Annotated in this window: 56 protein-coding genes and 2 tRNA genes (1 of these 58 cut by a window edge); 30 read left to right on the top strand and 28 right to left on the bottom strand. The window is 30.6% G+C overall.

The features are described 5' to 3' along the window. Positions 1–15: 15 nt before the first annotated feature. The 10 genes from L3J35_03705 to L3J35_03750 all read right to left on the bottom strand — a co-directional run bounded on the left by L3J35_03705 (position 16) and on the right by L3J35_03750 (position 6220). Positions 16–219, bottom strand: a complete 204-nt coding sequence (locus L3J35_03705; protein MCF6365288.1) for a hypothetical protein — start codon at positions 217–219, stop codon at positions 16–18. After that, positions 206–616 (bottom strand): hypothetical protein, encoded by a 411-nt coding sequence (locus L3J35_03710; GenBank protein MCF6365289.1) that lies wholly within the window; start codon positions 614–616, stop codon positions 206–208. Before L3J35_03710 ends, L3J35_03705 begins: the two co-directional genes overlap by 14 nt. Positions 617–844: 228 nt before the next feature. Next, positions 845–1378: an ORF6N domain-containing protein gene (locus L3J35_03715; GenBank protein ID MCF6365290.1), complete on the bottom strand. Its 534-nt coding sequence runs from the start codon at positions 1376–1378 to the stop codon at positions 845–847. A gap of 36 nt (positions 1379–1414) precedes the next feature. Further along, positions 1415–1900, bottom strand: coding sequence for a DUF6169 family protein (locus L3J35_03720; GenBank protein ID MCF6365291.1), 486 nt, complete (start codon positions 1898–1900; stop codon positions 1415–1417). Then, positions 1866–2039 (bottom strand): hypothetical protein, encoded by a 174-nt coding sequence (locus L3J35_03725; GenBank protein ID MCF6365292.1) that lies wholly within the window; start codon positions 2037–2039, stop codon positions 1866–1868. The genes L3J35_03720 and L3J35_03725 overlap by 35 nt, the downstream gene beginning before the upstream one ends. A 121-nt stretch (positions 2040–2160) precedes the next feature. Next, positions 2161–2388 carry a hypothetical protein gene (locus tag L3J35_03730; protein ID MCF6365293.1) on the bottom strand — a complete coding sequence of 76 codons (228 nt, stop codon included), beginning with the start codon at positions 2386–2388 and terminating at the stop codon, positions 2161–2163. A gap of 165 nt (positions 2389–2553) precedes the next feature. Continuing rightward, the gene (locus L3J35_03735; protein MCF6365294.1) at positions 2554–2751 is read right to left on the bottom strand and encodes a hypothetical protein; all 198 of its coding nucleotides are present in this window, start codon (positions 2749–2751) and stop codon (positions 2554–2556) included. Positions 2752–2882: 131 nt separating this feature from the next. Next, positions 2883–3086, bottom strand: coding sequence for a hypothetical protein (locus L3J35_03740; GenBank protein MCF6365295.1), 204 nt, complete (start codon positions 3084–3086; stop codon positions 2883–2885). A 45-nt stretch (positions 3087–3131) separates the two neighbouring features. Further along, on the bottom strand, positions 3132–5147 hold the full coding sequence (gene uvrB / locus L3J35_03745) for an excinuclease ABC subunit UvrB (GenBank protein MCF6365296.1): 2016 nt from the start codon (positions 5145–5147) through the stop codon (positions 3132–3134). Between the two features lie 2 nt (positions 5148–5149). Beyond that, positions 5150–6220: a hypothetical protein gene (locus L3J35_03750; GenBank protein MCF6365297.1), complete on the bottom strand. Its 1071-nt coding sequence runs from the start codon at positions 6218–6220 to the stop codon at positions 5150–5152. Positions 6221–6274: 54 nt separating this feature from the next. Between L3J35_03750 and L3J35_03755 the strand changes: the two genes are divergently transcribed. After that, positions 6275–7675, top strand: a complete 1401-nt coding sequence (locus L3J35_03755; protein MCF6365298.1) for a S8 family serine peptidase — start codon at positions 6275–6277, stop codon at positions 7673–7675. A gap of 16 nt (positions 7676–7691) precedes the next feature. Here the strand turns inward: L3J35_03755 and L3J35_03760 are convergent, their stop codons facing one another. Both L3J35_03760 and L3J35_03765 read right to left on the bottom strand, forming a co-directional pair. Further along, positions 7692–8492 (bottom strand): glycerol acyltransferase, encoded by an 801-nt coding sequence (locus L3J35_03760; GenBank protein ID MCF6365299.1) that lies wholly within the window; start codon positions 8490–8492, stop codon positions 7692–7694. Positions 8493–8580: 88 nt separating this feature from the next. Continuing rightward, positions 8581–9348 carry a class I SAM-dependent methyltransferase gene (locus L3J35_03765; protein ID MCF6365300.1) on the bottom strand — a complete coding sequence of 256 codons (768 nt, stop codon included), beginning with the start codon at positions 9346–9348 and terminating at the stop codon, positions 8581–8583. Positions 9349–9487: 139 nt separating this feature from the next. On the opposite strand from L3J35_03765, the gene L3J35_03770 reads away from it, so the two are divergent. The 7 genes from L3J35_03770 (at position 9488) to L3J35_03800 (ending at position 18970) form a co-directional block, all read left to right on the top strand. Continuing rightward, complete coding sequence (locus L3J35_03770) at positions 9488–10165, top strand: phosphatase PAP2 family protein (GenBank protein MCF6365301.1); 678 nt, start codon at positions 9488–9490, stop codon at positions 10163–10165. A gap of 68 nt (positions 10166–10233) precedes the next feature. Then, positions 10234–11784: a citrate lyase subunit alpha gene (gene citF / locus L3J35_03775; GenBank protein MCF6365302.1), complete on the top strand. Its 1551-nt coding sequence runs from the start codon at positions 10234–10236 to the stop codon at positions 11782–11784. Between the two features lie 71 nt (positions 11785–11855). Further along, positions 11856–12968 (top strand): LOG family protein, encoded by a 1113-nt coding sequence (locus tag L3J35_03780; GenBank protein ID MCF6365303.1) that lies wholly within the window; start codon positions 11856–11858, stop codon positions 12966–12968. 127 nt (positions 12969–13095) lie between these two features. Next, a complete protein-coding gene (locus L3J35_03785; GenBank protein ID MCF6365304.1) occupies positions 13096–14973 on the top strand; it encodes a M1 family metallopeptidase in 1878 nt (625 codons plus the stop codon). A gap of 89 nt (positions 14974–15062) precedes the next feature. Continuing rightward, positions 15063–15446 (top strand): DUF1987 domain-containing protein, encoded by a 384-nt coding sequence (locus tag L3J35_03790; GenBank protein MCF6365305.1) that lies wholly within the window; start codon positions 15063–15065, stop codon positions 15444–15446. Positions 15447–15535: 89 nt separating this feature from the next. Then, positions 15536–18076 carry a T9SS type A sorting domain-containing protein gene (locus L3J35_03795; protein ID MCF6365306.1) on the top strand — a complete coding sequence of 847 codons (2541 nt, stop codon included), beginning with the start codon at positions 15536–15538 and terminating at the stop codon, positions 18074–18076. A gap of 516 nt (positions 18077–18592) precedes the next feature. Next, a complete protein-coding gene (locus L3J35_03800; GenBank protein ID MCF6365307.1) occupies positions 18593–18970 on the top strand; it encodes a DUF1987 domain-containing protein in 378 nt (125 codons plus the stop codon). 2 nt (positions 18971–18972) lie between these two features. On the opposite strand, the gene L3J35_03805 is transcribed toward L3J35_03800, so the two are convergent. The 3 genes from L3J35_03805 to L3J35_03815 form a co-directional block, all read right to left on the bottom strand. Next, positions 18973–19668, bottom strand: a complete 696-nt coding sequence (locus L3J35_03805) for a fibrobacter succinogenes major paralogous domain-containing protein (protein ID MCF6365308.1) — start codon at positions 19666–19668, stop codon at positions 18973–18975. A 149-nt stretch (positions 19669–19817) separates the two neighbouring features. After that, positions 19818–19903 (bottom strand) — tRNA-Leu (locus L3J35_03810). A gap of 28 nt (positions 19904–19931) precedes the next feature. Further along, positions 19932–20004: transfer RNA gene (locus L3J35_03815), tRNA-Gly, on the bottom strand. Positions 20005–20160: 156 nt separating this feature from the next. Between L3J35_03815 and ffh the strand changes: the two genes are divergently transcribed. From ffh to L3J35_03830, 3 genes are all read left to right on the top strand, one after another. Further along, complete coding sequence (ffh, locus tag L3J35_03820; protein MCF6365309.1) at positions 20161–21498, top strand: signal recognition particle protein; 1338 nt, start codon at positions 20161–20163, stop codon at positions 21496–21498. A 95-nt stretch (positions 21499–21593) separates the two neighbouring features. Further along, positions 21594–22484 (top strand): bifunctional methylenetetrahydrofolate dehydrogenase/methenyltetrahydrofolate cyclohydrolase FolD, encoded by an 891-nt coding sequence (gene folD, locus L3J35_03825; GenBank protein ID MCF6365310.1) that lies wholly within the window; start codon positions 21594–21596, stop codon positions 22482–22484. A 90-nt stretch (positions 22485–22574) separates the two neighbouring features. Then, complete coding sequence (locus L3J35_03830; GenBank protein MCF6365311.1) at positions 22575–23861, top strand: MFS transporter; 1287 nt, start codon at positions 22575–22577, stop codon at positions 23859–23861. A gap of 52 nt (positions 23862–23913) precedes the next feature. Here L3J35_03830 and L3J35_03835 read toward each other — a convergent pair whose 3' ends face one another. The 8 genes from L3J35_03835 to L3J35_03870 all read right to left on the bottom strand — a co-directional run bounded on the left by L3J35_03835 (position 23914) and on the right by L3J35_03870 (position 29974). Next, on the bottom strand, positions 23914–24306 hold the full coding sequence (locus L3J35_03835) for a hypothetical protein (protein MCF6365312.1): 393 nt from the start codon (positions 24304–24306) through the stop codon (positions 23914–23916). A gap of 75 nt (positions 24307–24381) precedes the next feature. Next, positions 24382–24831 carry a hypothetical protein gene (locus tag L3J35_03840; protein MCF6365313.1) on the bottom strand — a complete coding sequence of 150 codons (450 nt, stop codon included), beginning with the start codon at positions 24829–24831 and terminating at the stop codon, positions 24382–24384. Between the two features lie 67 nt (positions 24832–24898). After that, a complete protein-coding gene (locus tag L3J35_03845; GenBank protein ID MCF6365314.1) occupies positions 24899–25714 on the bottom strand; it encodes a PorT family protein in 816 nt (271 codons plus the stop codon). Between the two features lie 7 nt (positions 25715–25721). After that, positions 25722–26423: a hypothetical protein gene (locus L3J35_03850; protein MCF6365315.1), complete on the bottom strand. Its 702-nt coding sequence runs from the start codon at positions 26421–26423 to the stop codon at positions 25722–25724. Positions 26424–26603: 180 nt separating this feature from the next. Further along, positions 26604–27269, bottom strand: a complete 666-nt coding sequence (locus tag L3J35_03855; protein ID MCF6365316.1) for a hypothetical protein — start codon at positions 27267–27269, stop codon at positions 26604–26606. A gap of 86 nt (positions 27270–27355) precedes the next feature. Further along, positions 27356–28741 (bottom strand): hypothetical protein, encoded by a 1386-nt coding sequence (locus L3J35_03860; protein MCF6365317.1) that lies wholly within the window; start codon positions 28739–28741, stop codon positions 27356–27358. Further along, positions 28734–29276 carry a sigma-70 family RNA polymerase sigma factor gene (locus L3J35_03865; GenBank protein ID MCF6365318.1) on the bottom strand — a complete coding sequence of 181 codons (543 nt, stop codon included), beginning with the start codon at positions 29274–29276 and terminating at the stop codon, positions 28734–28736. Before L3J35_03865 ends, L3J35_03860 begins: the two co-directional genes overlap by 8 nt. Before the next feature lie 8 nt (positions 29277–29284). Beyond that, positions 29285–29974, bottom strand: a complete 690-nt coding sequence (locus L3J35_03870) for a hypothetical protein (GenBank protein ID MCF6365319.1) — start codon at positions 29972–29974, stop codon at positions 29285–29287. 214 nt (positions 29975–30188) lie between these two features. On the opposite strand from L3J35_03870, the gene L3J35_03875 reads away from it, so the two are divergent. From L3J35_03875 to L3J35_03920, 10 genes are all read left to right on the top strand, one after another. Then, on the top strand, positions 30189–31010 hold the full coding sequence (locus L3J35_03875; protein ID MCF6365320.1) for a hypothetical protein: 822 nt from the start codon (positions 30189–30191) through the stop codon (positions 31008–31010). A gap of 45 nt (positions 31011–31055) precedes the next feature. Next, the gene (locus L3J35_03880) at positions 31056–31838 is read left to right on the top strand and encodes a hypothetical protein (protein ID MCF6365321.1); all 783 of its coding nucleotides are present in this window, start codon (positions 31056–31058) and stop codon (positions 31836–31838) included. A gap of 16 nt (positions 31839–31854) precedes the next feature. Beyond that, entirely contained in the window at positions 31855–35262 is a 3408-nt protein-coding gene (locus L3J35_03885) for a caspase family protein (GenBank protein ID MCF6365322.1), read from the top strand. A 102-nt stretch (positions 35263–35364) separates the two neighbouring features. Beyond that, complete coding sequence (locus L3J35_03890) at positions 35365–35733, top strand: DUF1987 domain-containing protein (protein MCF6365323.1); 369 nt, start codon at positions 35365–35367, stop codon at positions 35731–35733. A gap of 121 nt (positions 35734–35854) precedes the next feature. After that, positions 35855–36229 (top strand): DUF1987 domain-containing protein, encoded by a 375-nt coding sequence (locus L3J35_03895; protein MCF6365324.1) that lies wholly within the window; start codon positions 35855–35857, stop codon positions 36227–36229. 13 nt (positions 36230–36242) lie between these two features. Next, positions 36243–36665 carry a bacteriohemerythrin gene (locus L3J35_03900; protein MCF6365325.1) on the top strand — a complete coding sequence of 141 codons (423 nt, stop codon included), beginning with the start codon at positions 36243–36245 and terminating at the stop codon, positions 36663–36665. Positions 36666–36733: 68 nt separating this feature from the next. Then, positions 36734–37144 (top strand): bacteriohemerythrin, encoded by a 411-nt coding sequence (locus L3J35_03905; GenBank protein MCF6365326.1) that lies wholly within the window; start codon positions 36734–36736, stop codon positions 37142–37144. A gap of 2 nt (positions 37145–37146) precedes the next feature. Then, positions 37147–37554 carry a bacteriohemerythrin gene (locus L3J35_03910; protein ID MCF6365327.1) on the top strand — a complete coding sequence of 136 codons (408 nt, stop codon included), beginning with the start codon at positions 37147–37149 and terminating at the stop codon, positions 37552–37554. Positions 37555–37629: 75 nt separating this feature from the next. Further along, positions 37630–38046, top strand: coding sequence for a bacteriohemerythrin (locus L3J35_03915; GenBank protein ID MCF6365328.1), 417 nt, complete (start codon positions 37630–37632; stop codon positions 38044–38046). A gap of 54 nt (positions 38047–38100) precedes the next feature. Next, a complete protein-coding gene (locus L3J35_03920) occupies positions 38101–40467 on the top strand; it encodes a SpoIIE family protein phosphatase (protein MCF6365329.1) in 2367 nt (788 codons plus the stop codon). 9 nt (positions 40468–40476) lie between these two features. Here the strand turns inward: L3J35_03920 and L3J35_03925 are convergent, their stop codons facing one another. Together L3J35_03925 and L3J35_03930 are read right to left on the bottom strand one after the other, a co-directional pair. Next, positions 40477–41493: an RluA family pseudouridine synthase gene (locus L3J35_03925; protein ID MCF6365330.1), complete on the bottom strand. Its 1017-nt coding sequence runs from the start codon at positions 41491–41493 to the stop codon at positions 40477–40479. Positions 41494–41496: 3 nt separating this feature from the next. Then, positions 41497–42324 (bottom strand): hypothetical protein, encoded by an 828-nt coding sequence (locus L3J35_03930; protein ID MCF6365331.1) that lies wholly within the window; start codon positions 42322–42324, stop codon positions 41497–41499. A 251-nt stretch (positions 42325–42575) separates the two neighbouring features. Between L3J35_03930 and L3J35_03935 the strand changes: the two genes are divergently transcribed. The 7 genes from L3J35_03935 (at position 42576) to ppk1 (ending at position 53702) form a co-directional block, all read left to right on the top strand. Beyond that, positions 42576–43328 (top strand): carboxypeptidase-like regulatory domain-containing protein, encoded by a 753-nt coding sequence (locus tag L3J35_03935; protein MCF6365332.1) that lies wholly within the window; start codon positions 42576–42578, stop codon positions 43326–43328. A gap of 201 nt (positions 43329–43529) precedes the next feature. Beyond that, positions 43530–45920: a caspase family protein gene (locus tag L3J35_03940; GenBank protein MCF6365333.1), complete on the top strand. Its 2391-nt coding sequence runs from the start codon at positions 43530–43532 to the stop codon at positions 45918–45920. A gap of 57 nt (positions 45921–45977) precedes the next feature. Further along, a complete protein-coding gene (locus tag L3J35_03945; protein ID MCF6365334.1) occupies positions 45978–46484 on the top strand; it encodes a mechanosensitive ion channel family protein in 507 nt (168 codons plus the stop codon). A 42-nt stretch (positions 46485–46526) separates the two neighbouring features. Then, complete coding sequence (locus tag L3J35_03950) at positions 46527–47912, top strand: DUF4384 domain-containing protein (GenBank protein ID MCF6365335.1); 1386 nt, start codon at positions 46527–46529, stop codon at positions 47910–47912. Between the two features lie 120 nt (positions 47913–48032). Beyond that, positions 48033–49568 (top strand): DUF1987 domain-containing protein, encoded by a 1536-nt coding sequence (locus tag L3J35_03955; GenBank protein MCF6365336.1) that lies wholly within the window; start codon positions 48033–48035, stop codon positions 49566–49568. 32 nt (positions 49569–49600) lie between these two features. Further along, positions 49601–51595 (top strand): potassium channel family protein, encoded by a 1995-nt coding sequence (locus tag L3J35_03960; protein MCF6365337.1) that lies wholly within the window; start codon positions 49601–49603, stop codon positions 51593–51595. Positions 51596–51623: 28 nt separating this feature from the next. Next, the gene (gene ppk1, locus L3J35_03965) at positions 51624–53702 is read left to right on the top strand and encodes a polyphosphate kinase 1 (protein ID MCF6365338.1); all 2079 of its coding nucleotides are present in this window, start codon (positions 51624–51626) and stop codon (positions 53700–53702) included. 17 nt (positions 53703–53719) lie between these two features. Here ppk1 and L3J35_03970 read toward each other — a convergent pair whose 3' ends face one another. Further along, positions 53720–54181 (bottom strand): hypothetical protein, encoded by a 462-nt coding sequence (locus L3J35_03970; protein MCF6365339.1) that lies wholly within the window; start codon positions 54179–54181, stop codon positions 53720–53722. A 674-nt stretch (positions 54182–54855) separates the two neighbouring features. Here L3J35_03970 and L3J35_03975 point away from each other — a divergent pair. Both L3J35_03975 and tilS read left to right on the top strand, forming a co-directional pair. Further along, the gene (locus L3J35_03975) at positions 54856–55302 is read left to right on the top strand and encodes a helix-turn-helix domain-containing protein (protein MCF6365340.1); all 447 of its coding nucleotides are present in this window, start codon (positions 54856–54858) and stop codon (positions 55300–55302) included. A 78-nt stretch (positions 55303–55380) separates the two neighbouring features. After that, positions 55381–56706 (top strand): tRNA lysidine(34) synthetase TilS, encoded by a 1326-nt coding sequence (gene tilS / locus L3J35_03980; protein ID MCF6365341.1) that lies wholly within the window; start codon positions 55381–55383, stop codon positions 56704–56706. Here tilS and L3J35_03985 read toward each other — a convergent pair. After that, positions 56686–57189: a shikimate kinase gene (locus L3J35_03985; GenBank protein ID MCF6365342.1), complete on the bottom strand. Its 504-nt coding sequence runs from the start codon at positions 57187–57189 to the stop codon at positions 56686–56688. The genes tilS and L3J35_03985 overlap by 21 nt on opposite strands. Positions 57190–57261: 72 nt before the next feature. Then, a protein-coding gene (locus tag L3J35_03990) for a T9SS type A sorting domain-containing protein (GenBank protein MCF6365343.1) crosses the window boundary here: on the bottom strand, positions 57262–57671 show its 3' end. Its footprint extends 1558 nt past the window's final position; the window shows 410 of its 1968 coding nt (coding positions 1559–1968); its start codon lies beyond the right edge, outside the window; the stop codon is at positions 57262–57264.

The following is a 57671-nucleotide window of genomic DNA, read 5'->3' on the forward strand; positions in this document are numbered from 1 at the left end:
ATTACCGACAAAAATTTAAAATGTGTCGCAATGCTTTGAGAATTTTATGAATAAGTCTTTGTTAATCAATATACTGCGTGATGTTCTTAAAAAATCAATTTTATCGGAAAAAAGCATAACAAAATATCCGATGTTACGAGGATTTTTAAAACGAGCTTTTATTTTTTCGTTTTTAAGAAGTTCTGACGGCTTTAAATATTCTTTATCATTTTTTTTCATTTTGAATGTCGATAAGAAGTTTATAAATAACATCGAAATAACGAGTTATAAGATATTCGTTAAGTTTTTTAAAGTTTTGTCCGTGTCCGGTAAATCCTATATCTCGTACTAAAAGTTGATGTGTAAATTCATGCAGCAAGTATAAAAGCCAATATTTATCAGGTTTTATTAAAATTCTGTTTTTTGTTCGTACATTAAAAAAAATAATTTTTCTGTACTTGATTATATATCTGCCGTTTATTTTTTCGGGAAGTTCATTATCAAAATAAACTTTTGCCTCACGAATGCTTTCGTAATGACAAAGAAGATTGTAAGCTGTTTTTAAATTTTCATTAGTTAAATCAAGCTCATTTGTTTCGAGCATTATTTTTCTTTTTTCATATTCGAGTAAAAACATAACCTTTAATTTATCGTTAAAAAACCTTTTTTAAACCTATGCGAAACCTTTAATTTTTCATAGGAATTTTATATAAAGAAAATAAGGGTATTTTGATTTTAAGCTAAGTGATATTAAAGTAGTTTTTTTCGGGTGTGAAAAACATCAAATCAATATCTTTTTAAACAAAAAAAAGCAATATCAAATTAAAAAGATATTGCTTTGAAAAATGTTTTTTCAGGAAAGAAATTAAAATCCTATATTTTTTCTGTTTTTTTGTTCGGCTTCGGTTTGTTTTGTTTCTTCAAGTTGTTTTAAATACTCGAATATTAACATAAACTTTTCGTCGTATTCAAGATTTTTGCTTTCAATTTGTTCGAGCTTCAATAAAATTTCTTTATGTGAAGAAAGCATTTGACGTATTTTTGTAAATGTTCTTATGATTTGAATGTTTACCATTATTGCACGGTCGCTGTTTAATACACTTGAAAGCATTGCAACGCCCTGCTCGGTAAATACCATAGGAAGATAACGAGTACCGCCGTGTTGTCTTGACATCACAAATTGTGACCTCAAGTTTTCAAACTCTTCTTTTGTCATCTGAAACATAAAATCTTCCGGAAAGCGTTTTATGTGTCTTCTTACTGACTGCTTTAAAACTCTTGTTTCCACGCCGTAGAGTTCGGCAAGGTCCCTGTCAATCATTACTTTTTGTCCTCGTATGAAATATATTTTGTCTTTAATGATTTCATCGGGTATTGCAAGTTCGTTGTTTTTGTCCATTGTTTTTATTTTCGGGCAAATTTATAAGCAAAGAGGTTATTTAGCGTTTTTAAAAGCCATTAGTGTTTTATTAATTTCACTTTTATATTCAGAGTAGTAAGTATTATTTTCGGATAATATTAAAGAACCGTAATAGATAATGTCTCCGTCCTTTAATTGAAAATCAAATTTTTCTAATTTCAGATTGTTTTCTTTAAACCATTTATTAAAAAGACGTTTGCGTGCTTTATGTTTATTGTCGGAATTATCGGCAATATAAAAAAGAACATTATCTGTGTTTTTCGAGAAAAAAGATTTTATAATAGAAAATACGGTAAGTCTTATGTTTTTATCATTTCTTCCTTTTCCTGTTTCAGGGTTAAAAATAAATTCAGAAATATTTTTATCTAAATAAGAAATTCCGAAATAATTTACATCTTTAAAATAAAGAATGTATTTTATTCCGGAGTTTGTATTAAAAAAATATTCTTCGTCCTCAAAAAAAATCTTATAAGGGCTTTCTAAACTTAATTCCTCTTTCATTTAAATCACTCAATTTCTTACCGGCTTGAATATGTTCTTTTATTATTCGCTTATCTTCTGCCGATTTCTGAATAAATTTTACAAAAGGATGATTTTTATTTTCTTCGGTTACTGTTATTTTAATTACCGTGCTTTCCATAATAGAAAATTTTATATTGCAAACTTACAACTTTTTTTTATTTGCGTATCAAAATTTACAGAAAAACTTCAAATATTGTTTCGAAAACATAAAAGCCCGACATTTTGCCGGGCTTTTATGTTTATTCCGTTACTTCCGATAAAAATTCTTGCAATTGATTTAATGTGAGCAAGGCATCTTTTTCAGTGCGGTCGATAGGGGTTTCGCTGTCGTAAATTACGATTCGGAAAAGGAGTTTAAGCTCTTCGGCTTTTTCTTTTGCTCCGGGACTTAAAACGTAATCAATTAATTGTGTTTGAGCTTCGGTTAAAAATTGTTGCTCGCCGTTGATCATTAAAAAATTTTTCATTTTCTTGGATTTTGGGTAAATAAAAAAGACTTTGCCGTAAGGTGTTCCACGCTCACAAGTAAGCGTTCCGGTAAGTTTCCTTTCCCGGCACCGTGCAAAGTCCGTTTTATATTTTTCATATCTTGTGATTTGGAACCACAAAGATATAACAAAAGTTTCAAAAAATCAAACGGGAACATTGAGCATACCGAAAACTTTAATGTCGGCAGAGTTGCTTACGTTAAATTCTCGCTGCACGACAAAAAGGGTTTCGTCTTTGTTAATTTTTACTTTGTCGCCTATATCCGGCACTATTTCGGTATTCCATTTTTTTAACAACTTATCGTTGTTTACGTCAATTAATTTACAATTGTAGTTTCGCATGATTGTTGATTTTTATTGTTATCAAATTGTATTTTTTATGTTAAAATGCAGTATTGCTTGATGCTGAACAGAGTATTAATTATGAGACAAAAGTAGATTATAAAAAACCTGTGAGGAACTTCATATACATCCTAAGAATTTAGTTTAGTAATAAAATCCTCAAAGTTTTCAGTTTCTGTAACTCTTGCCCCTTTTTCTGCATTTTTCATAGCACGCCTTGCTCTTGCATTCGGCGTTTTTTCAGCTTCAACAATTTTTGCCCATGATTGAGTTTTGAGAAACTCCAAAAAAAGTTGCCCCGATTTTATTTTGTCATTTATAATTACTGTTTTCATAATGCTTGATTTATGTTATAACACATAGTTAACAAAAAAATAAAATTAATCTTTTAAAACTAACAGTTTTTGCAGCTCTTCAAGTTCGTTTCTAAAAACTGTTGCACTTGTAAAATCTAAATCCTCGGCTGCTTTAAGCATTTTGGCCTTAGTATTTTTTATAGCTTGTTCTAACGCTGTTGCTGACATATACTTTATGACAGGATCAGCTGCGATTGAAGATTTATTTCCATTTTTATCATAATAACTTGTTTGATTAGAAGGTTTACCGGTCAATTGTATTTTTCCGATTTCCTTTTTAATTTGTGTCGGTGTAATATTATGCTTTTCATTATATTTTAATTGTTTCTCCATACGACGATCCGTTTCATCAATAGTCTTCTGCATAGATTTCGTAACCTTATCGGCATACATAATTACTTTTCCGTTTATATTACGAGCTGCACGACCTGCAGTTTGCGTAAGAGAGCGTTCTGAACGTAAAAAACCTTCTTTATCAGCATCTAAGATTGCAACTAAAGAAACTTCAGGCAAATCAAGACCTTCACGTAATAAATTAACTCCGATTAATACATCAAATAAACCTCTGCGTAAATCTTCCATTATTTGTACTCTTTCAACTGTATCAACATCTGAATGAATATATCTGCTTCTTACCCGTATTTTATCGAAATATTCTGCTAATTCTTCTGCCATACGCTTTGTTAAAGTTGTAACCAGAACACGTTCATTGATCTTAGCTCGCAGGTTGATTTCTGCAACTAAATCATCAATTTGATTTAAACTGGGACGTACATCAATTGACGGATCAATTAATCCTGTTGGTCTTATAACTTGCTCAACTACAACCCCTTCTGTTTTTTTATATTCATAATCTGAAGGGGTTGCACTCAAATATATTGTTTGCTTTTCAAAAGCTTCAAACTCTTCAAATTTTAAAGGTCTGTTATCCATTGCTGCGGGTAATCTGAAACCGTATTCAACTAAATTTTGTTTTCTTGACCGATCGCCGCCGTACATAGCATGAACTTGCGGTAAAGTAACATGGCTTTCGTCTATAACAACAATAAAATCTTCCGGAAAATAATCCAACAAACAAAACGGGCGACTTCCTTGTTTTCTTCCGTCAAAATATCGTGAATAATTCTCAATTCCCGAACAATAACCAAGTTCTTTAATCATTTCAACATCATAGGTTACACGATCTTCAATTCGTTTTGCTTCCAAATGTTTACCGACTTCTTTAAAATATTCAACTTGCTTACCCATATCCAAAACAATTTGATCAATCCCTTTATTTAACCTCTCTTTCGTTGTCATAAAAATACTTGCGGGGTATATTCTTATATAGTCTAATTTGTCAATTGTATGTCCGTCTATCGGATTAAAAGTAAGTATTTCATCAACTTCCTCTCCCCAAAAAGAAACACGAATTGCTGTATCACTATAAGCAGGAAAAATATCTACCGTATCTCCTGAAACTCTGAAATTACCTCTGTTGAATGCTAAATCATTCCTTGAATACAAGCTTGAAACTAAGTCGCGTAAAAACTTGTTCCTTACTAAGTTACTGCCTGTTTTTACTTCTATTAAATTTGAATAGAAATCCTCAGGGTTTCCGATACCGTAAAGGCATGAAACTGAAGAAACAACAATAACATCTCTCCTTCCGGTAAGCAAAGATGTTGTTGTGCTTAAACGTAACTTCTCAATTTCTTCATTTATTGATAAATCTTTTTCAATGTATGTATTTGAGGAAGGAAGATATGCTTCGGGTTGATAATAATCGTAATAAGAAACAAAATATTCAACCGCATTTTTCGGAAAAAAAGATTTAAACTCGCCGTATAGCTGGGCAGCAAGGGTTTTATTATGACTAAGCACTAATACAGGTCTGTTAAGTTGCTCAATTACATTCGCAATCGTAAAAGTTTTTCCTGAACCGGTTACACCCTGCAAAATTTGAAACTTCTCTCCTGCCCTTATTCCTTTAATAAGTTCTGAAATTGCTTGCGGTTGGTCGCCGGTTGGTTTATAATCTGATGTTAATTTGAAATTCACCTTTACCTTTTCAAAATAAAATAAACAGCCAAATGATCACTGTAACCGCCGTAATAGTTTTTGCCGCCGTATGTTTTATTAGGTGTTTTAAAATTTGCTTTTGCATTATAATACAATATCTTTTCATCTTTAAAGATTTGGCCTTCTTCGGCGTAAAAATCTTTTCCGTCATTTAAAGCCTGAGAAACTATTAAATTATCCAACATAAACCACTTGTAATTTCTTGAATTAGTCCCCTCTCCTCTCATGGACCTGTTATACAGAAGGTTATGTAACTCGTTTACTTTCGGGTTATTAGTGTTATTTGTTGCAAACAATGTTTTATTCAGGCTTTTGCTTTTAGGTTCATCATTAAAATCACCTATTATTATAATATTTGCATTTTTATTAATTGCAAGTATTTTATCGGTTTCAGACTTTAATATTCTTGCAGTTTCAACACGCTTAAATTCGGTTTCTTCTCTCCCTCCCCTTCTTGATTTCCAGTGATTAACAAATATATGAAAAATCTCATTGCTTTCTGCAAACTTTCCTTTTACATATAATATATTTCTTAATTTTGCCTCAGGTGCAGAAGGAATAATAACTTTTATTGATTTATGAGAAATATATTCAAATAAATCGCTTCTGTACATCAAGGCAACATCAATGCCTCTGGTATCAGGACTTTCCTCATGTACAACTTTATAATCTCCCGAAATAAGTTGTTTGTTTTTTGCCAAATCTTCAACAACTTGCTTGTTTTCAACTTCTGCTAAACCGATTATTGCAGGTAAATCGTTTCCTAAATTACTTAATACCCAAGACAAATCATCCAGTTTTTTGTAATAACGCTTGCTGCTCCAATGTTTTATTCCTTGCGGAGTAAATTCATCATCTTTCGTAAAAGGATCATTTATTGTGTCAAACAAATTTTCGACATTGTAAAAAGCTATTAAATATTTGTCATGACTTTTTACAGCATTTTCAGTGTTAAGATCTTTTACTTTGTTTTTTTTATTTCTTTTATCTGCTGCATTATTGCAAGAAAACAAAAGAAATACACCTGTGAGAATTATTATTATTTTTTTCATTTGTTTATATAATATTATTTTTGTTTTCGTTTTAATAATAAATTTAATAGTAATATGAAATATCTTTTAACACTAATCTTCGTATCTTGCTTATTAATAACGCTATACGGACAATATAGAGTTGCCCCTGACACTTATGTTATTAATTTTATTGATAAAGATACATCTTTTTATTCTGTAAATAAACCGAGTGATTTTTTATCAGAACGAGCAATTAAGCGAAGACAAAAGTATAATATTCCTGTTACATTACAAGATATGCCGGTAAATAAGAATTATATTAACAAAGTTAAAGAATTAGGTTTTGAAATATACGCAGTTTCAAAATGGATGAACTGTGTTATTGTTTATACAGAAAATGCAAATCTTTTAAAAAAGTTGAATTCTCTTGATTTCGTAACTAACTCTGAAAGAAAAAATGAAAAAAAGAAAAAAAATAAACAAAAGAAAAATAAATATATTGATATTGAGAGTATATCTGATAAGGAATCTGTATTAGACTACGGAAGCGGAACAAATCAAATTGAAATGCTGAATCTTCACAATCTTCATAATAAAGGTTATATGGGACAAGGTATTCAAATTGCTGTTTTAGATGCAGGATTTTATAGTGTTGATTCATTAGCCGGTTTTGACAGCGTAAGAGTAGCCGGACAAATTTTAGGCACAAAAGATTTTGTTGAAAGAGACGGTGATGTTTATGACGATGCAACACACGGTTTAAGCGTTCTTTCAACTATTGCTGCAAATTTACCGGGTAAATTAATCGGCTCTGCTCCTAAGGCAAATTACTGGTTACTAAGGTCGGAAGATGAACGATCTGAATACTTAGTTGAAGAGTATTATTGGCTGAGTGCTGCAGAGTATGCCGACAGCCTGGGAGTTGATATAATCCATTCTTCTTTGGGTTATAATGATTTTGATGATGAATCTACAAGTCATACATACGAAGATATGAACGGAGATATTGCTATTTCCTCTATTGCAGCTGATATTGCTTCCGCAAAAGGAATTTTAGTTGTAACAAGTGCGGGGAACGAAGGAAGTAATTCATGGAAGTATATTACTTCTCCTGCTGATGCTGACAGCGTTTTAACAGTGGGAGCTACAAAAAGTAACGGTAAAGTATCTAATTTCAGTTCAAGAGGGCCGAGTAGTGATAACCGTATTAAACCTGATGTTATGGCACAAGGTACTTTCGCATGGGTAATCGGCAGATATGGAGGTGTTTACCCCTCAAACGGAACGTCTTTTTCAGGTCCTATAATTGCCGGTGCAGTTGCGTGCTTATGGCAGGCTAATCCTGAATTCAGTAATATGGAGATAATTGATGCTTTACATAAATCTTCTGACAGATTTACAAATCCCGATGCTGATTACGGCTACGGAATACCGGATTTTAATAAAGCTGATTTATATTTGAAAAAACTGTCAAAAGCAAGGAGCAGAAAGTAATTTTTCTGTCCTATTTTTATAAATCGTAAACTATTTTTTTAATTTCTTGTGCCCACTGCACATGACTCATACTTTTGTTAAAAGTAGAGTGTGGTATAGGTTTGCCTATTTTTACTTTAATTGTTTTATTTTTCTTTTTTAACATTTCTCTCGGAAGCAGAAAAAATTCAATTTCTGATTTGATGAAGAATATCTTTCGCAATATGTATATAAAATAAAAAGTATTTGAATTTCTTCCGTAAAAATGTATAGGGACTACATCACGTTTACCGGAAATTGCTTTTGTTATAAATCCTTTCTGCCAGTGTTTATCTTGAACTTTCCCTTTGTAAATCCTTGAAACTTCTCCGTTGGGAAAATGAGTGATAGGTACATTTGACATATACGCCTTGTTAAGAGCAATTAAGCTTCCTCTCGGAGATTTATCTAAAACATTAACACCTATTGTTAAAGGATGTAAATTAGGAATTGCTTTAAACATTGCGTTTCCGACAAACTTCAACTCTCCGTATTTCTCCCCTATGAGTTTTGTTATTATTAATCCGTCAATAAACCCGAATGCATGATTTGCAGCAAAAAAACATCTTCCGTTTTCAGGTAAATTTTCAAGACCTTCAACATCAACTTTTACATTAAGATATGAAGCAATTTTCTTTAAAAAATCAATCCCGTGATAAGCGTGATATTTATCCATTATTCTGTTTAGCTCATCTTCTTTAATTATTTTTGCAATAAGCCTATAAACAAAATTCGGTAAATTTTTGTGTGCCTTAGAATGGCCATTTTTTAGAATTGACTTAATATCAATATGTTTCATTAATAGCTTGATGTTTATTCTGAAAAATTAACAGTTAACTTTAAAAGTCTCTTTAAAATAATATTTCTTTCTTTTACGGAAAAAATATTTAATATTTTAATACATAAAACACATATTTGTAATGTTTGTCTTTAAAAAAATTATAAGTTTCAGAACCTTCAACAGCAGCAAAGTTTTTAGCTAACTTGTGTAAAAATTTCGGTGCCAATTTTTCAACTAATTTTATTCTGTCAGGTGTTGCTGTTTTCAAAGCTTCAACAACATTCTCGGTAATATCCTCATGTTGTTCAATGATGAATCCTGCATCAACTATTTGTTTATGAAGTTCTTCAATCTCATTGCTTTCTCTGAAATCTGTAAAAGACAAGTATCCTCCTTTTTTTAATACTCTTTTTACTTCATTTAAAAACAAATCCATTTGTAAATATCTGTGTGAAGATTCTACATTTAATACAACGTCAAATTTGTCATTCTCAAACGGCAAAACTTGTGCATTTGCCTGAAAGAAAGTTTCATTTCCTTCTTTATAATATTTTTTGCAAAATTCTATTGCTTTGTTGTTTAAATCAACCCCTGTTACTTTTGCAGGTGAAAAATAACGATTTACATAGGACAGTCCGCCGCCTCTTCCGCAACCGACTTCAAGAATATTTTTGTTTTTTATTTCTACACCGGAAGCAACAAGGTGATATAATTGAGCAGAATATCTGTTAGGCTCATCTTCCTCTTTCAAATCAATTTTATTACTGTCTTTTGAATATCCGAAATTCATAAATATAACTTCGGCATTTTTATCAATTGTACTGATATACCAATACCAAATTTTAAAAAATAAACTTCTTAATTTCTCCTTCATTTAAATCTTTTTTAAAATATATATTACTGACAATACAAAAATGAAGTATTTTTTTGTAACACAAAATTTTATTTTTCTAATGTGTTCATATTTTTATTAAATCACAATAATTTAGTTCAAATTGTTACTTTTGTACAAAATGAAAGAGATTTTAAACATACTTATTAAAAATAAGGTATTTGTCATTCCTTATCTTATTTTCTGTTTAATTTCCGTATATTTTCTGCTAACTTATGATAAAACTGAAATACATATTTTTATTAATAAATATCATAACTTTTCCTTTGATTTCTTTTTTAAATATTGGACACATTTAGGACATGGTATTCTTGCCGTATTAATAACTCTAGTTTTTTTGTTTATTCGATATAAATGGGCTGTGATGTTTGCTGTTTCAAGTTTTATGACGGCAATAACGGTGCAATTTTTAAAACGAATTATTTTTGCTGACTGTTTCAGGCCTAAATTTGTCTTTCAATATTTTTATAAAGGGAATTATAATTTGCATTTTGTTAAAGGGGCTGACCCCGGAACTTTATTCTCCTTTCCGTCAGGACACTCAGCTTCTGCATTTGTTGTTTTCTTTTTATTATCAATAATTGTTAAAAATCAAATGTTAAAACTTATATTTTTTATAATTGCTTTATCAGCAACATTTTCAAGGGTCTATTTGTCTTGGCATTTTTTAGGAGATATATTTGCCGGCTCTTTAATAGGTTTTCTTATAACATTAATAGCATATTATTACATAAACAAATGTGATAAATCATGGTTAAGTCGGTCTTTACTGTCTAAAAAAATAAAATCTGATATATAACATCTTTTTAAATAAATTTGCTTTATTAAATTTGTATAAAAATTCAAACAATTAAGATATACAATATTATGTCAAAATTAGTTAAAAATGCTGCCGGCAGAATGGTTCCGACAGAAATCAACGGAGAAAAACAAGTTCCCTTTATGGGAGCAGGCAAATATAAACCCGAGGGCAAAAAATACGCACCAAAAATTTCAACAGTTGCTGATTTTCCAGAAAACGGAGATAAACGTGTTGCATCTTTAAAAGAAGCATTAATTAAAGCCGGTTTAAAAGACGGAATGACAATTTCCAATCATCATCATTTCAGAAACGGAGATTTAATTATGAACCAAGTTTTTGATATTGCAAAAGAACTTGGTATTAAGAATTTACGTTGGTTTCCTTCAGCATCTTTTCCTTGTCATGCACATATGATAAAATATCTTGAAGACGGAACAATAAACCGTATTGAAGGTAGTATGAACGGCCCGCTCGGCAAATTTACTTCCGAAGGAAAAATGAAAGGAACTGCAATATTACGTTCTCACGGCGGAAGATATCAAGCCGTGCAAGACGGAGAAGTAAAAATTGACATTGCAATAATTGCTGCCGGTACAGCTGATTCGTTCGGTAATGCTAACGGACTTACAGGTGATTCTGCAAGCGGTTTGCTCGGATTTGCCCTTGCCGATTCTCAATATGCAGATAAAGTAATTGTCGTTACTGATAATATGGTGCCTTTTCCGTGCATGCCGTGGCAAATTCAAGGAAATTATGTTGATTATACTGTTGAAATAGAAAAAGCCGGAGATCCGGATAAAATTATTTCCGGAACAACGCAAATAACAAAAAGTCCGGACAGACTTCTTTTAGCAGAAATGACTGCTAAATTTTGTGAAGCAACCGGAATTATTAAAGAAGGATTTTCTTTTCAAACCGGTGCAGGAGGAACTTCGCTTGCCGTAAGCAAATATTTCGGAGAAATAATGCAAAAGAAAAAGATTAAAGCAAGATTTGCAAGAGGCGGCAGTAACAAATATCTTGTAAACATGCTTGAAGAAGGTTTAATTGAATATATACTTGACGGGCAAACTTTTGATTTAGAAGGAGTTCGTTCAATGAGAGAAAATCAGAATCATACTTGGACAAGTCCGTTTACAAGTTACAACTATCACGGAAAAGGAAATTTTGCACAAATGGTGGATGTCGTAATTCTCGGTGCAACCGAAGTTGATGTTAATTTTAACGGCAATGTTGTTACACACTCCGATGGGTTATTAATGCACGGAATAGGAGGATGGCAAAATTGCCTGTTCAGTAAAACGGTTATACTTCCGTTACCGCTTTTCAGAAACAGAATTCCTGTTATTGTTGATGAAGTTACTACTCTTGTCGGTCCGGGCGAGCTTATTGACGTTATTGTAACCGAAAGGGGTATTGCAATTAATCCTTTGCGAAAAGATTTAATTGAAGCAAGTAAAAATTCAGGATTACCTATTAAAACAATACAAGAATTAAAAGACGAAGCAGAAAAAATATGCGGCAAACCTAAAAAACCTGAATTTACCGATGAAATTATCGCTGCAATTAAATGGGTTGACGGAACGGTAATAGATGTTGTGAGAAAACTAAAGTAGATTATACTTGACAAATCATTTTAAAGTACTATTTTACTATATTTTTTTTAAATTTAAACTTTCTCAATTTAATGGAATACAAAGAAATAGAATCAGAAAAAGAACTAAAAAAAATACTTAAAGAAGCAGGCGGAATAATAAACAAAACAGCATTCCAAAATGTTGATTTACAGAATTGTGAAGAGTCTGTATTAAAGTATTATTTCAGCAACTGTATATTCCTCGGTTGCAACATGAATGACGAAATAAAAGAACACATCGAAAAAGAAAATTTTATATTTCCTAAATTAGATGTTCCCTATAATGTTTATCCTAATTCATTATACACAAAAAATGATTTATACGGTGCATACATCACAGGAAAACCTGCAACATACGAAAATACCTTTGATAAACTTGTTTACAACCACTTTATTGAAACAGGAAAAGAAGCCGACAGCATAAAAGAAACACTTGCAAGGCGTTTACACGACCATTCAATATCCGATGCTCTGTATGACTTTCTGGATAAATACGATGAAAAAAAAGTTATTGCAATAATGGGTGGGCACAGTTTGCCCAGAAACACCGAAGATTATAAAAAAGTAGTAAACCTTTCTAAAAAACTTACCGAAAACGGTTATTTAATGACATCAGGCGGAGGTCCCGGTGCAATGGAAGCAACACATGTAGGAGCTTGGTTTGCCGGCAGAGCATTTGAGGAATTAGAAGATGCATTTTCAATATTAGACCAAGCACCGCTTTACAAAGATAAATTATGGATGGATACAGCCATGCAAGTTATTGATAAATACCCCGATATGAAAGAATACGAAAGTCTCGGAATACCAACTTGGCTTTACGGACACGAACCGCCCACCCCTTTTGCAACTAAAATTGCAAAATACTTTGCCAACAGTGTAAGAGAAGACGGCTTGCTTACTATTGCCAAAGGCGGAATTATTTTCTCGCCCGGAAGTGCAGGCACAATTCAAGAAGTGTTCCAGGAAATAACACAAAACCATTATCTGAGTTTCGGTTATGCCAGCCCGATGATATTTATGAATAAACAATTTTGGACTGAAGAAACTCCCGTTTACACTTACATCGAGGATTTAGTTTCAAGAGGAAAACTTAAAAATTTAATCTTATCTGTTTGTAACACAATTGACGAAATAAAAACTGAATTAGATAAGTTCTCATAGATTCATTAAAAATAATTCAAAAAAACTCCTGCAATTCGTATGTAAGAAAAATACTTAATGTAGATTATTGTTGTTTAATACTTTTTTATTTTACAACTTTGGTAAACTAATTTAAAAGTCATTTAAAATGAAGAATTTAACTTTTATTATTTTAATCAGTATTTCAATTAATACTTTTGCTCAAAAAACTTCTGAATTATATATGCCGAAAGAAATTAAAAGAGCATATGAAAACGGAACTCGCTCATATACAGGAGAAGCAGGGGAAAATTATTTTGTAAATAAAATTGATTATTCAATAAAAGCAGAATTTAACCCCAAAACTCGTTTGCTTAACGGTAAAGAAACAATAACTTATACAAATAACAGTTCCGACAGTTTAGAATATTTCTATTTCAATATTTACCAAGATATTTACAAGAAAGGAAATATGCGAGATTGGGACATAGGTACAGCAGATTTAACAGATGGTGTGCAAATAACAAAAATTGTATATCAAGGACAGGAAATAGATATAAATTCAAAAAATATCAGAAACAATTCTTCAATATTAAGAATAAAACTGCCAGTAAAATTAGCTCCCGGCAAAAAAGCAGACATTAAAATTAATTGGAATTTATTATTCCCGGGAACAGTAACAATAAGAATGGGAACATATAACAAAGACAACTTTTTTATAGCCTATTGGTTTCCGAAAGTTGCCGTTTATGATGATATTGAAGGGTGGAACACACACGGTCACTCAGGAAGCCAAGAGTTTTATAACGATTTCGGCAATTATGACATTGAAATTAAAGTTCCCGGAGATTATCAAATTTGGGCAACCGGAATTTTGCAAAACACAAAAGACTTATACACAGATAAATATATTAAGCGTATTGAGAAGTCAAAAACAACAGAGGGTGTTATTCATATTATTACTGAAAATGACAGGAAAAAAGCAAATATTCTGAAAAAAAGCAAATTTCATACTTGGAAATTCAAATCGGAACAAACACCTGATTTTGCTTTTGCAGTAAGTCGAACATATTTATGGGATGCAACAAGCACACAATCAGGCAACAAACGTATTTCTGTTAATGCGGTTTATAAACCCGACTCAAAAGATTTTCATGAAGTTGCTGAAATAAGTAAAAATTCCATTAACTTTTTTACAGAAGAAATTCCCGGTGTTCCCTACCCTTACCCTCAATTTACGGCATTTAACGGCGGAGGCGGTATGGAATTCCCCGGAATGATAAACGACGGAGATGCAAGAAACCGAAACGGAACCCTATATGTTACCGCACATGAAATAGGACACTCATATTTTCCGTTTTACACGGGTTTAAACGAACAAAAATACGCATGGATGGATGAAGGTTTAATTACATTTTTTCCGCAATTTATTCTTAAAAAATATACAAACGACAATGATTTTATCTTCTTTAAACGAAATATTAAATCATATAACCGTTACGCAGGAACATTCAATGATGTTCCCTTAATGATTCCTTCTGACAATGTAGGTCGTTATGCTTACAGGTTTCAAGCATATGCTCGTTCATCCGTTGCATTTTTTTTATTATATAAATATTTGGGTAAAGAAAAATTTACAAAAGGATTAAAATTATTTACGGAACGATGGAACGGAAAACATCCTGTTCCCTACGATTTTTTCTTTACTTTTAATGAAGTTGCCGAAGAAAATTTAGCTTGGTTTTGGAAACCTTGGTTTTTTGAAATCGGGTATGCAGACTTAAAAATAAAAGAAATATTAAATACAGAAAACAACGAAACTATCATAATTATTGAAAATAAAACAGGTTTTCCTGTTCCTGTTGACTTAACAGCCGAATACAAAAACGGAGAAACAAAACACATTAAATACAATATGAAAGTTTGGACAAAAGGAGAAAAAACGTATAAAGTAAATGTTCCGAAAAAAGGCTTGAAGAAACTTATTTTAAATACAGAAACAATTCCTGATGCTTATCCGGATGATAATATTAAAGAACTATTTTAAATTTTTACCTTTCTTAAAGTATCTTTTTTATGATAGTATTAAAGATATTAAGATTATCTTTAAGGATTAATTGCAAACAGTGAATAAAGATGGTAATAAAACAAACAATTGACACACCCTACATTAATTTATCTGTATCCGACTGTAAATTTGAAATAAAAGGAAAATCATATTATGTAGGAATCAATAAACTGTATGATAAGGTATTGAAATGGGTTAACGAAGAGGTTCCGGCATTGGAATGTAATCTTAAAATTGAATTTTATTTTTCAATTATAAGCAGTGCCTCGTTAAAAAATATAATTGAAATTATTAATCGCTTGGACTACTTCTACAAAAAAGGGAAAAAACTTTCAATACATTGGATATGTGATAAAGGCGATATTGATATTTTAGAAACAGCAAAAGATTTTTCAAACTATACTTTAATCCCTTTTAATATTTCAGAAAATTCTGATTTCGATAACGAATAAAAATACAATTATATAACTATCTTATAATAAGGCAATAACCAAAATACCATCACTATTTTTAGACATTTTTAACTGAAAACCTTAATAAAATGAAGCAAAAAATTTTCTTTTTTCTAACTACTGTCTTTTTTTCTTTATTAATGAACGCCCAACCTAATACAGAAGTTCAAAAATTACTTGCAAGTAACGGTTTAGCGTCAGATTATTTCGGGATTTGTGTATCTATATCCGGAAACTATGCAATTATTGGATCAAACTGGAAAGATACGTATGCAAATAACTCCGGAGTAGCTTATATTTTTTATAATAATTTAGGAACTTGGGAAGAAGTCGCAATATTAAGACCGTCTAATCCGATTGCAAACCAAAATTTCGGATTTTCTGTCAGTATTTCCGGAAACTATGCAGTTGTTGGTGCCTATGGTGACAAAGTAGGAACAATTTCATCCGGAGCTGCATATATTTTTGAAAAACCTGCCGGAGGATGGACAGATATGACAGAAACAGCAAGACTGACCCCGACAGACCTTACAGCAGGAAATAATTTTGGTTGGTCTGTTTCTGTTTCCGACACCAATATAGTTGTAGGACAATTCACAAACTGGTATAATACAGCATATCTTTATGAAAAGCCCGCCGGAGGATGGACGGATATGACAGAAACAGTAAGATTAACTCCTTCTGACGGAGAAACATTTGATGGATTTGCTTCATCAGTTTCTATATCAGGAAACAATGTTGTCGTTGGTTCTCGAAAAGATAAAATTAGTTCTGTAGCAACCGGCTCTGCATATCTTTTCACAAAACCTGTTTCGGGTTGGGCAAATATGACAGAAACTGCAAAGTTTACTGCTTCAGACGGGGCTGCTGATGATAGTTTTGGTATGTCTGTTAATATTTCTGATAATTATATAATTGTCGGTGCAAATACTGCTGATAATCCGGGAATAGATGCCGGTGCTGCATATTTATTCGAAAAACCAGTGTCCGGGTGGGAAAGTGCCACGGAAACTGCAAAATTTACCCCTTCCGATATTAATGCTGCTGATTATTTCGGCTATTCTGTCGGTGTTTCAGGTGATTATGTATTGGTAAGTTCTTTTGAAGATGATGATAACGGAAGTGCTTCCGGCTCTGTATATTTGTTTGTGAAACCTACTTCGGGATGGTCTGATATGAGTGAAACATTAAAATTAACAGCTTCTGACGGTGCTGCTTCTGACTACTTTGGCAAATCAGTATCTATATTTGGAGATAATGCAATTATAAGTTCTTATAATGATGATGATTTAGGAAGTAATTCGGGTTCGGTTTATCTTTTCTCCTCATTATTGCCGCATATTAGTACTCAGCCTGTTGATAATATAAATATTTGTCCTGCCTCCAATGTGTTTTTTTCCGTAAGCGGGTATAATACAGATACATATAAATGGCAATTAAGTGTCGACAACGGAAACAGCTTTAATGATATTCCGGAAGGAGGTATATATTCTAATACTGCGTCTGATAATTTACAGATTTCTAATGTATCAGTAAGTATGAATAACTACATATACAGATGTACACTTACGAATATTCACGGTTCGGTAAACTCAAAAAATGCCGTAATTATTTTGGATAATGAAAATCCTTTAATAACATCTATACACAATGGTATTACAACAAATGCCGATTTAAATTGCGAAGCATTTCTGGGAGATTATACAGGAGATATTATTGCAACAGATAATTGTGATACAGATTTAACTGTTACACAAAATCCGATTCCGGGAACAACTATTTCAGGAAATACAAATACTGTAACATTAACAGTAACAGATGATTTAGGAAATGCAGATTTTGTTACATTTAATGTTGATGTTATTGATGTTACCGACCCTTTTATAACATCTACACACAATGATATTACAACAAATGCCGATTTAAATTGCGAAGCATTTCTGGGAGATTATACAGGAGATATTATTGCAACAGATAATTGTGATACAGATTTAACTGTTACACAAAATCCGATTCCCGGAATAACTATTTCAGGAAATACAAATAACATAACATTAACAGTAACAGATGATTTAGGAAATGCAGATTTTGTTACATTTAATGTTGATGTTATTGATGTTACCGACCCTGAAATAATATGTATAGACAATCAGACAGTTAATGCTGATAATACAAACACATACTCAGTTTCGGGAACAGAATTTGACCCGCTTACAATTAATGATAATTGCAATATTGCAAGTGTCATTAATGATTTAAATAATATTGAAACACTTGATGGTGCTGTATTGCCTCAGGGTACAACAACTATAGTTTGGACAGTTATTGACGAAGCAAATAATTCAAATACTTGCATGTTTGATGTTTCAGTAAATTCCTATATCGGAGTTTCAATTTTATCAACACCGGAAATATCAATTTATCCCAATCCGTCAAAAGGGTTATTTACAATTAATACAGATGCTGACTATAAAGTCACTATAAGTAACATATCCGGTAAAACCATAAAAGAATATTTTGTTAATAATCACACTCTGAATATAAACTTAAAAGAGATAAAAAGCGGAATTTATTTTATTAACTTCAGAAATAACAGCACTGTTTTAACAGAAAAAATTATTATTAAATAGGTTTTGCTGAAAAGCTCACAGGTGCATTAGATTTCAAGTTTCTCGTTTGAAGTCGTATATAAATACTGCGAAATAAGAGAAATTTGAAAGATAGTGTGCCTGTGGGCAGCTAAAATATTTTACACAAGTGCAGGGAAATAGGGCGAATGAATTAAAAACCTTGCACTTGTATATGTAAATAATCTTATAAATGACTGAAAAATAAATATATTAGCGTTTTTCAGCAAGCCCTAAATAATATTCCGTAGGTTGCTTATATGAATATTTCCTAAACAATTATGTGATATTTTGATAAGCGACCTGTTTCTTTACTTATTATAATCAAAACCCTACACTAAATAATGTAATAATAAGATTAAGCGAATATAAGTTACTTAGTTATCCAACAGTAACTGTCTGTATATATAAACATTGCAAATAGTCGCTGTTTTTTACTTTGTTCTTTCTGTTTCAATGCAACCTTTTGAGGTTTTTCTGCGTATTATATTAAAATACTTATACTAACTCATTAATACTATGAAAGATTTATTTTTGCCTGAAACTAAATTTACCCCAAAAGTCAACTTATCTGTTGAAAATTGCACTTTTGAAATAATCGGTTCTTCTTATTCAGATAATATCTATGAAAAAGTTTATGAGAAAGTTATAAAGTGGGTAGAAGAAGAGATGCCCAAAATAGAATGCGATATGAACTGTGTATTCTCAATAAATATCTTAAACAGCATGTCGTATAAAAATATTATGCAAATTATGATACAGTTTGTTGAATACAGAAAAGCAGGAAAAAATATCTCAATTACTTGGTACTTTGAAGGCGATGATGAAGACAATGAAGAACTTGCAGAAGATTTATCAGGAATTTTTGACATACCTTTCACAATAAAATCTATATAATTCTAATCTTTAATGCACCTTACAGAAACACCTAATTCTTTATAAAGATTATATCTGTAAATATTGCTGTAGAAATAATAAACGTGATAAACAATACCGAATCCGTCATCTTTTTCAGTTGATGACCACCAATAACCTCCCGAACCTAAGTTGTAAAACTTACCTGTTGCATATCTTATACCTCCGGGTAATGCTTTAAAACCAAACGAGTCAAAAGCATCCATATTAGGCTTATCCCAATGCTTAAATCCTCTCTCTTTCAATCTGCCTCCGGCAATATCTTCACCTCCGAGGTAATCAATTAATTTTTGCCAATCATTATCATTAGGGACATGCCAACCTGCCGGAGCAATATGGCGTTTGTCATTTATAGCATACCAGTTATAAAGATTTCCGTATTGAGAAGAATATTTCGAATTATTATTATAATTACAATAAGCACCTTTCATGGTAGATTGCCACTCATTATTATTTTTAATATTAGGAATAGGGTCTCCGTTTCTGTAACTTTCAACTCTCAAATTTTCCAACATCCATACCTGCTCACCAATACTTATTGTTTTATATAAATTACCCTCAATATCTTTCATTATACCGAGTTTAAATTTACAATAACCGGAATCCTTTGAACTGTAACTGCTAAATATCAACAAACAAAAAAGAGAAGAAATTACGATAAACAAATCTTTAATTTTCATTTTATGTATTTTTTCTTTTTGAAAACACAAAAGTACATCTTTATTTTAAAACAACTAAGCTATAATCTGTATTTTTTTAGTGAAATATATAAAGTTTTGATAAAGTTATTATCATATTAAAAAAGCTCTCAAAATTGAGAGCTCCCCTGTACCCGGAGCCGGCATCGAACCGGCACGTCCATTACTGGACACGGGATTTTAAGTCCCGCGCGTCTACCAATTCCGCCATCCGGGCAACAAATCGGCAGTTTAAATAAACTTTGAGCGAGAAACGGGACTCGAACCCGCGACCCCGACCTTGGCAAGGTCGTGCTCTACCAACTGAGCTATTCTCGCAATGCGAGTGCAAATGTAAAACAAATTTTTCTCCTGCAAAACTTTTTTTAAAAAATAATCTCAATATTTTTTTTATCTTTGTACGCTGTAAAATTACAAAATTACCTTTAAAATTTACGGTAATTTAATTAAGATAAAATTTAAATTCAGAAAGAAATGTTTGACAATTTATCGGAAAGACTGGAACGTTCTTTTAAAATTATAAAAGGACAAGGAAAAATAACTGAAATTAATATTGCTGATGCATTAAAAGATGTAAGGCGTGCCTTACTTGATGCCGATGTAAGCTATAAAATAGCCAAAGATTTTACAAATAACGTAAAAGAAAAAGCAATAGGTTCTGATGTTCTTAAATCAGTTAAACCAAAACAACAAATCATCAAAATTGTTCATGATGAATTAGTTGAATTAATGGGTACGGAACACTCCGAAATTAATTTACAAAAAACATTTACGGTTATTCTTATTGCAGGACTTCAAGGTTCCGGGAAAACAACTTTTACGGCAAAACTTTCTAATTTTCTTAAAACTAAAAAAGGAAAAAATCCGCTTTTGGTAGCAGGTGACGTTTACAGACCTGCTGCAATTGAACAATTAAAGATTTTAAGTGAACAAGTAGGTGTTTCGGTTTATACCGAAGACGGAAATCAAAATCCGATTAAAATAGCAAAATCGGCAATTAGTTTTGCAAAGAAAAATGCACACGATGTTGTCATTATTGATACCGCAGGTCGTTTAGCTGTTGACAAAGCAATGATGAAAGAAATCAGCGAAATAAAAAAAGCTGTTAAACCCGATGAGATTCTTTTTGTTGTTGATGCAATGACCGGACAAGATGCCGTTAATACTGCAAAAGAATTTAACGATCAATTAAACTTTGACGGTGTTGTTCTTACAAAACTTGACGGTGATACAAGAGGCGGAGCTGCTCTTACAATTAGAAGCGTTGTTCAAAAGCCCATTAAATTTGTCGGTACGGGAGAAAAAATTGAAGAATTGGATGTCTTCTATCCTACTCGTATGGCTGACCGTATTCTCGGAATGGGTGATATTGTTTCTCTTGTTGAAAAAGCCGAAGAACAAATTGACCAAGAGGAAGCCAGAAGATTACAAAAAAGAATTGCCAAAAATCAATTCGATTTTAATGACTTCCTGAAACAATTAAATTCCATTAAAAAAATGGGTAATATTAAAGATTTAGTAGGTATGATTCCCGGAATGGGAAAAATGGTAAAAAATCTTGATATAGATAACGATGCATTCAAAGGTATTGAAGCAATAATACAATCAATGACACCAGAAGAGCGTGAAAACCCGAAAGTAATAAACGGAAGTCGCAGAAAACGTATTGCAAAAGGAAGCGGAACTAATCTTCAAGAAGTTAACCGCTTGATTAAACAGTTCGGAGATACAAAAAAAATGATGAAAATGGTGCAAGGAGGCGGAAATGTGAGAGGAGCAATCAAAAGTGCAAGAAAAAAACGAAGAAAATAAAATTATTAAAAATAGATTTCACGAAAGATTGCGAGTTTCAGGTTGCGGGTTAAAACTCGCAACATTTTTTTAAAACTATAAAAAATTAAAGTATAATGACTTCATACAAACTTCTTGACGGAAAAGAAACTTCAAAGCAAATAAAACAAGAAATAACCGAAGAAGTAAAACAAATAATTGAAGCAGGAGGAAAGCAGCCTCATTTGGCAGCAATACTTATAGGCAGCAACGGAGCCAGCGAAACCTACGTTGCACATAAAGTAAAAGCTTGCGAACAAATCGGCTTCAAATCAAGTTTATTCCGTTTCAATAATGATATTACGGAAAACGAATTAATCAATAAAATTCAGGAAATAAATAATAACAATGACATTGACGGATTAATCGTACAACTTCCTGTTCCTGAGCACATTTCAGAAGAAAAAATTATTGAAGCAATTGACCCTAAAAAAGATGTTGACGGTTTTCACCCTATTAATATCGGCAGAATGACAATAGGAATGCCTGCATACATTTCGGCAACACCGCAAGGTATTATTGAACTTATGCAAAGATATAATATTGAAACCTCAGGCAAACATTGTGTAGTTATAGGAAGAAGCAATATTGTAGGTAAACCTGTAAGTATTTTAATGTCGCAAAAAAGCAAAACCGGTAATGCAACGGTAACTTTATGTCACAGTCGAACTAAAAACCTTAAAGAAATTACAAAACAAGCCGATATTTTAATTGCGGCAATCGGTGTTATGGATTTTGTTACCGAAGATATGGTGAAAGAAGGTGCTGTTGTAATTGACGTAGGTATTCACAGAATAAAATCCGGCAAAACAAAATCAGGTTGGAAACTGAAAGGTGATGTTAAATTTGACGAAGTTGCTCCGAAATGTTCTTATATAACTCCCGTTCCGGGAGGCATAGGTCCTATGACAATTGTTTCTTTACTGAAAAACACATTGCTTTCGGCTAAAAAAGAGATTTTTTCATAAAAAGAAATACACACAAAGAATGCAAAGAGTATTTTATTTTTTTTATACTTTATTAAAAAAATGAAACGCTAACTCACTAAATCAGAAACATTGTCCTATTTAAAAAACATTAAAATAAAGTTTGATTCTGAAATTGAAAAGAAAACTTTTTACTTACATCTGATTTATTCAATTCTTGACGGTATTATTCTCGGAATTTTAGCCTTAAACGAATACGTTTTAATTAAAGGACTTAAAGGCTCTTCATATCAAATCGGTATGCTGTTTCAATTTACGGTTATCGTGCTTTTAGTTTCGGTTCCGTTGAATTTAATTTTAAAACGAACCGTAAAAAAAATCAGAATGTTGCGACTTGTTGCAATTTTTACACGTGCTCCTCTCCTTCTGTTATTATTTTTTCCGGAAACCGTAACAGAAAATACCGATATACTTTTTTATCAAATTGCATTTCTCATTATTTTCTTGATTTATTTTTCTGCAAATCCTTTAATAATGCCTGCGATTAACGGTTTTCTGAAAACGAATTATAAACACGGAAATTTCAGTAAACTATACGGATATTCTGCAACAGTTAATAAAATTGTTATGCTTGTTGCAACTTTTCTTTTCGGAATTCTTCTCGATAAGCATGCAAATGCTTACACTTATGTATATCCGTTTTTGGCATTGCTCGGAATAGTTTCAATATTTATTCTTACACAAATAAAATATTCACCGCCTGTTTCAAAAAAGCAAAAGATGAAAGAATCTTTAAAAGAAATTAAAGCGAATATTTTACATATTATTAAAACTAATAAACCGTTCAGAGATTTTGAAATAGGATTTATGTTTTACGGACTTGCATGGCTTGTTACTATTGCCGTTATTGCATTATTCTTAGAATATCAACTAAAACTAAACTACTCAGGAATAGCATTTTACAAGAACTTCTACACAACAGTTTCAATATTGCTGACTCCGCTTTTCGGAAAGTTATTAGGAAAAATTAACCCTCGAAAATTCGGTATTTACACTTTTTTATTTATGCTGATTTACATTTTGTTTATGGGGCTTACAGAATATTTTCCTTATTATACTGAGGTTTTAGGTGTTAAAATTTATTATTCTTTGCTTGTATCGTTTTTTGCCTACGGCATTTTTGGTGCTATGATGGGACTTTTGTGGTATATCGGTTCAGCTTATTTTGCAAAAGATGAAGATGCCGCAGAATATCAATCAATACATTTATCTTTAACCGGTTTCAGAGGTGCATTTGCTCCTTTGGTCGGTGTTTTATTTTTTGAACTAATCGGTTATTCGGGCGTTTTTGCAATCGGCATTATTTCCTTGTTGATTGCGATATTTGTTTTGCGATATTCGCTTAGGAAGTATAAATAAAAAAGCATTGGAATAGTCAATGCTTTTTTATTGGTTTAGGTTAATATATAAGTTAATACGGTAATAAGTGAAGTTCTTCTTCTCCTAAAATTTCAAGCCACATTTCTTTGTCTTTCAATTTTAATATCTTATATCTATCAACATCTTCGTCAAGAAAGTTTATAATAATGTCTTCTTTACTGTCTGAGAATACCCATTTCCCCTTTAATTTACTATTCTCCAAAAATTCATCATCTTTCGTGAATTCCCAAATTTCACCGGTATAATCATCTGTAATATCTGTACCGTCTTGTAAATCTTTTGCAAAATCAATTTGCCAAGTATTGGCTACTCTTGTTGTTTTTGTTTTTAAACTCATTGAAGGTCCAAATTCATACTTTTTGCATCCGACAAGACCAAAAATAAGAAAAGCCGAAGTTAAGATTGTGATTGTTTTAAATTTCATAATTTTTAATTTAAGTTATACATATATAAAACTTGCAATTAATATTATTTGCAGTTTTTTAATATTTTAATTTTATTAATCATTAGGGTGTAGAGAGTAGCTACCGTCACCGGTAAAATCGATCAAAATTAACGTAACTTTCCACGTTCCCGGTTTTCCTTCTTCTGATACTCCTGCATAAGTGTCAATGTCTGAACCTCCTGTTAAAGTTTGATTTAAAACTTCTTTTCCTTTTTTGTCGTTTAAAATCATTTGAACACTTCCTGTTCCTGTTTCTGCCGTAATGTCAAAATTTAAAGATGCTTTTGTTCCAGAATTTACCCAGGCAAAGGCATATGTTCCGGAATCTCCGATTCCTGTAAAATCTGCCGCAGGGTCGGTTCCACTTGAAGTCAAAAGAATATTACCCGTATAGGTATCTTCAATTACTTCGTTGTCTTCAAACTTGTTGTATTTACTACACGATGTCATTGTTATAGCAATCCAAAATGCTGCTGCCATTAAAATAATACTTAATTTTCTCATTTTTTTATATCTAATTTTTGCCTACTTCTGTTTTTATGGTCTTGTTCGGCATATTTCGACCGGTTATTTAAAATTTATATGAAAATGTTAAAGATAATGAGCCAAACTTATACTCGTTTAAATCATTTCCTGTTGTTTTTAATTCATTAATAAAAGTTTCCGTAAAAACATTTCCTTTATGTGTTTTGGTGTCATAATCTTGGTCTGTTGTATAAATTGAGTTTTCTGAAAACGGAAGAATATAATCTACTCCTATTTCTATATTATTGTTTAACTCAATTCCAGCACCGAATAATGCAAAAATATTTACAGATGTTGAATAGTCTAAATTAGCTTTATATTCGACTGTTGAGCCATTTGAACTTGAAATAAATGTTCCTGATGAATTATAAACCTCAGTTGTTAATGTTTCTTCTGTTTTAACCTTCCCATTTGTTATTATATTAAACCCTCCTCCTACTTTTATATAAACATCATTATCCGGCAAAATTATATATTTTACATACAAAGGTAAATTCAGAGAACCAATAGTTAAATTATTATTGGCATTCATTATTTCTCTGTCAACTTCGTCAAACATATGAATTGTGTTTATTTGAAAACTAGTGCTTAGGTAGTTTCCATTTATTCCAAGTTTTATTTTTTCTGAGATATTATATTCTGCAAATGCTCCGAAAGAATAACTAAGTCCGGATTTGCTTGATATGTGAAACATTTTTAAGCAATTGCAACTATCAACCAGAATATTTAACGTATTTGCAGAATTACCGGTATTTATTGTTGCCGCTCCAACTGAAATTTCACCTCCGTATGATAAATCTTGTGCGTTAACGAGATTTCCTGTTAAAAAAATCGCAAATATTATTATTAATTTTTTCATCATTTATATTTTAAAGGGTTTCAAATACAATTGTTCCGTTTGTAGTTGTTGAATTAACAAGGGCATCTTCAACAATATCATAAATTACAGTATTTTCAGATTCACTGATCACAATAATTCCATCTCCGTTTGGCGTTGCACTGTCAAAATCCGAAACAGAAAATGAGGTAAACCAATATGACGGGTTAAGTTCTATCCAACACATTGTATTTATTCCTGGTTCAAATGTATGAGAAGACAGTGTTGCCTCGAATACTTCGCCCGAATTGAAAAGGAATTTTATAGGGTGAGTTGTTCCTGCTCCATCGGTATAATATCCGTTAAGAATGATATTGTCGTTAACTCCGTTATCTTCAAGCTCTATTCCTGTGTATATATTTGTATAAATGCCGGGTGTAATTTCCGTTGTGATAATTTCGGGGGTAGCCGTGCCTGTAAATAAATCTATGTTAGTTATTGCGGAATGAGTAATTGATGTTGGCAACGCTGCACCTGTTAAAGTGCCATCCCAAACAATCTCTCTTACTACACAATTCCCGCTTGTCCAAGTAATAAATGGATGAGTATTGTTTGCTAATCGTACACTATATGTTAATGTTGATATTGAGCAACTCGTATCAAAAGGTATTGTTTCTAATTCTTCTTTTTTACAAGATGTCAGTATTATGCTTAAAATTATTATGACAAGTCCAAATAATTTAAATGTTTTCATTTTTCTATATTTAAGTTCTAAAAGGGAAGAAAATTAAGATTAATTCATAAAACTGTTTAGTAAAGCTGTTTGACAAGAGTGTTTAATGTTTTTTATTATAAACCACAGACAATTCAGTATTTTTTACAATTATAGCCTGCGGTTTAAAATGCTAAATATTAATGTGTAGTTTTTAATATTTTATTTAAAATATGCTTGTGTTGCATCGTCCAGTTTATCAGCTACAATATCAAATATACCGCTATTGTATGATTCGCTGACAATAATTACGCCTTCTACTCTTGTTGCATTATCAAGCTGTGCAGCAGTAATTGTTGAGAACCAAAATGCAGGGCTGAAATCAATTTCTGCAACCGGAGAATCTCCTTTTTTAAATGTATGTGAAGCTGCATTTGCTTCAAAAACTTCACCTGAATTAAACTCAAACCTTATCGGAGTTACAACACCATCGGCATTAGTGTAAGTGCCTTCTGTAATAACAGAGGGGGTGTCATTTTCATCAAATATTTCAATACCCAAATTAACAGATTTGTATTCTCCCATCGGAATTGTAACCAAAATTTCCGGAGTTGCATTACCTGTTATTAAATCGATTGTTGAAATTTGTTCGTGAGTAATTGAGACAGATTCTCCGTCAGTCATATCACCGTCAAAAACGATTTCACATATTGTAACGCTTCCCGATGTCCATTCTAAGCTATTTACGGCTTTCGTAACCGGAGTTGTTGTAGTTGTTCTCATTTTAAACGTAACATCAAGTCCTGCCTCTTTTTTACAACTTGTTATTGTTGTTATTACCACTCCTGCAATTAATATTATTGCAATTAATTTACTGTACTTTTTCATTGTTTAAAACTTTTAGTTAATAATCTAAGGTTTCTTTATTCATATGACGAAGTGAAAACTAAAAAGGTTGGAAAGAGTTTGTTCTTTTACAGTTTGTATCTGAAAACCAGATAAATGCCAATACTTGAGTTCTTGGTCTTATTAAATGTTTTTTTTATTTTTTTGTTTTCCGTAAAAATATTTTTCAAACCATATTCGGCATTTATACCGTAAGCTATAATCATTTTGTCGATTTCTTTCTCTTTACCTATTGCCGCCTTTATACCGTAATCATAGTTGCTGTATTCTTTTTTTACGGAAGCAATTTTATTATTAACATATTTTGTCATAGAAACTAACTGAGAAACATAGAATCCTGCTTTAACCATACTCTTAGGAGAGTTATTATAGTTGTTTTTTATAAAATTATGTTGATATAACAAGGTAAATTTTGAATATTTTAAATCAATTTCTTTATTGTAGTATTTACCTTCATAGTAGGTTTCGTATCGTTGCCTGGTTTCCGAATTTAGGTAAAGCTCTGAGTTTAAGGCGTTTGTTTGGGATAAATTGTAGTTAGCTGTAATGCCGTAGTTATGTGAAAATGTCGCACTTGTACTAATCAAGCTTGTGCTTACAAAACTGTTTCGAGTGTTGTTATTTAACAACCAAGTATTATTATATGAATAAGTAATACCAATTTCGAATCTGTTGTTTTTTTGGGAAACAGTATCACTGCTAAATACAGGTAATATTATACTGTTGATGTCAGGCAGTAATTTTTCATCTGTTGAATCTGAACTGATTATCTGAACATCTTTTATGGCAATGTGTTCTTTTGAAAGTTGCTTTATACTGCCTTCTTTTTGTATAACAGAAATATTAGTTTTTAATTGATTATTTAAAACTGTTTTATAAGAATCATTATTTTTAATAATATTGTTTTTATTATAATTTACTTCAAAATCATTCGAGAATTGTTCCGAATTGCTTGATTCATCAATATTTTGTTTAATATCTTCTTTTTTATCGGCATTTATTATTTCAATATTCTCATTGTTTATCGTTTTGTTGTTAAGATTACCGGATGAAAGCTGATTTTCAATAATTTCGTTCCTTTCGACAGTCGAAATATTTTCGATTTGTAAGTCAGATAAAAAAACATATCCTATTGAGCCAAGTAATAATAAAAGCAAAAATAAAGCTGCAATGCGAGACCATTTATAAATTGCAGTCCTTATCTCTAAGAATCGTTTAATCTTTTTCCAAGTTGTGTAAATATATAATTGTCGGTTAACTCCGTCCCAGATATGTTTTGGGGCAATATTATTTGATTTGTAAAAACTTTCTTTTATTTGTTTGTCTAAATTTATGATATTATCCGGCGTTTCAATATTTTTAGAGATATTGTTCCATAAACCGAAGGGAGCAGAAGTATGTAACTTATCAAAACTTTCTTTTATCTTATTATCTATATGCTTTTTATTAATCATTTAATTTATTTAAAGATTCTTGCAATAAAAATCTTGCACGATTTAGTTGGGACTTAGAAGTTCCGACAGAAATATTTAGCTGTTTAGCTATTTCTTGATGTTTAAACCCCTCTATTGCATATAACTTAAGAACCATTGCTGCTTTTTTCGGTAAATCATTTACCAATTTTACCAATTGCTTTGCATTTATAATTTCTAATATATTGTCTACTGAGTGATCTATATAATTTTCATAAACACTTAGGTTTTCTTTAATTCTCTTCTTTTTACGATAATGTTCGAGGGCAGTATTAATAACAATTCTGCGTAACCATGCTTCAAAAGGTCCCTTGAACTTAAATTTATGAAGATTCTTAAACATTTTTATGAAACTGTCTTGCAATATATCTGCCGCTTCATCGTTGTTATCAGAATACGTTAAACACACGGTAAACATTTTATCTGCATATTTGAGATATAACATTTCCTGATATTGGCGCTTATCATTTATCGAATATTCTATCAGTTCTTTTTCTGAAATATCTTCTATGTTCATGCCTGCAATTAATATTTAAAAACAGCTTCTGTTGATTCATCTATGCGATCAACTATTAAATCAAACATTGAATCATTTACACTTTCATTGATTAAGATTGTCATAACCCCGTCTACTTCAACCAAAACCGCATTGTTAAAAAGTGTTTCAGATATAATCTGAAACCAGTGGATAGGATCTAATTTAATTTCTGTACTTACAGGTCTGTCTTCATTTAATATTATTTGGCTATTTCTTGTGTAGTCCTCAGCCGTTATACTAAAATATTCTGATGATTTGAATTCAAATATTATAGGGGTTTCGGCATTTTCAGAATTAGTGTAAATACCGTTAACAACAATGTTATTGTCTCCTAAATCATCAAAGGTTTCAAAGGAAATGTCTATTCTGTTGTAAACTCCTTGCGGTATATCAAAATCAAGTTCAGGAATAATGTTTTCAGGAGAAAAGGGAATACTTAAACCTCCGGGAAAAGACTTTGAAAAGTAGACATCATCCCCTTGTTCTCTTTCACCTTCAAAATCAAAAGCAGCCAAGATAATTGTTCCGCCTGTGAATATAAGGTTTCCGTCAGCACTTTTATTTCTGTTAATATCATAAGTAAAACCCACATCAGTAGGCAATTTTAAATCTTTTTTACATGATGTTATGCTTGAAATAAGAACTCCTAATATCAGTATTAATATATTTTTGTTCATCGTATTTAAATATTATACTTATATGACGCATCAAAGTTACAAAAGGTTGGAAACAAATGTGTTTTTTAGGAAATAAAACTTATTTGTATAAAATTTATTATAAAGAAATAAGTAATTGAATATCTAAAACTTTCATGTAAAACATTTTGAATTATGAAATAAGATTTGTATTTTTGATAAGATTATAAGATTTTTTTAACTAAAACATTATAAGATGTTTAAACGTATTTTAATTTTATCATTTGCTGTTTTATTATGCAGTTCTGTTTATGGTCAGTTCTTGCATTTCGGTGTTAAAACATTTATTACTCCGAAAATTTATATGAAGTTTTTTGAATATGAAGCAACGGACTATGTTTACTATTTCTCAAATGAAAAAAACGAAACTATAAGGTTCAGCGGCTTGGAGGAATCAGAAGCAAATTCAAATAAACCGTATCCGGATATTTATATCAGATATGATGTAAGAAATCATTTATTTTTTCAAGCAGAATTATTCGGTACGTGGTTTACTAATGAGGCAAAATATCTTAACAGTGTTGATTTTCCTGAATATACACAAGTTTTTAACCCTGTTAACGAAAGAGAAAACTTAGGATATAACACCATAAAACTTCAATGGGGTTTTACGGGAAATTCATTATCAATAGGCTATATCTTTTCAAAAACAAAAGCATTACGTCCGTATATTTTTGCGGGAGGCACAGCTTTATATTTAATGAAACTGGAACAAGGTAAGTTTTATGATGATGAACGCCAGCTGAGAAATGATATTATTTTTTCAAATTTAAGCACTTTTAAAAAAACAACTTTATATGCACACGGCGGTTTCGGATTTAAGTACAAAGCACTGTCTTTTGATGTATATTACAGAAACACTATTGCGGATGCCGATATTTATGCAAATAACTATTTTGATTCAGAAGATATAAGCATCAGTAATCGACCTAATTATGATTATTTTGATTCTCTTAATATTTCAATAAGTTTAAATATATTGTCTTTTAACCTTTCAAAAAATCATTTAAAAGAATAAGTTTTTATGTCCTTAATTATATTTTAAATATCAAAAAAAAAAATCATGAAATTTAATAAATATATAAATTACATCTTTCTGCTTATTTCATTTCTGTTTTTATCATCTTGTTATGAGTATCCGGAATTGACAGATATTCAATACGAAGATTACCGAAGAGTTATAGGACCGGAAGGAGGTATAATTAATTTTTATCAAAATTATGAAAATGATTCGATTAAGAACGTTCTGGTAAAAATGGACTTTCCGAAAAATGCACTTGATTCTTTTGTAGTTTTTAATATGTATGAATTTTATGACGAAGCTGTTTTTGTAGATTTAGACTATATGGGAAGATTACAACAAACTAAATTTTTATATTTTGTCCCCTTTTACGAATCATACGGCTATATACAACATACAGAAACAGACAGTTTGATTGACCGACATTTAAGCATCGATTTTAACAGTCCGGTTACAATAAGCTATAACCTTAATTTTTATCAAGTTGATAATGATGCAAAATTATACAGAATAAAAATACCAAGAGTTACAGATACCCTTAATCAAAACGGAGACAATTATAATGAATGGGGACAATTAGATAATGTTTGGGTAAACTGGAATTTGCAGGGTTATCCTGACGGATACGACAATCTTGATTTAACATACTTAATAAACGGTCGTTGGACAAGTAATTATATTTGGGGTTCCGGACCGCTGAGCCTTGATAATTGGGAAGAATTTGCTCCCGATGCTTTTCAATATGATTCTGTCGGTAAAATTGTTTCATTTGACATTTATAATACCGACTATATGTATGTAATGGCTAAAGATTATCAATTTTAACTTATAATATTCAATTATGAATTTCCCAAAACTTATAATTCTGCCTTTCATTATTATTACATTAAATATTAACGCTCAACACTTAAGTGTTCAAACAGGTCATTCTTCTACAATCTTAGATTTAGAATACAGTCCCGACGGAAATATTCTTGCATCATCCGGAATGGATAATAAAGTGATTTTATGGGATTTAAGATCATACAGGCAAATGAATATTTTGAGCGGACACAACAGTCCGGTAAGTTGTATTGTATTTCACCCGAAAGAGCATATAATCGCAACTGCAAGTGATGACAAAACAGTAAAGCTATGGGAATATCCGTCAGGAAAATTATTAAAAACCTATGATTTTTTTACAAAAGAAGTTAAGTCTGTTGACTTTAAAGATGACGGAACAGAATTAGCTTGCGGCTCTGACTCAATATATATAATTAATTTAAAAAGAGACTCTTACTACACAATTAACAAAAAAGCAAAGAGATATTTCAGCACTGTTGCATACAGCGGCTTAAACAGATATTTAGCTTTCGGAGGAAAAAAAGAGCCTAAGGTTTACTTATACAGCTTTCAAAAATTTAAAATTGTAAAGAAAATAAAAACACATTCAAATGAAGTTCTGATAGATGATGATGCAAAATTTCTTTATTCGGCAGGAAATAACGGAAACATCAAAAGACTTACAATAACTACAAGAGCCGCACACAGAAAATTTAATATTACATCAGAAAGAACATGGTATTCATACTTTTCAATAGCAACATTTGATAAAGATTTATACGCAGCTAATAAAAACGGGCTTATATATGTCTATAACCGAAAAACAGGAAGGCTGAAAACTATTCTGAAAGGACACAACGGACAAGTTAAAGCTGTTACCGTCAGTCCCGGAGGCAAATATTTAGCAAGTGCCGGTGATGATAAACGAATAGTTATTTGGGATATTAAAAACAAAAAAATAGCAAAAACACTTGAAGGCGGTACAGGAAGTATAAATTCAATTTCATTTTCGGAGAACGGAAATAAAATGTTTATTGCTTATGATAATTCTGATTTCAGAATTTGGGATTTAGGAAAAAAAGGAGATATTCAATTCGGCTCATGTCCTTCTCCTAATTTTATAGAAAAAAAATCAAGGAAAAATTATTTTGTATCGAATACTACGCAATATCTGAATAACGGAAAATTATTAATAAAAGCTAAACTTAAAAAATCAGATAAAAAAACAGATAACTTCTTAGCTTCTAACGATAACCTGCTTATTTACAACAGTAAAACAAAAAGCAAACCAATTTTGCTTAAAAGCCCAAAAAATACAGATTATCAATCTGTATTAATTGCCGACAGTTCTAATATAATAATTTTCGATAACAGAAGTACACATTCACAAAAATATTCGTTGCTGAACCATGAAAAAATCAGAGAACGTGAACAAGTTTTTTCAACCAATGTTTATAAATATAATATTGGTAATATTACAAAAGATTCTAAAATAAAAATTTCTGCCAAAATAAGAAAAAACGGTTTTAAAATAAAAGGAGATATATATTTTAAAGCAATAAGTGAAGACGGGAACAGCTTATTGGTTCTCATAAAAGAAAGAAAAAACAAATCAAGATGCGAAATATATGATATTAATACCGGCGAAAATAAAGGAACAATTAATTTTAACAAACAATTTATGAGTGCAGGGTTCAGCTCCGGAAACAAATTCGTATATTTTACTGCAAAATCTGACAGTATTCTGTTTTACAAACAATCAAACTTAAAATTCATTTCAAAAATGAAAGGAACAACACCCGTAACATTTATGTTAGAAGACAGGTATTGTTCATATACTGATTTTGAAAAAAATCTGTATCTTACAGACATGATTCAATTTAAAGAAATCTATAAAGTTCCTTCCGATCATATTACAAGTATTTCTTCAATAAAATTTAACTCTGCATATAACTATATTGCAACATCCGGTTATGACGGAATTATAAATTTTTGGAATTTTGATGACGGCAAACATTTAGTTAGTTTGGCTGCATTTAATGAAGATGATTATATGTATGTTACAAAAGATAACTATTATTATTCAACCGTAGGTTCAATGGATTATATTAACTTTATGTTGAATAATAAGCTATATACTTTTGAACAATTTGACGTAAGATATAACAGACCCGACATAGTTTTGTCGAAGATGCCCTACTCTACTGATGCAGAAATAGTTGCATACAATAAAGCTTATAAAAAAAGATTAAAAAAAATGGGGTTCAATACAAATACTCAAGATACTGCTTTTAATATTCCGGAAGTAAGTATTGTTAATATTGACGAAATACCTATTGCTTCACTAAACGAAACATTAACATTGAAAATTAATGCAAAAGACAGCACATATAATTTAAACAGAATAAATATTTGGGTAAACGATGTCCCTGTTTTCGGAATTCACGGAAATGAAATATCTGACAAAAAAATATCTTACTTCACAAAAGATTATGAAATACAACTATCTCCCGGAAATAATAAAATTCAGGTATCTGCTACAAATAATCAAGGATATGAATCCTTAAAAGAAACATTCTATATAAATTATGAACAAGATGAGAAAATTCCCGATTTATATGTTATCTCAATAGGTGTGTCTGAATATGATGCTGATGAATATAATTTAGAATATGCGGCAAAAGATGCCGGAGACTTTGCAGCACTGTTTAAAAAAGAAAAAAAGAAATTTAATAAAATTTATATTACTGAAATTACAAACAAAGAAGCAACAAAAGAGAATATTTTAAAAGTAAAAGAAATTTTAAAAAACTCAGATATTAATGATGTAGTAATTGTTTTTTACGCTGGTCACGGTCTGTTAGACTGGGATATGGATTATTATGTTGCAACAACCGATATCGACTTTATTAATCCTTCCGAAAAAGGCTTAAAATATGATATGCTGGAAAGCTTGCTCAATAATATTCCGGCAAGAAAAAAAATGTTGCTGATTGATGCTTGCCACTCAGGTGAAATTGATAAAGACGAAGACACAGCTGAAGCAAATGTTGTAAATTCAAATGACACAGATGATTCTAAAAGAAGCTCCGAAGAATTAGGCGATAAAAAAATACTAAGCCAAAGTTCGTTTGAGCTTATGAAACACATGTTTGCAGATATCAGAAAAGGAACAGGTTCAACCATTATTTCTTCAGCAGGCGGTTCCGAATATGCTTATGAAAGTGATAAAACTAAAAACGGCATTTTTACTTATATTTTAGTAAGCGGAATAAGCTCAGGAAAAGCCGACTTAAATAAAGACGGAAAAATTATGGTTTCAGAATTAAGAGATTATTTAATGGAAAATGTCAGTAAAATGACCAAAGGGTATCAAAATCCTACATGCAGAAGACAAAATTTAGAATTTGATTTCAGAGTTTGGTAACTTTTTTATCAGTATTAGGGATGAACAATTCGCCGGCACTCGTTTAATTTCAATAAAAAAACATTTATATTTGTATTTTGTTAATTACTGTATAACACCATTATGATAATTAAAGAAACAAGCAACAGTCCTTTTGTAAATATTTCAGTTGATGATTGTATTTTCGAAATTAAAGGCAACTCATATTCTGATAGTTTGGGTGAAATATACAACAAAATAATAAAATGGATTGATGAAGAAATGCCTGAAATTAACTGTCCTATTGATTGCAAATTCAAATTTTATGTGTACAACAGCATTACATATAAGAGCATATTGCTTATAATCAACAAGTTCCACGAACTTAAAGAAAAAGGCAAACAAATTAATGTAATATGGTATTATGATAAAGAAGACGAAGATAATTTAGCAACCGGTAAAGACATTAGTGAATTATTTGATATTCCTGTCCAATTAATCGAAAATAAATAAATTTGGGTTAGTATTTTGTTAACCTTTTGCTTACCTTTTCCTTTATTTTATAATCATAAAAATATTAATATTGTAATTTAAAAAATAATGCTGTTAGAATAAATAAACAGAACTAACTAAAATGATGTATATTAAAGAAACAAAATCAACACCCTTTGTGCAACTTTCAATAGAAGACTGTATCTTTCAAATCAAAGGTTTATCTTTTTCAGATGAAACGGATAGTTTCTATCAACCGATAATGAATTGGATTGAAACAGAATTGCCTAAATTAAATTGTGAATTGAATTGTGAATTTAACTTCTCTGTTTTTAATAGTGTTACCTATAAATATGTACTAAATATGATGGCTAAATTTATGCATTTTAATAAAGAAGGTAAAAATATAAAAGTTACATGGTATTTTGACAAAGATGATGAAGATAACAAAGAAAGTGCAGAAGACATAACAGAATTATTTAATATCCCTTTTGAGCTAAAAGAAATTTCAAAGTAAATAAACACTAAGCATGAGTAAAATATTAATTAATTGGGACGAATATTATTCAGTAGGATACGACTTAATAGATGAGCAACATAAAAAATTAGTCGATATGATAAATGAACTATATTCTTCATTTATTTTAGGAGAAGCACAAGAAAAAGCTCAGGTTATTGTTGAAGAAATGATAAAATACACAGATTATCACTTTAAAACAGAAGAAAATTTCTTTGACGAATATAATTATCCGGAAACGCAAGAACACAAAAATATTCATGCATCATTTGTTAATAAAGCCGTTGAACTTAAAGAAGGTCTTGAAAGCGGGCAAATTACTGTTTCATACGATATCATGAACTTTTTAAGACAATGGTTAATAGACCACATATTAAAAGAAGATAAAAAATTCGCTAAGTTTTTCTCAGAAAAAGGAATTAAATTAGAACTGTAATAATTGTTAAACAACAGAATTATTATATTACACAATACATAAAAGATAAAAATATTTAAATATACATTATGGAAGAAAAAAAAGTATTAATAAGATGGAACTCGACCTATGAATTAGGTCATAAAGAAATTGATGAACAGCACATGAAATTAGTTGATATTATTAACGATTTTTATAATGCATTTGCAACAGCTCAAGCCCATGAAAAAATCGGAGGCATTATAGGTGAGCTTGTAAATTACACCGTATTTCATTTTACTGCAGAAGAAGAAATATTCAAAAACTCAACATATCCTGAAACAGAGCAACACATTAAAACGCACAAAGAATTTGTTGATAAATTAAAAAAATATCACCAAGAAGTTAAAGACGGAAATATGACAACTACTTATGATCTGATGACCTTCTTGCGAGATTGGTTGCTTGAGCATATAATGGGAACTGACAAAAATTATTTACCACACATTAAAACTCAATAACTATGTCAGAAAATCTTATTAATTGGAACGATTCATATTCTGTCGGAAACTCAGAAATGGATGAACAACATAAAAAACTGATAGAAATTATCAATAAACTGTTCAAATCATTCAAAGAAGGAAATGCACAAAGTATTTTATCCGACATTTTAACTGAAATGATTGATTATGCTAATTTTCATCTTAATTCAGAAGAAAAATTACTTTTTAAATACAATTACCCTGAAAAAGAAGACCATGAAGCTTTGCATCAAGAGTTCAGAAACAAAACAGATGAATTAAAATCAATTCTTCATAAAAAAGATGAAGGAACTCATTATAAACTTATTGAATATTTAAAAAATTGGTGGACAAATCACATTCTCGTCGAAGACATGAAGTACTCTGATTTTTTAGCAGGTAAATCATAATAATAATTAAATACTAACCTCTTAAAGATTAAATACTATGAAATTGTGTTTAATCTTTTCTTTTAAAAAAATATTATGAGTAAAATTCTTATTAAATGGGACAAATCATATTCTCTCGGAATTGATTTAATTGACAAACAACATAAAAAGTTAACAGACATAATCAACAAGCTGTTCAGTTCATTTTCAGAAGGAAAAGCAGAAGAACTTATTCCTACAGTAATTAATGAATTAACAGAATACACAATTTATCATTTTAAAACAGAGGAAGAACTTTTCGATAAATATAATTATCCCGGGAAAGAAAATCACGTTTCAGGGCATAACAGTTTCATCGAACAAGTTAATAATTGGAAAATAAAGTTAAAAAATAATGATGAAAATGTTCATTACGAATGCATCAGCTATCTCAAATCTTGGCTTATTGAGCATATTCAAGGTTCTGATGTTTCATACAGCAATTTTTTCAAAGAAAATAATATAAAGATATAAAAATTTCGTCTTTTTTAATACCATAAAAAATCAGACACTATTTAAAACATACAGATGACAGACAAAATAACATCTTTTTTTAAAAGTTCATTTTTTACCGAAGGTAATAATATTTATTATTTAGGAATAATTGTAGGAATACTTATATTGTTTTTTATAATTATCTCATTATTAGTAAATAAAAAGAAGAACAGGAAAATTAAAAAGGCACTCTTAATTGCTGAAAATGAAAAAACAGAAGCAGAAAATGCTAAAAAAAAGCTGGAAGAATCTACTGAACTAATTCGTTCACAAGCAGCTTTAGCAAATATTTTAAGAAATGTTACTGGAACAGAAAGAAGTTTAGAGCAGTTTCTGCAAGATGCCCTCGAAAAACTTTTATCATTACCTTGGTTAAGTGTTCTTTCAAAAGGTTCAATTTTTCTTAAAAATAATGAAGGAAATCTGGATATGATTGCAGAAAAAGGGCTCGGAGAAGTTGCCGAAAGATGTAAACTTATAAAACCCGGAGAATGCCTGTGCGGACTTGCATTATCAGAAAAGAAAATGCAATACTGCAATCACATTAATTCAGAACATACAATAACATTTAAAAATATGCAGGAACACGGGCATTATAACCTTCCCGTTATAATGAATGATGAAGTTCTCGGAGTTTTAAATATTTATACTGAACACAATCACAATAAAACAGATTTTGAAGTAAAATTCTTAGAAACAGTCTGTGATACTCTTGCTTCTGTAATAAACAGAAAAAAAACACAAGCCGAAATATTAAAAGCTAAAAATGAATTAGCTCTCCAAATGAAGGAACTTGAGGAGAAGAACAAGGCAATTAGAAAATACTCAGTTCAATTAGAACAGCAAAGAAGTGAACGAGAAAGCTTAAATCAAATGATTTTAGCCCAAAAGAAAAAAGTTGAAGAAAAAAATAAACAATCCGAAGAGTATGCAAAACAGCTTGAAAATCAGTCGAAAGAGCAAGAAAAACTTAATCAACAACTTTTTGCTCAAAAGTTAGAAGTTGAACAGCGAAATGTTGAAGCAAAGCTTTATGCCGAAAAATTAGAAAAGCAAGCAAAAGAGCAAGAGGCGCTTAATCAAAAGTTATTTGCTCAGAGCTTAGAGGTTGAACAAAGAAATTCAGAAACTCAACAATATGCCAAAGAACTTGAAGAAAAAGCAAAAGAACAAGAAGCATTAAATCAAAAATTATTTGCTCAAAAACTGGAAGTTGAACAAAGAAATTCAGAAATTCAACAATATGCCGAAAAGATTGAAAAAAGTAATAAAGAACAAGAAGCATTAAATCAAAAATTATTTGCCCAAAAATTAGAAGTTGAACAAAGAAATTCAGAAGCAAAACAATACGCAGAACAACTTGAAAAACAAACAAAAGAGCAAGAAGCACTAAATCAAAAATTATTCGCTCAAAAACTGGAAGTTGAGCAAAGAAACATAGAAGTTGAACAATATTTAAAACAAATTGAAGAGCAGAAGAAAGAACAAGATAAACTAAATCAAAAACTATTTGCCCAAACTTTAGAAGTTGATCAAAGGCGTATTGAAATTGAACGGTACTCAAAAGAAGTTGAAATTTTAAAAGAAAAATCGGAAAGTTCATTAAAACAATTAAGTGATTCTATTAACTATTCAAAATACATTCAAGACTCACTTTTTCCTACTGATGAAACTATGAATGAGTTAATTAGGGGAGAATTTTTCATATATTACAAACCGAAAGAAACAATCGGAGGCGATTTTTATTATGCAAATAAAATTAATGACTATTTAATATTAGGTGTTGCTGATTGCACAGGGCACGGTGTTCCCGGAGCATTAATTACAATGTTGGGTATTACTTTTTTAGATGATATTATTGACAGAAATACGGCAGAAAATACCGGTGAAGGTTTAATGGAATTAAGAGAAAGAATAAAACGAACATTTAAGTCATACGGGAAAAGTATAAAAAATAAAAACGGATTAGACATTGCATTATGTGCAATCAACCTAAAAACTAATGTTATGCAATTTTCAGGTGCTTTCAGTCCCATGTTTATTTTCCGAAATGAAGAGTTAATTGAATATAAAGCAACAAGAAACCCTATAGGTTATTATCCTGTTGAAAAAGAATTTGAAACAAAAGAAATTAAACTTCAAAAAGATGACGTAATCTATTTATTTTCTGACGGTTATCCCGACCAGCTCGGTGGTGAACACGAAAGGAAGTTTTCAAAAAGGCAATTTAAGGAGTTACTGTTTGAAATTCATAAATACCCGATGTCGAAACAAAAAATATTTGTTGAAAAAATAATGCAAAAATGGATGGGAAATCAACCGCAAGTTGATGATATAACTTTAATGGGAATCAAATGGGAAAATGATATTGAAAATTCGGATTTTATTGAAATCGGATAAAAAATAGTCTTATACAATACGATTAATAAGGTATTGTTCCCATTTATTTATTAGCTCTTTAAAGTTTTTCGGAAGTTCGGCTTCAAATATAACTCGCTCATTTGTTACGGGATGGTTAAATTCCAATGAAGCTGCATGAAGTGCTTGTGCCGGCATAATTTTAAAGCAATTCTGAACAAATTGCTTGTATTTTGTATAACGAGTCCCTCTTAAAATTTCTGCACCGCCGTATTCAACATCGCCGAAAATAGGATGACCTAAATATTTCATGTGTGCACGAATTTGATGCGTTCTGCCTGTTTCAAGAACACATTCTGTCAAACTTACATAACTTAAATCTTTTATAACTTTGTAATGTGTAACAGCATGTTTTCCGAATTCTCCGCCGGGAAATACATTCATTTTTTTTCTGTCCTTTAAACTTCTTCCGATATGCCCTGTTATTGTTCCTTCTTGCTGTTTCGGAGCTCCCCAAACCATTGCAATATATTTCTTTTCGGGAATACGATTATAAAACTGCTTTGAAATTTCGGATAAAGTTTGGTCATCTTTTGCAATAACCATAACACCGGATGTATTTTTGTCTAATCTGTGAACTAAGCCTGCTCTTATTTCTCCTGTTTTAAACATCGGCAAATCTTTTAAATAATACATTAGTGCATTAACCAATGTCCCCGACTCGTTACCGTATGCCGGATGCACAACCAAACCCACAGGTTTATTTATGATTAAAAAATATTCATCTTCAAATATTATTTCAATAGGAATATTTTCAGGAATAATTTCTATTTTTTCAGGTTTATAAAAAGTCATTAACTGAATAATATCTCCCGGCTTAACTTTATAATTTGACTTAACCTCAGTATCATTTACAATTAAATATCCTTGTTCCGCAGCTTTTTGAATCTTAGTTCTTGATATATTCTCAATTCTGTCAACTAAAAATTTATCAATCCTTAACGGTTTCTGACCTTTATCCGCAATAAATTTATAGAGTTCGTATTTTTTTTCCTTATTTTCTTCCATAATTTATTTGCTCAAATCAATATCAGATGAATACTGCCAAATTCCTTTATCAAAAAATAAGGCATCAAATGTTAAATCAGGTCCGTAATATTCATATTGCCCTTTAAGCTCTTGCTTTGAGGGAGATAAATGATCCCATACAATTCGTTTGTTTTTTTCGTCATAAGTTAATTGCATACTTACACGCTCTCCGTATTTGAAAATTAACCTCGGAATTAACTGTCCATTATAATTAATTATATTTTTTCCGAAAACAGGTATTTCATCATCCTCCAAATATAATGTTTCAATTATTTTTTTATTGATTAAATCATTATTGCCGTCCCATGCTAATAAAACATAATGTCTTTTCCGTTTATATTTCACAGTAATAATTTTATAATATAAAGCCCCGTACCAATTTTCAGAATAAATCTTTTTATTTTTTAAATCATCATCAGAAATATTGTTATCAATAATCTTTTCAACTGCATATTTTCCTCTGTTTACATTAAAGTACTTAATAAAACCGAAATATTGCATATCTTTATTTGATAATTGCATTGCCCATGTTAAAATATAAATATATCCGTCATCAGATTTAATAACAGACAGATTTTTTATATCTTTTAAATCTCTTATTAAATCTTTTTTTTCTTCTGCATAGTCTTGTAATTCATTTATAATTGATTCATTAACAGCTAATTTTACAGAATCACTTTTTGCAAAGAATAACTTATCAAATAATACCTCTATCTTTATTAACTCTTCATCTTTCTCTTGTGAGTAAGAATTAAAACATCCTGTAATTACAAAAAAAAGAGCTAAGTAAATCTTTAAATAAGTTCTCATTTTAAATTTATTTTTACTCATAACGAAATAAATTATACCTTTCGTGTGTTTTTCTAAATAACGCCTTGTAACAAAACCTACATATTAAGCGTTTTAACTTTGAAAATATGCAAATTTAAATAAAGTTTGTTAACAAATAGTTATTTGCAATACTTCTTAAATAAAAGTGGTTTCTTCATTTTACAAAAAATAGTTTTTTCATTAGAAGCAATTTTATAAATTTGGTGTTCTAAAAAAGTTAAAAAAATAAATTGAAAAAGATTATTATTATTATTAGTTTTCTGATTGTAACATTTTATTCATTTTCACAACTGAACAGAATTGTTGAAATTACAGGACAGGTTATTTCGGAGAAAGACAATTCTCCGATTCATTATGCTACTGTAATAAACCTAAAAAAAGGAAAAAGAACACCTTGTGATTCTCTCGGTTATTTTCATGTAACAATGCTTTCCGATGATATTTTGCGAATTAATGCTCTCGGTTTTGAAAAACAATACTTTTCACTGAACGATTCTGATATTAATTCTTCAAAAATATATATAATCAAATTAAAAGAAAGAACATATCATATTGCAAATGTCGATATTTATGAAGCAAGATGGAAAGATTTTGAATTTGAATTTTTGCATACAGAAATAGAAAAACAAGAAACAAAAGAAAGAATAGAAAAATGGTTTTACAGTTTAATTGACCCGAAAGAATTAGCTTTGCTGACAGCATCAACGGCAATAGGTATACCCATTAACTACAAAACAAAAAGCGACAAACAAAAAATAAAAGTTAAAGAGCTTGAACTTAAAGAAATAGAAAATAAGATTATTGAAAAAAAATATAACCCCGAATTAGTTTCGGAACTTACCGGCTTAAATAAATCCGAAACTATAAGGTTTATGCGTTTCTGCAACTTTAACAGAAAATTTCTTTTAGAAACAAACGAATATGATTTAATTGTTAAAATTAACCAACAGTTTGACAGATATTTTAAAATAAGGCATCGTTAAAAATATAAAACCAAAGCTTAAAGTTCAATATTCGCAAGCAACTTTTCCTGAAATAATTACAAAATACAGCAAATATCGTATTCTGTAAAGTTATTTAAAGCAATAACTTTACAAAAAATAACTGTATGAAAGTAACGAATATAATTTTTTTTCATATTTTTATACTTTTGATATAAATATTTAACTTAAAATACAACAAAGATGAAAAAAACAACACTTATTTTTTTATTTATACTCTCATTTGCAGCATTCTCATATAGCCAATCAACAGGTTGTGTTTATGGAGATTGTGATAACGGATACGGAAAATATGTTTGGGAAAACGGTGATGAATATATAGGTAATTGGATAAACGGAGAACAAGAAGGAAACGGAACTTTTTCATTTAGTTCCGGGAGTAAATACGTCGGAGAATTTAAAAAAAGCTCTCGCTGGGGAACAGGTACATACACTTGGGCAAGTGGTGAAAAACATACAGGTCAGTGGATGAATGATAATCAACACGGAGAAGGCTCTTACTATAATACAGCAGGAAATGTTACTGTCGGTGTTTGGAAAAACGGAAAATACGAAGGTACTATCGGAGAAGTAACCGGGTGTATTTTCGGAGATTGTGTTGACGGTTTCGGAACTTATGTGTGGACAAACGGTGAAAAATATACCGGTAGTTGGGTTAGTGATAAAAGAAAAGGGCAAGGAACAAATTATTTCTCAAATGGTGAAAGATATGAAGGCGAATGGGCAAATGATTTAAGAAACGGATACGGAACAAATTATTATGTTGACGGAACTACAAAGGCGGGTTTATGGGAAAACGACCGATATACCGGAACAGGTTCAAACAGCTACGGTTGTATTTCGGGAGATTGTAGTAACGGATATGGAATTTACACGTGGGAATCAGGCGAAAGATACGAAGGGTATTGGAAATATGATAATTCTGATAATATAGGAAAAAGATACGGATACGGTACGAATTATTTCTCAAACGGTTCAAAATATATCGGTAACTGGATATACGATAAAAAAGACGGATACGGAACTTATTATTATCATCCGGAATCTAAATACAAAAGTTATATCGGCGATTACGTAATGGGAAAAATGACCGGAAACGGAACTTTTGAATACAGAAGCGGGCAAAAATATGTCGGAGAATTAAAAGATAACTACTTCCACGGAGAAGGAACAATGTACTATGCTGACGGAACTTCTGAAACAGGAGTATGGGAATATGATAAACTGGTAAGAAAAAGTAATATAAGCAGAACAGGATGTATCTCCGGAAATTGCAACTCAGGATTCGGAACTTATGTTTTGGAAAGCGGAGATAAATACATAGGAACATTCAGTAACGGAACATACAGCGGCAGAGGAACATATACTTTTGCTACAGGTGAAACTTATGAAGGCGAGTTTGCAAAAGGAACATATCACGGACAAGGAACATTTACTTTTACAACAGGAAGAAAATATGTAGGAGGATGGGCAAACGGAGCATACAATGGCATAGGAACAATGTTTTATCCTGACGGAACAACTGAGTCCGGTTTATGGGAAAACAACAAATATAAAGGCTCAGGACAAAAAAACATTTCTGTTCCTGAAATATCATGGATAACACCCGAATATTCCTCAACTTCAACAGATCAAAAGAGCATTAACGCAAAAGTTTGTATTAAATCAAAAGGCGAACTTGAAAATGTACAGTTTTATGTTAACGGAAATATTAAAGTAAACAATGCAACAAGAGGCTATACAGTTGTTAATGCTAACTGCGACTATACAATCGAACGTAGCATACCATTAGAAGAAGGAACAAATACTATAACAGTTAAAGTAACAAATACAGCCGGTGAAGTTACTTCTGATGCAAGAATAATTAAAATGAAATCAAAAGTTGTTACAACTGACCAAAAACGTTTAGCATTGGTTATAGGAAACGGTGATTATACTATGTCGCCTCTTAAAAACCCTACAAATGATGCAAAAGTAATTGCTGAGGAACTTAGAAATTTAGGATTTGAGGTTATGAGTTACACAAACTTAAGCCAAAATGAAATGAAAACAAAAATAAGAGAATTCGGTAACAAGTTGGCATCTCAAAAAGGTGTAGGTTTATTTTATTATGCAGGTCACGGATTACAATTAAACGGTGAAAATTATATTGTACCAACAAGTGCAGTAATTAATAAAGAGCAAGATGTTGAACTTGAATCTGTTAACCTTAAAAGAGTTCTGGGTGAAATGGATTATGCAGGAAATGATTTAAATATTGTTATTCTTGATGCTTGCAGAAATAATCCGTTTGCAAGAAGTTTCAGGTCAGGAGGAGGTAACGGCTATGCTTCTGTTAATGCCCCGAAAGGAACTTATATTGCATTTGCAACTGCTCCGGGTTCAGTTGCTTCCGACGGAGCCGGCGATAACGGATTATATACGCAAGAACTCGTAAAAGCCCTAAGGCAACCCGGGTTAAAAATTGAAGACGTTTTCAAACAAGTTAGGGGCAGTGTTTATAAAATATCAAACGAACAACAATTAACTTGGGAAAATTCGTCAATTTTCGGAGATTTTTATTTTAAAAAATAAACCCATTATGTGAATCTTGTATATTGCTACAAATCACATTATTACCAACTTTGAGAGATGAAAATTGAAAACTATTATATTGAAATAATAGAAACATTAGCCGTTATTATCATATTATTTGTAGTAAAAACTTTAATATCTTTTTTATTGGCTAAGATTTTCAAAAAATTAAACCTTAAAAAACTCAGGTTTAAAACTATTAAAAAAAGTATTAATATATTATTGTTCCTGTTAACGACAATAATTATTTTTCTTATTTGGGGAATAGACCAAGGTGAGTTAGTTCTTTTCGTTTCTTCATTATTGACAATACTTGGTATTGCTTTGTTTGCACAATGGTCTATATTATCAAACATTACAGCAAGTGTAATCTTATTTGTAAACCATCCCGCCAGGATTGGCGACAAAATAGAAATCTTAGATAAAGAAGCCCCTTTAAAGGGAGAAATTATGGATATCGGGATCTTTTTTATAATTATTAAAACCGAGGACAATGAGAAAGTAACAATACCAACTTCTTTAATTTTGCAAAAAAGTATTAAAATATTATCACAGAAAGCATAAAATAATAATTCTTTTATGAAAAATACATTTAAAAACATTCACATGAAAAAAATATTTCTAAGTATAATCAGTATATTATTTCTTTTTAATTTAGGTGTTTCACAAGACTTCGGAACAGGTCTGAACTTTAATGATGCACAATACGAAACAGTAAAGAAAAAAGCAGTTCTTACAAGAAGTCTTTACTCAACACTTCCCGAATCATATTCATTAAAAAAATATACTCCCATACCTAAAAGTCAAGGACAATACGGAACATGTGTAGGTTGGTCAACAGCTTATGCCGGAATGACAATACTTGAGTCAATAAGTAAAAACAGAACAGACAAAGTATCATCAACATCAAATACTTTTTCACCAGGCTTTGTGTATAAACAAATAAAAACACCAACAGATACTTATTGTAAATTAGGCTCATCATTAAAAGATGCTTTAGACATTATGAAAACAAAAGGGGTATGTAAATATACCGATATGAGTGAAATAAATTGCCCCACATATATTTCTCCGACAGTATTTTCAAAAGCATCAGCTTATAAAATAACGGATTATGCAAAAATCTTCGGAATGTTTGATTCAAAAGACTTTAAAATCAAAGCAGTTAAAAAAAGTTTATCTGAAAATAATCCTGTTATTATCGGTATGAATACACCAAAATCATTCAATTCTGCAAAAGATGTTTGGAATCCGACCGAAAGCAGCAGTTTAACATACGGAGGTCATGCTATGTGTGTAATAGGATATGACGACAATAAAAGCGGCGGAGCTTTCGAAGTTATGAACAGTTGGGGAACAAAATGGGGAAATGAAGGTTATATCTGGATTCCGTATAACGATTTTCATGATTTTGTAAAATATGCCTATGAAATGATTAAATTCAAATCAATAAAAAAAGATGAAAGCTACAATTTTTCGGGAAGTGTTAAATTTGTTAAATCTGACGGAACAACAAGTGTTGCTACACATTCTGACGGAATATATAAAATAAACAAAGCTTACCGTTCCGGTACAAAATTCAGATTATACCTTTCTAACTCAGAACCTGCATTTGTTTACGCTTTCGGATTTGACGCAACAGGAAAAACATTTACTATCTTTCCGCATAAACCCGGAATCTCTCCCGCATTGAATTATGCCAACAATAGGGTAGCAATCCCTGATGAAGATCATTATATTCAAACAGATAATACAACAGGAAAAGATTATTTATGTGTTCTGTATTCTAAAAAAAGATTGAATATTGAAGATATTAAAAGGCAAATTGAACAAAAAACAGGTTCTTTTACCATCAGGTTAAATTCTGTTTTGCAAGACAAACTTGTTAATAAGGCAAATATATCATTTCATCAGGGAAATATATCATTTGATGTAAAAAACAGTAAAAAAAGCGTTGTTGCACTAATAACAGAAACTGAACACATTAAGTAAGCATAAAATAATCAATGATTTAACATAATTACAAAAAAGCTGTTTAAAGTACAAATGTTTTATTTTTAAAATAAATATTTGTACTTTTGTTAATTGAATATTTGATTATTAAGTCTTACAATGAATTTATCCCTTCAAGGAAAAAAAAACAATTTAGCTTTCAATTTATTTGAAAGTATGCAAGGAAGTACTATGGAGTACACCTACAGGGGAAGTTTTACAACAAAAATAACAGATACTATACTTTCTTTAACAGAATCTAACCTACAAAATGATAATGTAGAAAAAAAGATCAGAAAAAGAGTATTTTTTATTATTGTTGAAGGTTTACAAAACATTACAAGACACCAAAGTTCTGATGATTGTGATGAGCTTGTCGGATATCCGGGCTTATTTGTTGTGCAATATAAACTTGACGGATACTATATTACAACCGGTAACTTAATCAGAACTTCACATAAGAAAATAATTCAAAAACAAATAGATAAAATTAATCAACTTAACAAAGAAGAGCTGAAAAAATATTCACTGGAAATCTTAGATGAAGGAGAATTTTCAGACAAAGGCGGTGCAGGGCTGGGATTAATTGAAATAGCAAGAAAATCAGGAACAAAATTAATATATGAGTTTGAAAAAGTTAATGATGATTTCTCTTTTTTTTACATGCACACAAAAATTATAGATACGGGGATTGAATCAGATACAGAAGATAAAACTTCCATAAAACAAATTATTGAAAGACATAAAATACTTGAGGAACAAAACATACTTCTAAACTTTATTGGTGCATTTACACAAGAAACCTTGGTAAACTTGCTTTCGATAACTGAATATCAACTACAAGGAACCGTTATTTTAAAAATGAAAGTTTTTAACTTAATGGTTGAAATTCTCCAAAACATTGTTAACCATGCAGACGAATATGTATTAAACGGTGTTAAAGGAAAACATGCAATTTTCTATATAAGAGAAACAGATGATAAGTTAGTTTTTACTTCAGGAAACTATATCCTTAACTCTAAGATAGAGGAATTCAATAAACGATTATATCGTGTAAATAACTCAACAGAAGAACAACTTTCAGAAGCTTATAATGAAACATTACTTAATTTTGATAATGAATCAGATGAAAACCCCGGACTAGGCTTGCTTGATATTAAAATGAAAAGCAAAACTCCGTTCATATTTGATTTTTACGAAATTGACAAAACATTTTCATTTTTCACATTAAAAATTCACATAAACAAAATGAAAGACGGATTGGAACAATACATTATTCAAGAAGAAGACGATACTCCTGAAATGTTTCTTGACCCTAAAGACGGAACAATCAGGTTTAAAGGAAAATCAATACCCGAAAATGCAGTAAGTTTCTACAAACCTGTTATAGACTGGTTAAATATTTATAAAGACAAACCTGCAAACCATACTAAAGTATCATTTGAGTTTGACTATTACAATACAGCTACTGACAGGCAGTTAGTTAAAATACTTTTAATATTGGAAGAGATTTCAAAAAATAACAAAGTTAATGTACTGTGGTATTACAATACAGGTGATATTTCCATGCTTAATGACGGTAAAAAATTTAAAGAACTTATTGACTTAGATGTTGAAATTATTGAACTTGTTGATGAAGATTTTGATGAAGAATAATTAAGTCTTTTACTAACTTAACAGTTGTCAACATGCATAGATATTTCACTGATTTTAAAGTTGAAATAGCTGATGTTCAATTTAAATTCAAAGAATTTACATACCCAAAAACAGCAGTTATTAAATTCTTTTCTTCGGAAAATAAATTAATTTCAGAAGAAAAGTTAGGTTATGCCGATATTGATTTTATTAAATCATATATTGAAAAAAACAGCGAATTACGTTTGGACTACTGTTTTGTAGAAAATTACAATTTAGATTTTCTTAAATCACAAATTCACGGACAAAAAATAATACTGTCAAATTTCTCAGCATCAAATACTTTTTTTAACAGCCCCGGCTCAGATATCGATTTTTCAGGTATCCTTTTTGAAAGCAAAAATGTTGATTTTAACAATACGTGTTTTAACTGTAAAAACTTAAATTTCTCCGAATCTAGTTTTTTTGCCGAAACTGTTGATTTCAGTAATACAGCCTTTAAATGTGAAACTGTTAACTTTTCCAAAACATCTTTTTCCGAAGGAGACGTAAGCTTTAAAAATGCCTTATTTTCCGAAGGAATAAAAGATTTCAGACGAATTGAATTTCAAAACGGAAAAGTGATTTTTATTAATGTCGATTTTAATGACGGTGACGTTATGTTCACGGATACAAGTTTTAATTCGGGAGCAAACTCTTTTAAAGTTGCACAATTCGGAAAAGGAAGAGTTGATTTTACAAGTGTAAAATTCGGAAAAGATGAAACATCGTTTGACAAAACAATATTCGGAAACGGAGATGTTTCTTTCAGATCAGCTGATTTTCAAAACGGGAAAGTCAGTTTTACAAGTGCAGAATTCGGAAAAGGAAAAAAATCTTTTATCAATACCAATTTCGGAGATGCAAATATTTACTTTAAAAATGCAAATTTCGGAGACGGAACAACATCTTTCAGATTAGCAGTTTTCGGACACGGTATAGTTGACTTCCATTTTTGTGAATTCGGAAACGGAACAATTCAATTTGACAGAACAAAATTTATTAACGGCGGAATCAACTTAAAAGCAGCAAATTTCGGAGACGGAAAAGTCAGCTTTTATAAAACTTATTTCGGAGACGGTGATATTAATTTTGAAGGCTGCACATTATCAGGTGAATTACTTATTAAAGATTCCGTATTCGGAAAAGGCGAATTTAACTTCAAAGAAGCAAACTTTGCCGATGCTGATGTCGAAATTATTAATGTTGATTTCGGAATCGGTAAAATTTCATTTAATAAATCAACTTTCAGAACTTTATCACTCAGAGGCTCCCAGTTAGATAACTATTTTGACCTGCAAATATCAAAATGTGAAATGCTTGACCTTTCTCATACCGTAGTAAAAGATATTGTCGATATTAATCCTCCTGACTTTGACCCTGAAATTAAAGCAATAGATTTTTCGGGAATGAGATTACTCGGAAGAATATACATTGATTGGAGAAGAACAAATTTAAAAGAACTTATTTATAATCAAGAAACAACATATAAAAGTAAAGAAGAACAATTCAGAATACTCAAAGAAAATTACAATCTGACCGGACAATATTCATACGAAGATGAAGCCTATGTAGAATTTAAAAGAACAGAAGCAATAACCCATTTAAAGGAAGACATAAGAAACAAACCGGCTTTAAAATTTGTTGCGTATATTAAATTTGCATTTAAATGGTTGATTTTTGATAAAATGGGCAAATTTGCAACTGATCCCTTACGAGTTTTACTTACTATGTTTATAACCTATCTTCTGTTCACATTTCTTTATGTTTTACTTGGCGAATTTGGTGATATTCATATAGTTTCATCACTTTTTGACCCCGGAGATCCGAGAACATTAACACCGTTGGGCAAAGCATTTTACCATAGTGCAATCACTTTTCTTACAATAGGTTACGGAGATTATTATCCTGACGGAATTGCTCGTTGGTTATCTTCAATAGAAGGCTTTGTCGGATTATTTTTAATGTCTTATTTTACAGTTGCATTTGTTCGTAAAATATTAAGATAGTTTTTTAAATTCTTTAATTTAAATATAAATGAATTCAGAAAGCAAATATTACAACAGAGAGCTCAGTTGGCTGTCATTTAATCAATTAGTTCTAGAGCAAATTCAAGACAGATCTTTGCCCATTTTTGAGCGTATTAAGTTTTTAGCCATTTATTCTTCAAATTTAGATGAATTTTACAGAGTAAGAGTTGCATACCACAGAAGTTTAACAGATTTATCTTCAAAAAACAGAAAAGCGTTAGATTATAATCCTGAAAAAGTATTAGAAAGCATAAAAAAAGAAGTATTTAAACAACAAGTTCAATACGAAAAAGAATTTTATACTCAAATAATACCTGAACTTGAAAAAATAGGAATAACTATATTTGATAATCAGGAACTTGAAGAAATTCACGAAGAATTTATTAAAGAATATTTTTCAAAAGAATTATTTCCGGAAATTCAACCGGTCTTGCTGTCTAGTTCCGGAGCTGTAATGTCTTTTTTAAAAGATAATGTAATCTATCTTGCAATAAAGATGATGCGAAAAAACAGACCTGAACATAAAAGACCGAGATATGCCGTTATTCAAGTTCCCTCAGGAACTTTAGGTCGCTTTATTCAACTTCCTAAATATAAAGGTAATTATTTTTTTATTTTTTTGGAAGATATGATTCGCCAACATCTCACTTCTATTTTTCCGGGTTATGAAATTTTATCTTCCTACAGTATTAAACTGTCAAGAAATGCAGATTTAATGATCGAAGATGAATTCTCAGGAAATTTATTAGGCAAACTTCGCAAAAGTTTAAAACAAAGAAAAACAGGATTTCCCGCCAGATTCTCTTTCGACCGAGCAATACCTGAAAGTTTACTGGATGTTTTAAAATTAGCTTTTAATTTAACGGAAAAAGATTTTGTTCCCGTAGGTAAATATTTGAATTTCAGTGATTTTTTCACTTTCAGTAATCCGTTATCGCCAAAATATGAATTAGATTCATTAAAATCGCTAAAACACCCTGTTCTTGAGAAATATGATTCAATACTTGATGCTGTTGATGAAAATGATCTTTTGCTTCATTTTCCCTACCATACTTACGATTATGTTTTAAGATTCTTCAGCGAAGCAGCTGTTGATCCTGACGTAATTGAAATTAAAACTACCCAGTATCGGGTTGCAACAAATTCAGCAATCGTTAATGCATTAATTGCTGCCGCCGGTAACGGTAAAGATGTAACAGTATTCGTTGAAGTTAAAGCTCGGTTTGATGAAGAAACAAACTTCAAATTTGCAGACAGAATGAAAGCTGCAGGAATAAATGTAATTGCAGGAATTCCCGGATTAAAAGTTCATGTAAAAGCTGCATTAGTAATAAGAAAACAATCAAAAAAGAAAAATAACAACAGAGCATACGCATTTTTAAGTACCGGAAACTTTAATGAAAAAACAGCAACACAATACTCCGACGAAGGCTATTTTACTTCTGACAAAGCAATTATTAAAGATTTGAGAAAACTTTTCCTTTATTTAGAAACTCCTCTTGATAATTTTAATTTCAAAAAAATACTTGTCCCCAGATTTAATATGCTTGAAGCGTTTAAAGAGAAAATTAACAGGGAAATTAAGAACTCAAAAGAAGGAAAAAAAGCATATCTAATATTTAAAATGAATGGCTTAGGAGATAAGGAAATTATTGATATGCTTTACGATGCTTCATCTGAAAATGTCAATATAGATTTAATTGTCAGGGGAATATGCAAATTAAGACCGGGTATGCCTTACAGTAAAAACATTAAAATAACAAGAATAGTTGACCGTTTTCTTGAACATTCCAGAATATATGCTTTTTATAACAGCGGAAATTGGGAAGTATACATTTCATCATCAGATTTGCTTACCAGAAATTTAAGAAGACGTGTTGAAGCTCTTATTCCTGTATGTAATAAAGAATTAATAAATGAAATTATTGAGCTGTTACAAATTCAGTTAAAAGATAATACAAAAGCAAAATTTTTAGACAATCAAATAAATAATATAAATAAAAAAATAAAGAAAAACAGCCCGTTGTACAGAGCTCAGATAGATACATATCTTTATTTGCAAAAAAAGACTTTAATGACAACTTAAATGAGTACGTAAAAAAATTATTTAACTTTTCTGATAAAACCGAGAATTCCTAATGCTGTTAACTCTTTACCAATTACATTATCTTTTTTAAACCTGACAGATACTTTATATACCTCAGATTTATTACATAAAAAGTCAAAATATTTCATGTTTTTCCCGTTAATATAGGTACTTTTTAAAGGAGCAGTTTCCGGGACAGAATCACTGTAAAGCTTCATTACGATATCTCTTTGAGAATCACAACATATAGCAAATCTGTATTCAGTACCATTCATTAAATAAACTTCCCATTCTTTTCCGTTAGGATCTTCTTTAGTTTTGCGTTTTTCTTGCGAGATATCAAAATCATTTAAAAATATAATACTGTCTCCGAAAAATTGGGCACATTTAAATACTCTGTTCCTTTCATCAAACTGTCCGAAACCGTCTGAGTAAAAAAACAGTAAACTTATTAATAATATGAAAATCTTTTTTTTCAAAAATCCAGGCTAATTTAACATAACTAATTAATGTTATAAATTATTATGCAAAACAATAAAATATATTCTGAAAAACAAACAACCATATAGTTTACATTTGTAACTATACAGTAAAGACCGTCGAATATGTTAAAAATACAATATTTAAAACTACGCATAATAATCTTAATATCTGCACTATACTTAAACAGTATAAAGGAATAATTCAGCTATAAAGCATTATTTGCTTATAATCTACATTAAATTAATAACATATAACACTTAAACAATTATTAATCAGTTATTTTTATAGTTTATATCATGTAATTAATCAATATGTAAATTACCGGCATCTTTTGCTGTATGGTTATATTTAATCCATCCGGAACAAGTCACTACCTATATAAACAAGTTACATACATAATCTGAATAGACTTAATAGCGACTAATATAGGCATTGCAGCGTAGTTACAGCTGTCACACACGGCAATACATGTGTAAACATACCAAAAATTAACATTCGTAACTCTTCCGTGCAGCTGTTTACATCACTAATGTCAGAAAATTGTTTGTAGTATAGAAAAAATATTATATATTCGTATTACATTACTATATTATGTACTTTCAGGTGTGTTTACGGTTGTAACATATCCTTTTGGTTTTGTTTATATTATCATTGATTACACTTGTAACTTATGAAAAACCGTATTAAATTGATAATTGAGAATGAAGATATCTCTTACAGTAAATTTGCCGATTTATTAGGTGTCGAGCGTTCCGGAATTTCACATATTATTAATGGTCGAAATAAACCGAGTTTAGAGATTGTTCAAAAAATACTGGAAACTTTCAGCTATATTAATACAGACTGGCTCCTATTCGGTAAAGGGAGCATGAAAAATACAAAATATACAGAAATACAGGGAGACTTATTTTCTAAAAAAGATGATAAAGCGGTTGAAACTGAGAATGTTAAGCAAAAAAAAGAGAAAATTAACTCAATTTCTGAGAAAATCATTGATGACAGTATGAAAAAAGAAAAAATAATGCCTTCTCCGAAAGATAATTCACAAGAGAAAATAATTAAAAAAATAGTAATCTTATATTCTGATAAAACATTTATTGAATATTTGCCGGAATAATTTTTTCTTAATTATCTTTTAAACTGCCGAAATTAATTCTAAAAAGTTTATTTTTGATTTTTAATCAATTATATATTATTGGAAAAACAAGTTGCAAAATATATTAATTCACAGAACCTATTCTCAAGAAAAGATAAAATTCTTATTGCATTGAGCGGCGGATGCGATTCTGTTGCTCTTACTCATTTATTAGAAAAATTAAATTATAAAATTACACTTGCACATTGCAACTTCAACTTACGTGCACACGAATCTGATACAGATGAATTGTTTGTTAAAAAATTAGCCGAAAAATTAAAAATTCAACTATTCACAAAAAGCTTTGAAACTAAAGAATTTGCCGACAGTAATAACTTCTCGATCGAAGAAGCAGCAAGAATATTACGCTATAATTGGTTTGAAGAAATTCGCCTAAAAGAAAGCCTTGATTATATTGCCACAGCCCATCATTTAGATGATAAAATTGAAACTTTTTTTATAAATCTGATTGCAGGAACGGGTATTAAAGGCATCCGCAGCATTAAAGAAAAAAATAATAAAATTGTAAGACCTCTCCTTTTTGCGAAAAAAAATGAAATTGAATTGTGGTGTAAGAAAAACTCAATTGAATACAGAACCGATAAAAGTAATTATGATACCAAGTTCATTCGCAATAAATTAAGACACAAAGTTATACCGATAATAAAAGAAATAAACCCCTCTTTTTCGGATACTATGCTGAAAAACTTTGATATTTTCTCAGAGTTTGAAAAAATTTATAATAATTATGTCCATAATGCTGCAAACAAAATAATCTCTTATCGTAATAATCTCATTTTTTTAAACATAGAGCAGCTTAAAAGAGAAGATGCCCCCATAAGCTCATTATTTGAAATATTAACTGCTTACGGCTTTAATTCCGCACAAACAATTAATATTTTTAAGCATATAGATACCATGCAAAGCGGAAAAATATTTATTTCAGAAAGTTATAGGCTCATTAAAGACAGAGCACATCTAATAATTAAAAAGAATACAAAAAATAACAATACAGAATACCAAATTAATTCAGTAAAAAAACACATTAGCTCTCCCCTCCCCTTAAAGATTGATATACAGCCAAATACTCCTCAATTTAATATCTTAAAAGAAAAAAACATTGCATATTTTGATGCAGATAAAGTTAAATTTCCGCTTATCCTCAGAAATAAAAAAAAAGGAGATTACTTTTATCCTTTCGGTATGAAAGGTAAGAAGCCCCTAAGTGACTATTTTACTGATATTAAATTAAATATATTTGAAAAGGAAGAATGTTACTTATTAGTTTCCGGTAAAGATATTTTATGGATTATAGGTTACAGAACAGATGACAGATATAAAATTACCGAAAAAACAAAAAGAGTTTTAATAATCAAACAAGGGTAGTTTAATAATCTCATCAGTTGTTTTCCCGGCATCTACAATGTATTCAGCCTGTAAATAATACAACTCTCTTATTTTTAGTGTATCATTCAAATATTTAAAGATTTCTTTATCTGTTTTATCTTTAAGCAAAGGTCTGGTTATATTATCTGCTTTTATTCTGTGCATCAAAGTTTGAACAGAAGCTCTTAAATAAATAGTTATACCGCTATTTTTCATTAGATTAATACTGTCAAAATAACACGGCATTCCGCCTCCTGTTGCTAAAATAAAGTTATCATTTTTAATAATTTCTTTTAGTGCCGAATATTCAAATTCTCTGAATCTGTTTTCGTTGAATTTTCTAAATATTTCTTCTATAGTAAGATTATACTTTTGCTCTATATAGTAGTCAGAATCAATAAATTGCAAACCTTTAAGCCTAGCAATTCTTGATGCAATTGTTGATTTACCGCTTCCCGGCATACCTGTCAAAATTATTCTCATTTTTTTCAAAAAAAGAAACCCGCAAGAGTTAATATCTCACGGGTTAATATAATTATTATTAAGAAAACTTTTTTATTTTTGAATAAAAACTTTATCTGTTCTTATTTTTCCGTCTTTTGTTTTTAATTTAACAAAATAAGTTCCGCTTGCTCCGGGAACATTAACAATATTATAAGCCCCCGTTAAGTTTTGGTCAATAACTGTTCTGCCTAACATATCAAATATTTTTACGTTTGCATCAATTAAATTGTATGAACTCAATGTAATATAAACATTGTTTTCGCTTGACCAAACATTTACAGAGGTTTCTAAATCTGCATTTGGCTGTTCATCATCATTAATCCCGCTGCTTTGAGGACCGCCGAATAAGAAAAATCGGTCTCTGTATTCACCTTTTTGAGCAGAAAATGTATATTCAGTATCAGCTAAATCTGTAACAACAGTTTCAAATATTCCTGAAGCTTCATTATATACTTTTGTAT

It is taken from the genome of Bacteroidales bacterium, from assembly GCA_021648725.1.
Taxonomy (GTDB): Bacteria; Bacteroidota; Bacteroidia; order Bacteroidales; family JAADGE01; genus JAADGE01.

What these genes read in the sequence shown, in the direction of transcription:
- L3J35_03845 (MCF6365314.1), bottom strand. Translation starts at nt 25,714, where the DNA reads ATGATGAAAAAATTAATAATAATATTTGCGATTTTTTTAACAGGAAAT.
- L3J35_03915 (MCF6365328.1), top strand. Translation starts at nt 37,630, where the DNA reads ATGAGTAAAATTCTTATTAAATGGGACAAATCATATTCTCTCGGAATT.
- L3J35_03800 (MCF6365307.1), top strand. Translation starts at nt 18,593, where the DNA reads ATGAAAGATTTATTTTTGCCTGAAACTAAATTTACCCCAAAAGTCAAC.
- L3J35_03900 (MCF6365325.1), top strand. Translation starts at nt 36,243, where the DNA reads ATGAGTAAAATATTAATTAATTGGGACGAATATTATTCAGTAGGATAC.
- L3J35_03950 (MCF6365335.1), top strand. Translation starts at nt 46,527, where the DNA reads ATGAAAAAAATATTTCTAAGTATAATCAGTATATTATTTCTTTTTAAT.
- L3J35_03725 (MCF6365292.1), bottom strand. Translation starts at nt 2,039, where the DNA reads ATGGAAAGCACGGTAATTAAAATAACAGTAACCGAAGAAAATAAAAAT.
- L3J35_03765 (MCF6365300.1), bottom strand. Translation starts at nt 9,348, where the DNA reads ATGAAGGAGAAATTAAGAAGTTTATTTTTTAAAATTTGGTATTGGTAT.
- L3J35_03770 (MCF6365301.1), top strand. Translation starts at nt 9,488, where the DNA reads ATGAAAGAGATTTTAAACATACTTATTAAAAATAAGGTATTTGTCATT.
- L3J35_03865 (MCF6365318.1), bottom strand. Translation starts at nt 29,276, where the DNA reads ATGAACATAGAAGATATTTCAGAAAAAGAACTGATAGAATATTCGATA.
- L3J35_03710 (MCF6365289.1), bottom strand. Translation starts at nt 616, where the DNA reads ATGTTTTTACTCGAATATGAAAAAAGAAAAATAATGCTCGAAACAAAT.
- citF (MCF6365302.1), top strand. Translation starts at nt 10,234, where the DNA reads ATGTCAAAATTAGTTAAAAATGCTGCCGGCAGAATGGTTCCGACAGAA.
- L3J35_03750 (MCF6365297.1), bottom strand. Translation starts at nt 6,220, where the DNA reads ATGAAAAAAATAATAATAATTCTCACAGGTGTATTTCTTTTGTTTTCT.
- L3J35_03805 (MCF6365308.1), bottom strand. Translation starts at nt 19,668, where the DNA reads ATGAAAATTAAAGATTTGTTTATCGTAATTTCTTCTCTTTTTTGTTTG.
- L3J35_03835 (MCF6365312.1), bottom strand. Translation starts at nt 24,306, where the DNA reads ATGAAATTTAAAACAATCACAATCTTAACTTCGGCTTTTCTTATTTTT.
- L3J35_03920 (MCF6365329.1), top strand. Translation starts at nt 38,101, where the DNA reads ATGACAGACAAAATAACATCTTTTTTTAAAAGTTCATTTTTTACCGAA.
- L3J35_03850 (MCF6365315.1), bottom strand. Translation starts at nt 26,423, where the DNA reads ATGAAAACATTTAAATTATTTGGACTTGTCATAATAATTTTAAGCATA.
- L3J35_03705 (MCF6365288.1), bottom strand. Translation starts at nt 219, where the DNA reads ATGAAAAAAAATGATAAAGAATATTTAAAGCCGTCAGAACTTCTTAAA.
- L3J35_03715 (MCF6365290.1), bottom strand. Translation starts at nt 1,378, where the DNA reads ATGGACAAAAACAACGAACTTGCAATACCCGATGAAATCATTAAAGAC.
- L3J35_03860 (MCF6365317.1), bottom strand. Translation starts at nt 28,741, where the DNA reads ATGATTAATAAAAAGCATATAGATAATAAGATAAAAGAAAGTTTTGAT.
- L3J35_03870 (MCF6365319.1), bottom strand. Translation starts at nt 29,974, where the DNA reads ATGAACAAAAATATATTAATACTGATATTAGGAGTTCTTATTTCAAGC.
- L3J35_03760 (MCF6365299.1), bottom strand. Translation starts at nt 8,492, where the DNA reads ATGAAACATATTGATATTAAGTCAATTCTAAAAAATGGCCATTCTAAG.
- L3J35_03985 (MCF6365342.1), bottom strand. Translation starts at nt 57,189, where the DNA reads ATGAGAATAATTTTGACAGGTATGCCGGGAAGCGGTAAATCAACAATT.
- L3J35_03785 (MCF6365304.1), top strand. Translation starts at nt 13,096, where the DNA reads ATGAAGAATTTAACTTTTATTATTTTAATCAGTATTTCAATTAATACT.
- L3J35_03755 (MCF6365298.1), top strand. Translation starts at nt 6,275, where the DNA reads ATGAAATATCTTTTAACACTAATCTTCGTATCTTGCTTATTAATAACG.
- L3J35_03855 (MCF6365316.1), bottom strand. Translation starts at nt 27,269, where the DNA reads ATGAAAAAGTACAGTAAATTAATTGCAATAATATTAATTGCAGGAGTG.
- ppk1 (MCF6365338.1), top strand. Translation starts at nt 51,624, where the DNA reads ATGAATTCAGAAAGCAAATATTACAACAGAGAGCTCAGTTGGCTGTCA.
- L3J35_03795 (MCF6365306.1), top strand. Translation starts at nt 15,536, where the DNA reads ATGAAGCAAAAAATTTTCTTTTTTCTAACTACTGTCTTTTTTTCTTTA.
- L3J35_03740 (MCF6365295.1), bottom strand. Translation starts at nt 3,086, where the DNA reads ATGAAAACAGTAATTATAAATGACAAAATAAAATCGGGGCAACTTTTT.
- L3J35_03885 (MCF6365322.1), top strand. Translation starts at nt 31,855, where the DNA reads ATGAATTTCCCAAAACTTATAATTCTGCCTTTCATTATTATTACATTA.
- L3J35_03890 (MCF6365323.1), top strand. Translation starts at nt 35,365, where the DNA reads ATGATAATTAAAGAAACAAGCAACAGTCCTTTTGTAAATATTTCAGTT.
- L3J35_03945 (MCF6365334.1), top strand. Translation starts at nt 45,978, where the DNA reads ATGAAAATTGAAAACTATTATATTGAAATAATAGAAACATTAGCCGTT.
- L3J35_03790 (MCF6365305.1), top strand. Translation starts at nt 15,063, where the DNA reads ATGGTAATAAAACAAACAATTGACACACCCTACATTAATTTATCTGTA.
- L3J35_03780 (MCF6365303.1), top strand. Translation starts at nt 11,856, where the DNA reads ATGGAATACAAAGAAATAGAATCAGAAAAAGAACTAAAAAAAATACTT.
- L3J35_03840 (MCF6365313.1), bottom strand. Translation starts at nt 24,831, where the DNA reads ATGAGAAAATTAAGTATTATTTTAATGGCAGCAGCATTTTGGATTGCT.
- L3J35_03730 (MCF6365293.1), bottom strand. Translation starts at nt 2,388, where the DNA reads ATGAAAAATTTTTTAATGATCAACGGCGAGCAACAATTTTTAACCGAA.
- L3J35_03875 (MCF6365320.1), top strand. Translation starts at nt 30,189, where the DNA reads ATGTTTAAACGTATTTTAATTTTATCATTTGCTGTTTTATTATGCAGT.
- L3J35_03955 (MCF6365336.1), top strand. Translation starts at nt 48,033, where the DNA reads ATGAATTTATCCCTTCAAGGAAAAAAAAACAATTTAGCTTTCAATTTA.
- L3J35_03975 (MCF6365340.1), top strand. Translation starts at nt 54,856, where the DNA reads ATGAAAAACCGTATTAAATTGATAATTGAGAATGAAGATATCTCTTAC.
- L3J35_03960 (MCF6365337.1), top strand. Translation starts at nt 49,601, where the DNA reads ATGCATAGATATTTCACTGATTTTAAAGTTGAAATAGCTGATGTTCAA.
- L3J35_03940 (MCF6365333.1), top strand. Translation starts at nt 43,530, where the DNA reads ATGAAAAAAACAACACTTATTTTTTTATTTATACTCTCATTTGCAGCA.
- L3J35_03910 (MCF6365327.1), top strand. Translation starts at nt 37,147, where the DNA reads ATGTCAGAAAATCTTATTAATTGGAACGATTCATATTCTGTCGGAAAC.
- L3J35_03925 (MCF6365330.1), bottom strand. Translation starts at nt 41,493, where the DNA reads ATGGAAGAAAATAAGGAAAAAAAATACGAACTCTATAAATTTATTGCG.
- L3J35_03905 (MCF6365326.1), top strand. Translation starts at nt 36,734, where the DNA reads ATGGAAGAAAAAAAAGTATTAATAAGATGGAACTCGACCTATGAATTA.
- folD (MCF6365310.1), top strand. Translation starts at nt 21,594, where the DNA reads ATGACTTCATACAAACTTCTTGACGGAAAAGAAACTTCAAAGCAAATA.
- L3J35_03735 (MCF6365294.1), bottom strand. Translation starts at nt 2,751, where the DNA reads ATGCGAAACTACAATTGTAAATTAATTGACGTAAACAACGATAAGTTG.
- L3J35_03895 (MCF6365324.1), top strand. Translation starts at nt 35,855, where the DNA reads ATGATGTATATTAAAGAAACAAAATCAACACCCTTTGTGCAACTTTCA.
- L3J35_03720 (MCF6365291.1), bottom strand. Translation starts at nt 1,900, where the DNA reads ATGAAAGAGGAATTAAGTTTAGAAAGCCCTTATAAGATTTTTTTTGAG.
- L3J35_03880 (MCF6365321.1), top strand. Translation starts at nt 31,056, where the DNA reads ATGAAATTTAATAAATATATAAATTACATCTTTCTGCTTATTTCATTT.
- ffh (MCF6365309.1), top strand. Translation starts at nt 20,161, where the DNA reads ATGTTTGACAATTTATCGGAAAGACTGGAACGTTCTTTTAAAATTATA.
- L3J35_03930 (MCF6365331.1), bottom strand. Translation starts at nt 42,324, where the DNA reads ATGAGAACTTATTTAAAGATTTACTTAGCTCTTTTTTTTGTAATTACA.